The organism is Pseudomonas sp. LARHCG127 (genome assembly GCF_052871455.1).
The window spans coordinates 114,279-171,949 of the sequence record NZ_JBIXJT010000014.1 but is presented as its reverse complement, the minus strand read 5'-3'; the positions used below and the strand labels follow the sequence as shown (position 1 = coordinate 171,949).

The window sequence follows — 57,671 nt, the reverse complement described above, 5'->3', positions numbered from 1 at the left end:
GCCCCAAACCGGCCAACACGGTGCCCCTGGAAGTTCGCGTCGCCTGGATTGCGTCTGCTGCGCAGCCGAGCGGGAGCAAGCTCCCTCGCCACAAAAGCCCTGAAGCCTTAAAACCGTCCGAGTCCTACCTAGTGCTCGATATGCTCATCCGGCCGCTTGTCCCGCCGCCCATCCTGCTTCGACAACTGGGAAAAGATCGTCGCCGCCAGCATCGCCATGATCCCCACCGTTACGAACGTCAGCTGGAATGCGCCCAGCACCGTCTCCACCCCATCGTTGCCCACCTGAGCGGTAAAGCCGCCCAGCAGCGCGCCGGCGCAGGCCACGCCGAGGCTCAGGGACAGTTGCGCCACCACCGACAACAGGCTGTTGCCGCTGCTGGCACTGGCGTCGTCCAGGTCGATCAGGGTCACGGTGTTCATCGCGGTGAATTGCAGCGAGTTGATCGCCCCCAGCACCGCCAGTTGCGCCAGCAGCAGCCAGTACGGCGTCTGTTCGCTGACCAGGCCCATGCTCGCCAGCATCAGGCCCAGGGCCAGGGTGTTGCTGGTCAACACGGCGCGGTAGCCAAAGCGTTCGATCAGCGGTCGGGCCACGGATTTGGCGACCATGGCCGCCGCCGCCAGGGGCAGCATGCTCATGCCGGCCTGGGACGGTGAATAACCCAGGGCGACTTGCAGCAGCAACGGCACCAGGAACGGCAAGGCACCGCTGCCCAGGCGCGCGAACAGGTTGCCGAGAATACCGACGGCGAAGGTCCGGGTCTTGAACAGGGACGGTGGAAACAGCGCATTTTCAACGTGCCCGGCCCGCAGCCAATAGGCCGCCAGGCAGGCCATGCCGCCGAACAGCAGCAACATCACCCGCAGGTGCGGCAAGTGCAGTTCACCCAGGCCTTCCATGGCGATGGTAATCAGCACCATCGCCGCGCCGAACAGCAGGAACCCCAGCCCATCGAACCGCGTGCGCTCGCTGCCACGCAGGTCGGGGATGAATTTCCACACGGCGTAACAGCCGATCACGCCCACCGGCAGGTTGATGATGAAGATCCAGTGCCAGGTCAGGTATTCCACCATCCAGCCGCCCATGGTCGGGCCGATCAGTGGGCCGAGCAGGCCAGGGATCGTGATGAAGCCCATGATTCGCACCAGTTCCGAGCGCGGATACGCCCGCAGCACCACCAGCCTGCCCACCGGCAGCATCAGCGCACCGCCCAGGCCTTGGACGACCCGGGCGCCGATCAGCATGCTCAACGAATTGGACAAGGCGCACAGCAGCGAGCCGAAGCTGAACAGCAGGATCGCCCCGAAGAAAATCTTCTTGGTGCCGAAGCGGTCGGCGATCCAGCCCGACGCCGGGATCAGCAACGCCACGGTGAGCATGTAGGCAATGATCACGCCTTGCATGCGCAGCGGGTTTTCCGCCAGGTCGCTGGCCATGGCGGGCAGGGCGGTGTTGAGGATGGTCCCGTCCAGGGACTGCATGAAGAAGGCAATCGCCACGACCCACGGGAGCCAGCGGGCGGTGACGGCGTCGAGCGGGGCGCGGTTGGGCATGGGACCTCTTGTATGAAAAGTGAACAATTACCTAGGGCGAGGGGATCTTTAAAAAAATGAACAGTTACCTGTGGCAAGGAAGCTCTTGTGGCGAGGGAGCTTGCTCCCGCTGGGGGCGAAGCCCCCCAAACCGGCCAACACGGTGTGCCCGAAAGATCGCGTCGCCTGGGTTACGACTGCTTCGCAGCCGAGCGGGAGCAAGCTCCCTCGCCACGGGGAATTGCGTGTTATAGCGTCAGCGTGAGCCTCTTCACCAACGCCCCCGGCAACAACATCGAGGCCGTGGCCCGCTGGCTGTAGGTGCTGGCCGAGAGCAGAAGTTCCCGCTCCCGGGTCAGCGCTTCGAGTTGCGAGCCGAGCAGGCTGTAGACGCTGTCGTCGAAACGCATCGTGCTGACCGGTGCCTGGATCTGGCCATTCTCGACCCAGAACGTGGCGAAACGGGTCATGCCGGTCAGGCGTGCCGCCGGTTGGTCCGAGTAGTTCAGGTACCAGAGGTTGCTGATGTACAACCCTGTGCCAAGTGCTTCAAGGATGTGCTTCTGCTCCAGTTGCCCGCCCTGCATGTCCAGCGCCGTGGGGTATTCGTAGCGGCTGGCGCCGTTGGCCGCGAGGCCGTATTCGGCGGCGCTGCGGGAGTTGACCAATTGTGCGTTGGCCATGCCCTTGGCGATCAGCCCCAGGTCCTCGCGGGGATAACCTTCGTCGGAAAACGCCGGGCTCAGGGAGCCGCTGACCTGCTCCGTGAGCCATACGTTGGGACTGAAGTGGGCTTCGCCAGCATAGAACTTCTGCAACGGGCTCTGCTTGCTGGCAATGGCCTGGGCCGAGAACCCGCCCCAACTGAGCATGCCCATGATCTCTTCCAGGGCGGCCGGCGCCAGATAGGCGCGGTATTCGCCGGGCGGCAACGTGCGCAGCGGGTGGCCGAGAAACGCCAGTTGTTCGCGGGCCTGTTCGAAACGTTGGGCAAATCCTTCGCTGCTCCACACATGCCCGGCGTAGCTGGCTTTCACCGCTTGGCCGTTTTCATGGAACAAGCTGAAATCGAAGTTGAAGCTGTTGGCCTGATGCCAGCCGAACGCGCCCGAAGAACTGGCGAAACCTCGGCTGATGGGGCCGGCTGCGTAGAAGCCCACCAGGTCCAGGCCTTCGGCGGCGCGGGTGATTTCGGCAACGGCCTGCTCCGTCTCGGGCAGCGGATGGTCCTGCACATTGTTGCTCTGCCAGTGATGATGGTTGAGCAGCAGGTACGGATCGCGGGGCAGCAGCGGCAAGGTTTCGCGCAGTTGCTGCAAGCCTTCGGACAGGCGTTGCACATCGGCCTCGGGGTCGCCGGACAGAGTAATCTGCAAGTCGGCGTGGCGACCGTCGTCGATCAATTTGAAGCTGACATTTGCCTGCTGCACCTGCCCGGCCTGGCGGACCTTGCCGTGGTTGAAACGCACGAAGGCCGAGGATTCGGCGGCGTAGCCGAGGGTGAACTGTTCAGGCGTACGCAGGGCGCCGCGCAGCCAGTCGACCAGAACCTTGAATGCCTCGGCCTGATTATTGGTGGTGCTCATCAGGCATCTCCCCCAAACACATCAACATTGCTGAACACACAGGCTGGCGACGCATGGCCGACGCGGATGACCTGGTTCGGTTCGCCCTTGCCGCAGTTCGGCGTGCCAAGGACTTGCGAGGTGCTGGCGTCGCCCACGGCGCGCAGGCTTTTCCAGAATTGCGCGGAGATGCCTCGGTAGTTGGGGTTCTTCACCACGCCCTTGAGCTCGCCGTTCTCGATCAACTGGCCCCATTCGCAGCCGAACTGGAATTTGTTGCGGGCATCATCGATGGACCAGGAGCGGTTGGTGCGCATCAGCACGCCGTGCTCGATGCCCTGGATCAATTGTTCCAGGGATTGGTCGCCGGGCTCGATGTTCAGGTTCGCCATGCGGTCGATGGGCGGCCGATTCCAGCCGCAGGCGCGGCTGTTGGCGACACCGTCCAGGCCGGCACGGAATTGCGACAGTGCCCCACCCAATGGACGCAGCAGCAGGCCTTCGCGAATCAGGAACTGCTTGCTGGCGGCGCTGCCGTCGTCGTCATGGCTGTAGCTTGCCAGTTCTTCGGGAATGTCCGGGTCGAAGGTTACGTTTAGCAGGTCGGAGCCGTATTGCAGGTGGCCGAAATCGCCGGCCTTGACGAAGCTGGTACCGGCGTAATTGCGCTCATCCCCGAGGATGCGGTCCAGTTCCAGCGGATGGCCGATGGACTCGTGGATTTGCAGCATCATCTGGTCGGGCATCAACAGCAGGTCGCGGGGACCTTGCGGGGTGTTCGGCGCCATCAGCAATTGCAAGGCCTGGTCGGCGATTTTCGGCCCGGCGCCGATCAGTCCGCAGCGGCTGATCACGTCGAAGCCGCCTTGCTGGCCGAAATTCTCCCGACCCAGGGTGCGGGTCTGGCTGTCGTGACCGTCGAAGGCGGTGACGTCCAGGGCCGGGTAGATGAAGCGTTGGGCCTGGCGCAGTTCAGCGCCGGCACTGTTGAGGTAGATCTGCTCGACCTGGGTCAGGCCGATGCTGGCTTGCCAGTTCACCAGGCGTTCGTCCCGGGGCACTGCGGCCGATTCGTCGCCAAGCAGTTGGTAGCAGTCGCTCAACGGCGGGAAGGCCTGGTCGAAATGCGGCGAGAAGTAATCGGCGCGGTCGCTGGACACCGCTTGCTCGCGCAGGTCGAGCAGGGCATGGGGCTTGAGCTGGCGCGCGTGCTGTTCGGCGCGTTGCAGTGCTGCTTGCAGGCCGGCCTGGGACAGGTCATTGGTGGCGGCATAGGCTTCGACCCCGCTGACCCGCACGGTGAGCATCGCACCTTCATCACGGTTCAGGCTGGGCGGTTCGGCGACGTTCTTGCGCACCGACAAATGCTGGCCGGATTCGCGCACATAACGCAGGGAAAAGAATTCAGCGCCCGTGCGCAAGGCAGCGAACCGCTGCTTGAGCCGGGGGTGGAAGTCGAACATGAAACCTCCTTGTCTGGAGTGGCGATGCAGCGAGGTGCGGCGCAGTGACGCGGTGGCTCTAGAGTAGGCCTGGGGTGGGGGAGGGATCAAGGCAGATGGGAGTTTTGCGGTGTGGCAGTCAGAGAAATAGGCTGAATGGGCTGGCCCCTTCGCGAGCAGGCTCGCTCCCACAGTGGGTTTTCAGTGGTCACAAAATCTGTGTTCGCCTCAGAACCCCTGTGGGAGCGGGCTTGCTCGCGAAGACGGCGGTACATTCAACATTGATGCAAGCTGACCCACCGCTTTCGCGAGCAAGCTCGCTCCCACAGTGGGGTTTTCAGTGGTCACAAAGTCTGTGTCCACCACCCAACCCTTGTGGGAGCGAGCTTGCTCGCGAAGGCCGCGCCGCGGTCTTGAGTCTTACTGCGTAGCGGTCGCCACTTCACGCAACGGCTTGCCGCGCACCGGCGCATCACCGGCCACGTAGTACGGTGCGGTGCTGCGTGGCAGGGGTTTGCGGCCGCGGATCCTGTCGGCGATTTTCTCGGCCATCATGATCGTCGGTGCGTTGAGGTTGCCGGTGGTGATGATCGGCATGATCGAGGCATCGACCACGCGCAACCCTTCCATGCCGTGCACGCGGCCTTCGCTGTCCACCACGGCCATGTCGTCGGTGCCCATCTTGCACGAGCAGGACGGGTGGAACGCGGTTTCGGCGTGCTCGCGGATGAACTGGTCCAGTTGTTCGTCCGTCTGTACCTCGATACCCGGGCTGATCTCGCGACCACGGAATGGATCGAGCGCCGGTTGCTGCATGATTTCGCGGGTCAGGCGGATGCCATCGCGAAATTCCTGCCAGTCCTGCTCGGTCGCCATGTAGTTGAACAGGATGCTCGGGTGCTGGCGCGGGTCCTTGGACTTGGCCTGGATCCGACCACGGCTGGGCGAACGCATGGAACCCATGTGTGCCTGGAAACCATGCTCCTTCACGCCGTTGCTGCCGTTGTAGTTAATCGCCACCGGCAGGAAGTGGTACTGGATGTTCGGCCATTCGAAATCCGGGCGCGTGCGGATGAAACCGCCGGCCTCGAACTGGTTGCTGGCGCCGATGCCGGTGCCATTGAACAGCCATTCGGCACCGATGGCTGGCTGGTTGTACCAGAGCAGCGACGGGTACAGCGAGACCGGTTGGGTGCAAGCGTATTGCAGGTACAACTCCAAGTGATCCTGGAGGTTTTCACCGACGCCCGGCAGATCGTGGACCACCGGGATGTCGAGGTTTTCCAGCAGCTTGGCCGGGCCGACGCCAGAGCGTTGCAGGATCTGCGGCGAGGCGATGGCGCCGGAGCACAGCAGCACTTCCTTGCGCGCCCGGGCTTCGACGCGCTCTTCGGCGGCGCCCACCAGGTAACGCACGCCGACCGCGCGCTTGCCTTCGAACAGGATCTTGTCGGTCAAGGCATGGGTGACGATGGTCAGTGTCGAGCGTTTCTTGGCGACGTCCAGGTAACCGCGGGCGGTGCTGGCGCGACGGCCGTTGGGCGTGACGGTACGGTCCATCGGGCCGAAACCTTCCTGCTGGTAGCCGTTGAGGTCCTCGGTACGGGGGTAACCGGCCTGCACGCCGGCTTCGACCATGGCGTGGAACAACGGGTTGTTGCCAGCCTTGGGCGTGGTCACGCTGACCGGGCCGTCGCCACCGTGGTAGTCGTTCGGGCCGATGTCGCGGGTTTCGGCCTTACGGAAATACGGCAGGCAATCGAGGTAGGTCCAGTCTTCCAGACCCGGCAGCTTGGCCCAGTTGTCATAGTCCAGGGCGTTGCCGCGGATGTAGCACATGCCGTTGATCAGCGAAGAACCGCCCAGGCCCTTGCCGCGACCGCACTCCATGCGGCGGCCGTTCATGTGCGGCTCCGGGTCGGTCTCGTAGGCCCAGTTGTAGCGACGGCCCTGCAGGGGGAACGCCAGGGCAGCGGGCATTTGCGTGCGGAAGTCCAGGCGATAGTCCGGGCCGCCGGCTTCGAGCAGCAGGACGGTGACGCCTTCGTCTTCGGTCAGGCGGGTGGCCAGGGTATTACCGGCCGAGCCGGCACCGATGATGATGTAATCGAATTCTTGGGACATGAAATGCACCCTCTTTTTGAATTGGGTTCAGGTCGCGGTCATCGAGTGCCACATTCTCTGTGGCGAGGGAGCTTGCTCCCGCTCGGCTGCGCAGCAGTCGCAAACAGGGCGACCGTGTTCTGTCTGGAAAACTCAGGGGCCTGAAGTGGGGCCGCTTCGCGGCCCAGCGGGAGCAAGCTCCCTCGCCACAAGGGCCCTCGCCTCAGGTCCGGTGTCAGATCAGAACACCGACGTGTAGTCGCCCAACTCGACCTGTACCGACTTGATGCGGGTGAAGTTGTTCAGCGAGCTGATGCCATTCTCCCGGCCAACGCCCGATTGCTTGTAGCCACCGACCGGCATTTCCGCCGCCGATTCGCCCCAGGCGTTGATCCAGCAGATGCCGGCTTCGAGCTGGTGGATCACGCGGTGGGCGCGGTTCAGGTCACGGGTCACGACGCCCGCGGCCAGGCCGAAGTCGGTGTCGTTGGCGCGGCGGATCACTTCTTCTTCGGTGTCGTAGGTGAGGATGCTCATCACCGGGCCGAAGATTTCTTCACGCACGATGGTCATCTCATCGGTGCAATCGGTGAACACCGTCGGCGCAACGAACGCGCCCTTGGCGAATTCGCCTTCGGTCAGGCGACCGCCGCCGCACAGCAGGCGCGCGCCTTCGGCTTTGCCTTTCTCGATGTAGCCCAGCACGCTTTCCATGTGGGCGAAGCTCACCAGCGGGCCGAAATTGGTGTTTTCGTCTTCTGGGTTGCCGACGCGGATGCGCGCCACGCGCTCGGCAATCTTGGCTTCGAAGGCGGCCTTGAGGTGGCTCGGCACGAACACGCGGGTGCCGTTGGTGCAGACCTGGCCGGAGCTGTAGAAGTTGGCCATCATCGCGGTGTCGGCGGCGCGATCCAGGTCGGCGTCGTCGAAGATGATCAGCGGCGACTTGCCGCCCAGCTCCATGGTCACGTCCTTGAGCGACGAGCTCGAGGCGCTGGCCATGACTTTCTTGCCGGTGTCGGTGCCGCCGGTGAAGGAAATTTTCTCGATGCGCGGATGCTCGGTCAGCCAGGTGCCGACTTCACGGCCGCTGCCGGTCAGGACGTTGAACACGCCCGCTGGAACGCCGGCCTCGGTGTAGATCTCGGCCAGTTTCAGCGTGGTCAGCGAGGTGACTTCGCTCGGTTTGAAGATCATCGCGTTGCCGGCGGCCAGGGCCGGTGCGGATTTCCATAGGGCGATCTGGATCGGGTAGTTCCACGCGCCGATACCGGCCACCACGCCCAGGGGCTCGCGGCGGGTATAGACGAAGGATGTGGTGCGCAGCGGCACCTGCTCGCCTTCGATGGCAGGGACCAGGCCGGCGTAGTATTCCAGCACGTCGGCACCGGTGACGATGTCGACGTATTTGGTTTCGGAGAAGGATTTGCCGGTGTCCAGGGTTTCCAGGGCGGCCAGTTCATCGTTGCGCTCGCGCAGGATGTCCACGGCGCGACGCAGGATGCGCGAACGCTGCATGGCGGTCATGGCGGCCCAGACTTTCTGGCCCTTTTCGGCGCTGACCACGGCGCGCTCGACGTCCTCGAACGTTGCGCGCTGCACCAGGGCGAGTACTTCACCGTTGGCCGGGTTGATGGCTTCGAAAGTGGCGTCGCCGCTGGCATCGCTGTACGCGCCATCGATGTAGAGTTTTTGCAGTTCGAAACGGGCCATAAAGTCCTCGCAAGTGCATGAGTGGTTGGCTGGCCACCGAGCGTGTCGTTTATAGCTGACTACGCGCTGCGGTGACGGTTCAGGAGTCGAGCGGTTCTGTGTGCTCTGGCGCTCCTGTTTTGGCCAGTTGGAAATCCATGTATTCGTAAGCGATCTGGTGCGCCTGGGCGGTATCGAACGCGTCTCCCGACAGCGCGCCGCGCAGCCACAAACCGTCAATCAGCGCGGCCAGGCCCCGTGCCGCGCTGCGTGCCTGGTCAACGGGCAACACGCGGCGGAACTGGCAACACAGGTTGGAATACAGACGGTGATCGTTGATCCGCTGCAACCTGTGCAAAGACGGGTGATGCATGCTGGTGGCCCAGAAGGCCAGCCAGGTTTTCATTGCCGGGCCGTTGACCTGGCTGGCGTCGAAGTTGCCTTCGATGATCACCTTGAGGTGAGCCCGCGGGCTCGAGTCCGTCAGCGCTTGACGCCGCGCGGTGACGTTCTCGCTCAAGACAGTCATCAGGTACTGGGCCGTCGCCGCGATCAGGCCGTTCTTGTCCTGAAAGTAGTGACTGATGATGCCGTTGGAAACACCGGCCAAACGAGCGATCAGCGCAATGCTGGCGTCCCCCATGCCGACCTGATCGACCGCTTGCAACGTAGCTTCGATCAATTGTTGGCGGCGGATGGGTTGCATACCGACCTTGGGCATCTAGCACATCTCCTTAGGCCCGCAGGCGGACGAGTGCAGTCCGTCATGGCGAGGGCCAGTCTATTTTGTTTTGATTGAACGTTCAATCAACAAAGAATAAGCTCTGCGACAATTCGTCGCGATTTGCCGAAATTTCCTACGCGTAAATGGCGCAGAAGCGAGACATCAAGGACCCAAGACCCACGCAATGACGGGGGCAAGGGCTTTAAGGGTGTCTTTATAACACCCGTCGGTCGGCTGCCCACTCACCGATTGGTCGGGTACCGCGTTGCCTTGTCCTTCTCCCGCACTGCCTGGAGCATCCGTGCAATGAGTTCTGCCTTTCTAATAAAGACCCCACCGCAGAAGGTGACGGTCAACGGTTGGGTGTTCTACACCTCCACCGCGCTGATTCTGTTGCTGACCGCCATTCTGATTATCGCCCCGCAGGAGGCCGGTCGTTTGCTCGGCATCGCCCAGGCGTGGTTGTCCCGCAGCTTTGGTTGGTACTACATGGTGGTCATCGCCGCTTACCTGGTGTTCGTGGTTGGCCTGGCGTTTTCCTCCTACGGCAAGCTCAAGCTGGGCAGCAAGGACGACACGCCGGATTTCAGCTACGGCGCCTGGGCCGGGATGCTGTTTTCGTCGGGTATCGGCATCTCCTTGCTGTACTTTGGCGCCTCCGAGCCGCTGGACCATTTCTTCAACCCGCCCGAAGGCGTGGCCGGCAGTCAACAGGCGGCGCGGCAGGCGGTGCAGTTGACGTTCTTGCACTGGGGCCTGCACGGCTGGGCGATCTACGCCTTGGTGGGCTTGGCCGTGGCGTATTTCGCCTACCGGCACAATCAGCCGCTGGCCCTGCGTTCGGCGTTGTATCCGCTGGTGGGAGAGCGCTGGGTCAAGGGTGCGGCCGGTCACGCGGTGGACGGTTTCGGCATGTTCGTGACTCTGCTGGGGCTGGTGACCAACCTGGGGATCGGCTCGTTGCAGGTGGCGTCCGGGCTGGAAAACCTGTTCGGCATGGAACACAGCAACACCAATCTGCTGATCGTGATCATCGTGATGAGCACGGTGGCGACCATCGCGGCGGTGTCCGGTGTGGAGAACGGTATCCGTCGGCTGTCGAACCTGAACATCGTGCTGTTCAGTGGCCTGCTGATCTTTGTGCTGCTGTTCGGTCCGACCCTGCACCTGCTCAACGGTTTCGTTCAGAACATTGGCGACTACCTCAACGGTGTGGTGCTCAAGACCTTCGATCTGTACGTCTACGCGGACGACAGCGCCAAGTCTGGCCGCTGGATGGGCCTATGGACGCTGTTCTATTGGGCCTGGTGGATTTCCTGGGCGCCTTTTGTCGGCATGTTCATCGCGCGCATTTCTCGTGGGCGTTCCGTGCGCGAGCTGGTGGCGGGCGTATTGTTGATTCCCCTGGGCTTCACCCTGGCCTGGCTGTCGATCTTCGGTAACTCGGCCCTGGACCTGGTGATGAACCACGGCGCGGTCGAGTTGGGCAAGACGGCGCTGACGCAGCCGTCGATGTCGATCTACCAGCTGCTTGAATTCTATCCGGCATCGAAGATTGTCATCGGTGTGTCGATCTTTGTCGGTTTCGTCCTGTTCCTGACCCCGGCCGACTCCGGCGCGGTGATGATGGCGAACCTTTCGTGCCAGGGCGGCACCGTTGACGAAGACGCGCCCCATTGGCTGCGGATCTTCTGGTCGGTGGTGATTACGCTGGTGACGATCGGCCTGTTGTTTGCCGGCAACTTCGAAGCGATGCAGACCATGGTGGTGCTGGCCGGATTGCCGTTCTCGGTGGTGTTGGTGTGCTTCATGTTCGGTTTGCACAAGGCCATGCGCCAGGATGTGCAGGCGGAGCAGGAGCGGGCGGAGTTGGCGGTGCTGCGGGCCTATAGCTGACCTTCTGCCTGGCCCTGCTCTTGTGGCAGAGGGGCTTTTGTGGCGAGGGAGCTTGCTCCCGCTGGGTTGCGGAGCGACCCCAAACCGGCCAAGCACGGTGTACCTGAAGGTTCGTGTCGCCTGGATTGCGACTGCTGCGCAGCCGAGCGGGAGCAAGCTCCCTCGCCACAGTTATCAGCATTCCAAGCTCAATATCAGCATTCCAAGCTCAGTATCGGCGTTCCAAGCCAGTACCAGCATTTCAAACCCTGGTATGAGCATCAGCCTTGGAAGGCGCAAACAAAAACGCCGCGATCATCTCGCGGCGTTTTTGTGTGCGTGGGGTTAGCCCAGGTTCTTGCCGAGCAGTGCGTGGTACAGCTCGCTGTCGCCCAGGATCCCGACGACTTTCTGATTGTCGTGGAGCACCAGTTTGTTGCCGGTCTGGTAGCGGATCTGCAACGCATCGCGCATGCCGATGTTGGAGTCCACCAGGGTCGGACGTCGGCCCAGGCCTTCGACCGCTTGGCCTGGAGCCCAGTTTTGCAGGTCCAGGGCCGCGCCGTTCTGCCGGGCGCCCTTGATGGTGTTGCCGTCGGCCAGGTCGAGCCAGGAGTCGCCACCCGGGTCCAGGCAGACCGAACCGTTGATGCGCTTGCAGTTGTCCAGGGTGCGCATCAGGCTGCGGCCGCAGAGGACGTTGAGCGGGTTGGTGTGGGCGACGAAGGTGCGCACATAGTCGTCGGCCGGGTTCAGCACGATTTGTTCCGGCTTGCTGTACTGGATGATCCGGCCGTCTTTCATGATCGCGATACGGCTGCCCAGCTTCAGGGCTTCGTCGAGGTCGTGGCTGACGAACACAATGGTCTTGCTCAGCTTGCGTTGCAGCTCCAGAAGTTCGTCCTGCAGGCCTTGGCGGATCAATGGGTCGAGGGCCGAGAACGGTTCGTCCATCAGCAGGATGTCGGCGTCCATCGCCAGGGCGCGGGCCAGGCCGACCCGTTGCTGCATGCCGCCGGACAATTCGTCGGGCTTCTTGTTGCGCCACTGGGTCAGGCCCACCAGCTCAAGCTTCTCATCCACCAGCTTCTTGCGTTCCTTCTCCGGTCGGCCCTGCATTTCCAGGCCGAAGCTGATGTTCTCGCGCACCGTCAGCCAAGGCATCAGGGCGAACTTCTGGAACACCATGGCGATGCGCTTGGTGCGCATCATCTTCAGCTCGGCGGGGGTGCAGGATGCAATGTCGATCTGCCGGTTTTCGTGCTCGACGAACAGCTTGCCGCGGCTCACGGTGTTCAAGCCGTTGATGCAGCGCAGCAGACTGGATTTGCCGGAGCCGGACAGGCCCATCAAGACACAGATTTCGCCTTTCTCGATGTCCAGGCTGGCTTTTTCCACGCCGACGATTTGCCCGGTTTTCTTCAGGATTTCGTTGCGGGTCATGCCCTGGTCGAGCAGCTTGAGGGCCTCGCGAGGGTCCCTGGCGAAGATCACGTCAACGTCTTCAAAGCGAATTATGCTCATGCGTCACCCCCTACTTTGGCGTCGGGTTGTTTGCAGATTCGGTCGAGCATGATCGCCAGCAGGACGATCGCCAGGCCGGCTTCGAAGCCCAGGGCGATATCGGCGGTGTTCAATGCGTTGACCACGGGTTTGCCCAGGCCATCGGCGCCCACCAGCGCGGCGATCACCACCATCGACAACGACAGCATGATGCACTGGGTGATACCGGCGGCGATGCTTGGCATGGCGTGGGGCAGTTCGATGCGCGACAGGAGCTGGCGACGGGAGCAGCCGAAGGCTTTGCCGGCGTCCATCAGTTCGTCCGGGACGTCGCGGATGCCCAGGTAGGTCAGGCGGATGGGCGCGGCAATCGCGAACACCACCGTGGAGATCAGGCCCGGGACCACACCCAGACCGAACAGGGTCAGGGTAGGAATGAGGTAGACGAAGGTCGGTACGGTCTGCATCAGATCGAGCACCGGACGCATCATCGTGTAGAACATCGGCTTGTGCGCGGCAACGATGCCCAGCGGCACGCCGATCAGTACGCAAACCAGGGTCGCGAACAGCACCTGGGCGAGGGTTTCCATGGTCTCTTGCCAGTAACCCAGGTTGAGAATCAGTAGAAAGGACGCGATGACAAATACAGTCAGGCCCCATTTGCGCTGGATGAAGTGCGCCAATAGCGCAATGAGGCCGATCAGGGCCAGGGGGTTGAACCAGGTCAGCGCAAACGTCACGCCGTGAATCATCGTTTCCAGGAACAGCGCGATTGCGTCGAAGGTGTTGGCGCCGTTTTGCGTCAACCATTCGACAAAGCCCGCGATGTACTGGCCCAAGGGTATTTTCTGATCAATAAGCATGGTAGTGAACGTCCGCATGCAAGGGAATAAACAGCCCGGGCGAGCGAACTCGCCCGGCATAACATAAGCAGTTATTGCGCAAGCTTGGCTTTCACGGCCTCCAGGCCAGGTTTACCGTCAATGGTGGTCACGCCAGCGAGCCAGGTATCGAGTACCTGTGGGTTTTTCTTCAGCCAGGCCTTGGCGGCGGCCTCAGGTTTCATCTTGTCGTCGAGCACGTTGCCCATCAGCGTGCTTTCCATGTCGACGGTGAACTCCAGGTTTTTCAACAGCTGGCCGACGTTGCTGCATTCCTGGCTGTAGCCCTTGCGGGTATTGGTCGCCACGGTCGCGGCACCGAAGTCGGGGCCGAAGAAATCGTCGCCGCCGGTCAGGTACTGGATTTTGAAACGGGTATTCATCGGGTGTGGGGCCCAGCCGAGGAACACCACGTCGGTGCCACGCTTGGCGGCGCGATCGACCTGCGAGAGCATGCCCGCTTCACTCGACTCGACGACTTTGAAGCCGGCGTCCTTCAGGCCGAAGGCGTTCTTTTCGATCATGCTCTGGATCAGGCGGTTGCCGTCGTTGCCCGGCTCGATGCCGTAGATCTTGCCGTCGAGTTCTTTCTTGAATTTGGGGATGTCGGCGAAGTCTTTCAGTCCCTTCTCATACAGGCCCTGGGGCACGGCGAGGGTGTACTTGGCGCCCTTGAGGTTGGTGCGCACGGTTTCCACGGTGCCGGCTTCGCGGTAGGCCTTGATGTCGTTTTCCATGGTCGGCATCCAGTTGCCGAGGAACACATCCATGTTCTTGCCATCGGCCAGGGACTTGTAGGTCACCGGCACGGAAATCATGGTGGTCTTGGTCTTGTAGCCCAGCGCATCCAGCACCACGCTGGTGGTCGCCGTGGTCACGGTAATGTCGGTCCAGCCGACATCGGAGAAGTTGACGGTGCTGCACTTTTCGGGTTCTGCGGCGTTGGCCAGCATCGGAAGACTCAGCATGGCGGCCAACAACAACGGCTTGGAACCTTTCATGGGTGGACTCCTGGTGTTTTATCGGCGGTGTCCGGTCAGGACAACCGCGCTTATGGATGTTGCGGTTGGTGGCGCGTGGGCACTCTTCTGACACGCGGCCTTGCAAACGAGCCGTAACCGATCATGTACCAGCGCAAATCTGACGCCTACAGGGTGGGTCGTATCCAGTACAGGGATGGTCGCATCCAGTGTCGGTGACGTCGTTTACAGATTTTTTCCGCCCCCGATGGACCTCTGACACGCAGAAAAACGCCGCAAAACCGGGCGCAGGGAGGGGCGGCGTTGCTGGGCATGATTGCGTCGGTGTCAGACGTCGGGCACCCAGGCAAAAACCGGATGATGCGGCCATCCCGGCGTTGAGCGTAGCAGCTCCGTCACCGGACGCTCCTGCGCCCGGATGTGCCTGTTCTGGAGGTTATCGGCAATGGCAATCAGCGTTTTCGACTTGTTCAAAATCGGTATCGGCCCGTCCAGTTCCCACACCGTGGGCCCCATGCGTGCCGCGGCGCTGTTCGTTGAAGCGCTGAAGGCCAAGGCCCTGCTCAATGATGTGCGCCGGGTCGAAGTGCAATTGTTCGGTTCGCTGTCGGCCACCGGCATCGGCCACGGCAGCGACAACGCCGTGATCATGGGCCTGATGGGAGAGTGGCCGGACGCAATCGACCCGTCGCAGATCGGCCCGCGCATCGAGTTGCTGCGTGAAACCCAGACCCTGCTGCTCGACGGTCGCCTGCCGGTACCGTTCGTATGGTCCCGGGACATGCGCCTGATCGACGAGAACCTGCCGTTCCACCCTAATGCGATGACCCTGGTGGCCGAGGGCGCCGACGGCGAGCTGCACCGTGACACGTATTACTCGGTCGGCGGCGGCTTTGTCGTCGATCAGGCCCAGGCCACCAGCGGCGTGGTGGACTTGGATCGTACTGAGCTGCCGTACGATTTTTCCAGCGCCGAAGAATTGCTCCAGTTGTGCCGCACCCACGACCTGCGGGTGGCCGAGTTGATGCTGGCCAACGAAAAGGTCTGGCGTTCCGAAGAAGAGATTCGCAGTGGCCTGATGAAACTGTGGCGGGCCATGCAGGACTGCGTCGAGCAGGGCCTCAAGCACGAGGGCATCCTGCCGGGCGGCTTGAATGTGCGTCGGCGCGCGGCCAAGTTGCACCGCAGCCTGCAAGAGCTGAACAAGCCCAATGTCATCGGCTCGACCCTGAGCGCCATGGAGTGGGTCAACCTGTTCGCCCTGGCGGTCAACGAAGAGAACGCCGCCGGCGGGCGCATGGTCACCGCGCCGACCAACGGTGCGGCGGGGATCATCCCGGCGGTACTGCATTACTTCATGAAGTTCAGCGAAGCGGTCACCGACGCCAACGTCGTGGATTATTTCCTCGGTGCGGCGGCCGTCGGGATCCTGTGCAAGAAGAACGCCTCGATCTCCGGCGCCGAAGTCGGCTGCCAGGGCGAGGTGGGATCGGCTTGCGCCATGGCGGCGGCGGGCTTGGCGGAGATCCTCGGGGCCACGCCGGAGCAATTGTGCAACGCCGCGGAAATCGGCCTGGAGCACAACCTCGGCCTGACCTGCGACCCAGTCGGCGGCCTGGTGCAGGTGCCGTGCATTGAGCGTAACGCGATCGCCGCGGTCAAGGCCATCAACGCCGCCCAAATGGCCTTGCGCGGTGACGGCCAGCATTTCATCTCCCTGGACCGGGTGATCCGCACCATGCGCGATACCGGTGCCGACATGCATGACAAATATAAAGAGACTTCGCGCGGTGGCTTGGCGGTCAGTGCGGTGGAGTGCTGATTCGAAATCTCCACCGCACTCTGTGGCGAGGGAGCTTGCTCCCGCTGGGGCGCGAAGCGCCCCCAGGCGACGTCATGATGTCAGGAATATTTCACAAGCCGGATTTGCGACCGCTTCGCGGTCGAGCGGGAGCAAGCTCCCTCGCCACAGATGAATGTAAAAACCGCTCGTAAAATGAACACCCATCCCCAAACGCGCCACCTTTTAGCGCGTCGCAAACAGATAAGGCGTGACTTATCGGTCACGCCTTTGTACGCCGCCCCACCGTCCGTCCCCGCGCTTGCGGTGACAACCCTCGCGCAAACGGCGCAGCCCAGTTCCCACAAGTGCTACCGAACTGCTCACGGCCCTTTGTGACCGGTGCCTGCCGCCATGGATGGCAGCTAAAACCTGGACGCGATCCACCCCTTATATAGACAGGCCGCCATGTCGTTTTCAGGATTTATTGAACACACATTCAATTTTAGGCATGGCAATTGCTCTATCCCGATAAAGCCCCGTCTCACGCAAGAGAATGATGGGCAATAACAAGAGCCTCCGCCTGAGGCCATCACCCGCTTTGTGTGAGGAGATACCGCGATGACGACGTCCAACTCCGGGGCCCAACCCCAGAACCGTGCGCCTCAATCCATCGGCTTTTTGCTGCTGGACAATTTCACGCTGATTTCCCTGGCGTCCGCGGTGGAACCGCTACGCATGGCCAACCAACTGTCCGGTCGCGAGCTGTATCGCTGGACCACCCTGACCGTCGACGGCGGCCAGGTATGGGCCAGTGATGGCTTGCAGATCACCCCCGACGCCTCCATGCACAAGGCACCGCCCTTGGACACCGTCATCGTCTGTGGCGGTATCGGCATCCAGCGCACCGTAACCCGTGAACACGTGTCATGGCTGCAGGGCCAGGCCCGCCAGTCTCGTCGCCTCGGCGCGGTCTGCACCGGCAGCTGGGCCCTGGCCTGCGCCGGCCTGCTGGACGGTTTCGATTGCAGTGTGCACTGGGAATGCCTGGCGGCGATGCAGGAAGCTTTCCCGCGGGTATCGATGAGTACCCGCCTGTTCACCCTCGACCGCAACCGCTTCACCAGCTCCGGCGGCACCGCGCCGCTGGACATGATGCTGCATCTGATCAGCCGCGATCACGGTCGTGAGTTGTCGGCGGCGATCTCGGAAATGTTTGTCTACGAGCGTATCCGCAACGAGCAGGATCACCAGCGTGTGCCGCTCAAGCACATGCTTGGCACCAACCAGCCGAAGTTGCAGGAAATCGTCGCGTTGATGGAGGCCAACCTCGAAGAGCCGATCGACCTGGACGAATTGGCGGTGTACGTCGCCGTGTCCCGGCGTCAGCTGGAGCGGTTGTTCCAGAAATACCTGCACTGCTCGCCGTCGCGCTATTACCTCAAGCTGCGGCTGATCCGTGCGCGGCAACTGCTCAAGCAGACGCCGATGTCGATCATCGAAGTGGCCTCGGTGTGCGGCTTCGTCTCCACCCCGCACTTCTCCAAATGCTACCGCGAATACTTCGGCATTCCACCGCGCGACGAGCGCGTCGGTTCCAACACCACGCAACAGGTGGCGATGATGCCACTGCCGCAAGCGCTGGTGCTGTCGCCATTGTCCGGGCCGCTGTCGGCGCTGAGCCAGGCGCGTAATGAGTCGACGTTTGCCAGGGTGTGGCTCTCGCCCGCGGCGCCTTGGTGGCGCGGGAGCTTGCTCCCGCTGGAGCGCGTAGCGGTACCAAGCTTTTTGGGGCTGCTACGCAGCCCAGCGGGAGCAAGCTCCCTCGCCACAAGGTCAGGCGCTATGGTTCTGCTGGTATTGCGTCAATGCCGGCAACAGCTGCTTATCGATCGCCTGGCGCACGGCCGGCAGGATGGTGGCGCTGCTGGTGTACATGTCCTTGACCATCCGCCGCAATTCATTGGCGCGGGCCCTGTCCAGCCCGCGCACGGCGCATTCGCATGCCTGCTCGGCGGTGGAGCCGCTGGGTATTTGCAGTCCCAGGGCCTTGAGATGGCCCAGCAGGTCTTCCTGGTCGATCAAATCGGCGTGCATCATGACGCTTTTCCTTGTTCAGGGATTGGGGTCGTGTCTCGATTCTGGTAGCCACCCGAAGCGGCGGCAAGGGTAAATGGTCGCAATGTCATGAATGACTATGGAGGCGTCGTTTTCGGCTAACTTGCCCAGGCCTGGACTGGGCACACTGGCCCCAAGCTGAATCACGATGGTTTGGTCACCCTCGCGCGACGGCTCCTCCAGTAACGCTCCTGCCCCGATCCTGTCACGGCTTGATCGGGGATTTTTTTGCCTGTGTGAATCTGGGGAAAGTGCGTTGTTTGATCGGGCGCTATCGCGAGCAAGCTCGCTCCCACAGGGGAATGCGGCCGCCTGTGGGAGCGAGCTTGCTCGCGATGAACGATGACGCGGTCTAGCGTTGCAACACCAGAATCCGCGACAACAACTCATCCCGATCCACATAACACCCCTGGAAATGCCGGGCCCCGGTGGCCGGGTCGAAGGCGTTGCGGGCGTGGAGGGTGCGGCGGTTGTCGAAGCACCAGAACTGGCCGGGTTCGAGGCGCTGTACCAGGCGAAATTGCGGCTCGCGGGTCAGGGCGATGAAGCGGCGGTAGGCGCGGTAAAGCCTGGGCATCTGCTCGACCGAGGTGTCGAAGGGCCCACGCAGGAAGTTCGCCATGCGGATTTCCGCGACCTGCCCCAGCGCATCCAGCGCGATGATGGGCGCCAGGCAGCGGTAGTCGCTGTGGCGGTCCTTGTTGCGAAACTCCACCGGGATCTGGCACAGCGCGTCGAAGGCCTCGGGGTCTTCCTGGCGCAGCGTCTCGGCAATGGCAAAGCCGTCGACAAAAATGCTCTCGCCGCCGTCGGCGTCGTTCACCAGGCAATGCAAGAACTGCAGCCCCGGCTGCAGCTCACGGGTCGGCAGGTCGCTGTGCAGCGGCAGGTTGAAAGCGGTGTAGGCGTTGCTGTCGGCATCGGCCTTGGACTGCACGTTGAACAGCACGCCGAAGTTGCTCTCGCGGATAAAGGAAATGCGTTGGGCGATCTGTTTCAGCGAGCCGGGCTCGGTGGGCACGCCGCGTACTTGGGTCAGGCCGATGTCGCGCACCGCCAAAAGCCATTGCAGCAGCGCGTCGGCATCCGTCATCAGTGGCTGGTATTCGAACACCGGCAGTTTCAGGTCATGCCGCCACAGCTGGCGATGCGGCTTGCTCGCCAGGCGTTCGGCCCTGGATTGATCGTCATACGCATGGGCGCGCAACCAGCCCGGATCGAATAGGCTTCGGTGGCCATCCTGCCAAACCACACACAGATGGCCCGCGTCGTCGATGTTGATGTGGCGGGGCGTCACGTCTTCCGGGACATCGACAATCTCCAGGACCTGCTCGCGGGTAACGCTGTAGACGCATTGCGGGCACGGGCAGTTGTCCCTTAGCCACTGATGATGGAACGGGCTGACCCGGCCGTCGGCCCACGTCACTTGCACCCGGTCGGTCAAGGGGGTCGCAGCGGTCAATGCCTGGACAAGCGGATAGCGTCGGAAGTCGGCAACAGCGGCAGCGGTGTTCATGGCGATCTCCTGGTCGAGGCTTATCGGGCGGGTGGCAGGGCGATGACCCGACCGATGCAGGTCGGTGTCGGCAGGTCGGCTTGGCTGTCCAACAGGGCTTTGAGTCGGCCCAGGGTCTGTTCGGTGAATGGCGCTGAGCGCGGGCCGGCCAGGTCGACATGCAGCAACATCTGTTCATTGCCGGCCAGCTCTTTATCACCGCCGACCAGGTGCAGGCTGTGGTAGAGGTGCAAGCGTTTGGTGTCATGGCCGATGAGCTGCGTGTGCACCTCGACATCTGCGCCGAGCTTCACTTCGTGCAAGTAGTTGAGGTGCAGTTCGAGGGTGAACAAGGAGTGGCCGCTGGCTTCGCGGTTCTGGCTGTCCAGGCCGAGCCGGTCCATCAGCGCGTCGGTGGCGTAGCTGAAGATCAGCAAGTAGAAGGCATCGCGCAGATGGCCGTTGTAATCGACCCATTCGGGGAGGATGCGGGTTTGGTAGGGGGTGAGGGTGGGCATGACGTTGGTTCCGACAGTTGTGGTGACTGGGAGGCCGCTATCGCGAGCAAGCTCGCTCCCACAGGTTTTGTGAGCGACACAGAACCAATGTGGGAGCGAGCTTGCTCGCGATGGGCCAGCCTTGCTGGCCCAAAAAACCAAGGTTTACTCAGCGAAGGTCATTCCATGCTTTTCTTTAGTGGCTTTCACTGCCTCCAGCACCGCCAGCAGGCAATCATCACGATAGCGCTCCAGGGCCGAGATGCTGTGGCTGCCCAATTGCTCGCTCGTGCCGTTCACCACATCATCGATCAATTTCTCGGTCAGCTCCGGCGCCGGCAGGTAGGTCCAGGGCAGTTGCAACGCCGGGCCGAATTGGGCCATGAAATGCCGCATGCCGGCATCGCCGCCGGCCAGGGTGTAGGTCAGGAACGTGCCCATGAATGACCAGCGCAGGCCGGCGCCAAAACGGATCGCATCGTCGATTTCCCCGGTGGTGGCGACACCGTCGTTGACCAGGTGCAGGGCTTCGCGCCACAGCGCTTCGAGCAGGCGGTCGGCGATGAAGCCGGGGACTTCCTTGCGTACGTGCAATGGCCGCATGCCGAGGGATTCGTAGACTTCCATCGCTGCTTGCACCGCTTTGGGGGCGGTGTTCTTGCCGCCGACCACCTCCACCAGTGGCAACAAGTAGACCGGGTTGAACGGGTGCCCGACCACACAGCGTTCCGGGTGGGTGGCGTTCTCATAGAACTCGCTTGGCAGCAGGCCCGAGGTACTGGAGCCGATCAACGCGTTTGGCTTGGCGGCGGCGCTGATCTGGGCGTGCAGTTCGAGCTTGAGTTCCAGTCGCTCGGGAGCGCTTTCCTGGATGAAATCAGCGTCGCGCACGCATTCTTCGATGGTGGCGACAAAGCGCAGCCGATCCTGCGAAGCGCCGGGGGCCAAGCCCTGTTTCTCCAGGGCGCCCCAGGCATTGGCGACGCGTTTGCGCAGTGCCGCCTCGGCACCCGGCGCCGGGTCCCAGGCGACAACGTCGAGGCCATGGGCCAGGGCCCGGCTGACCCAGCCGCTGCCGATCACACCGCTGCCCAGGGCGGCGAAGGTCTTGATGTCGGTGATAAAGCTCATGGTGGTTTCCTGAAAAGAGTGAAAATCACCTGTGGGAGCGAGCTTGCTCGCGATGGCGGCGGTACTTCCGACGCATCGTCGAAGGCTGGAATATCGCTATCGCGAGCGAGCTCGCTCCCACAGGGTTATGCGTCGATTCGGTTCAGCCGCGCTGCACCAGGCCCATTTTCTTGCGACCTTCCGCCGGCGTAAGCACGCGAGCCCCAAGGCGGCTGAGGATTTCTCCGGCGCGCTCCACCAGTTGGCCGTTGGTGGCGAGCACGCCTTTGTCCAGCCAGAGGTTGTCTTCCAGCCCGACCCGCACGTTGCCCCCCAGCAGCACCGCCTGGGCGGCCATTGGCATTTGCATGCGACCGATGCCGAAGCCGGCCCACACCGCGTCGGCCGGCAGGTTGTCGACCATGGCCTTCATGGTGGTGGTGTCCGCCGGAGCCCCCCACGGGATGCCCAGGCAGAGCTGGAACAGCGGGTTGTCCAGCAGGCCTTCCTTGATCAGTTGCTTGGCGAACCACAGGTGACCGGTGTCGAAGATTTCCAGCTCGGCCTTGACCCCCAGCTCAGTGATGCGCTTGGCGCCGGCCCGCAGTTGTGCCGGGGTGGAAACGTAAATGGTGTCGCCGTCGCCGAAGTTCAGGGTGCCGCAATCCAATGTGCAGATTTCCGGCAGCAGCTCCTCGACGTGAGCCAGGCGCGTCAGCGGGCCTACCAGGTCGGTGTTGGGGCCGAACTCCATCGGTCGTTCGCCGCCGCCGATCTCCAGGTCGCCGCCCATGCCGGCGGTGAGGTTGACAATGATGTCCACGTCCGCCTCACGGATGCGCTCCATCACTTCGCGGTACAACGCCACGTCGCGGCTGAACATGCCGGTCTGCGGGTCACGGACGTGGCAATGGACCACCGTGGCCCCGGCCTTCGCCGCCTCGACGGCAGCGGCGGCGATCTGTTTCGGGGTGACCGGTACGTGGGGGCTCTTGGCGGTCGTGTCGCCAGCACCGGTGAGTGCGCAGGTGATGATGACGTCGTGGTTCATGGTGCGGGTTCCTTCAGGCGTGGTGAGTCACTGCGCAGCCCGTGTACTGCTGCGCAGATGGCGATCGGTTGATCAGTTGCTGGTGAGTTTCAGGTTGTCGGCGGCCGGCTTGCCGTCGAAGGTGGTCACGCCTTCGAGCCAACGTTGTTTGTCTTGCGGATGATCCTTGAGCCATTGCCGGGCCGATTCGAGCGGGTCCTTGTGATCGAGCAACGGTTGCATCATCCGGCTCTCGTCTTCGGCGGTGAAGGTCAGGTTACTCAGCAAGCGACCGACGTTCGGGCATTGCTCGGCGTAGTTCGGCGCGGTGACGGTCCAGACGGTGGCCATGCCTTCGTTCGGGCCGAGGGCGTCTTCGCTGCCGGTGAGGTAGGTCATTTGCACGTTGACGTTCATCGGGTGCGGCGCCCAGCCGAAGAACACCACGGCTTCCTTGCGCCGCACGGCACGGTCCACGGCGGCGAGCATGCCGGCTTCGCTGGACTCCACCAGTTGGAATTTGCCCAGGCCGAACTGGTTCTTGGCAATCATCGCCTTGATCTGGGTATTGGCGCCGGAGCCGGGTTCGATGCCGTAGATCTTGCCGCCCAACTCTTTTTCGAATTTGGCGATGTCGGCAAAGGTCTTCAGGCCCTTGTCGGCCAGGTAGGTCGGCACGGCCAGGGTGGCGCGGGCGTCCTTGAGGCTGGGCTGCTCCAGCACCTTGACCTGCTTGGCCTCGACGAACGGGGTGATGGTCTGGGTCATCAACGGGTTCCAGTAGCCCAGGAACAGGTCCAGGCGCTGGTCGCGGATGCCGGCGAAGATGATTTGCTGGGAGGCGCTGGTTTGCTTGGTCTTGTAGCCGAGGCCGTCGAGCATCACTTGGGTCAGGGCGCTGGTGGCGATGACGTCGGTCCAGTTGACCACGCCCAGGCGTACGTTCTGGCAGGCGGCGGGCTCGGCGGCCATGGCGGCCGGGCTCAAAAGCTCGGTGGCGCTGAGTGCAAGAACGCAGTAGCTGATCAGTCGTTTCATTGTCAGGTTCCTCGGCAGCTTATTGTTATGGGGCCCGGTGTCTGTGCGCCGGTGATGCCACGTTACGCAGCCCCGGGCAGGGCAAAACGCACAGCGGCGACGTGCTCTTGCACTGCAGCGACTCTTGAACGGTTGTTGCAACTGGCGTATCAAGGTCCGCACGCTGCCCGTCAACCGAGTGCGCTCCATGTCCCAGGATTTCTACTTCTTGTTGATGCCGGGTTTCTCGGCCATCGGTTTCATCTCGGCCATCGAGCCGTTGCGGGTCGCCAATCGCTTTCGCGGCGAGCTGTACCGCTGGCATGTATTGAGCATCGACGGCGGGGCGGTGCTGGCGAGCAATGGCATGTCGGTCAACGCCGATGCCGCGCTGGAGCCCTTGAAGAAAGGCGCGACCCTCTGGGTGGTGGCGGGGTTCGAGCCGCTGAAGTTCGCCACCCCGGCACTGGAACGCTGGCTGCATCGGCTGGACAACGAAGGCGTGATCCTGGGCGGCATCGACACCGGCAGCGTGGTCCTGGCCGAGGCGGGGCTGCTGGAAGGGCACCGGGTGACGTTGCACTGGGAAGCCATCGAGGCATTCAAGGAGTCTTATCCACAGCTTGGCGTGACCCAGGAGCTGTTCGAAATAGACCGTCGCCGTATCACTTGTGCGGGCGGCACCGCGTCCATCGACCTGATGCTGGACCTGATCGGCCAGGCCCACGGTTCGGAACTGGCGATCCAGGTCAGCGAGCAATTCGTGCTCGGCCGCATCCGTCCGCGCAAAGATCACCAGCGCATGGAAATCGCCAACCGCTACGGCATTCGCAACAAGAAGCTGGCGCACGTCATTGGCGAGATGGAAACCCACAGTGAACCACCACTGAGTACTTTGGCCCTGGCCGAGTCGATCAACGTCACTCGTCGCCAGCTCGAAAGGCTGTTCCGCCTGCACCTGAACGACACGCCGAGCAACTTCTACCTGCGCCTGCGCCTGGAAAAGGCCCGGCAGTTGCTGCGCCAGACCGACATGAGCGTGCTGGAAGTGAGCATCGCCTGCGGGTTTGAGTCGCCGTCGTATTTCACCCGCAGCTATCGGACCCGATTCGCGCGCTGCCCGCGTGAGGATCGGCGGCGGCAGGGGGACGGTCGGGAGCTGGTTTGACAGGCTTTTATACTCAATTATACTCGCGACTATAAATTATACCTGTCGCCATAATTGAGTATAAAACCATGTCCAAGCACCCCGGTTTTGTTTTCCGGCGTCCCGATCTGGCCCGCAATATTGTCGATGGGCTGGTCGGCGCGGGGATCCAGGATTACACCTCAGGCCTGTTCCTGGCCGCGCCAAGGCGTACCGGAAAAAGTACGTTCCTGCGCGAGGACTTGATTCCCGAATGCGAGATGCGAGGTTGGCTCGCGGTCTACGTCGACCTTTGGGCCAACAAGGAGAAGGATCCTGCCGACTTGATCGCTTCGGCCATCGCCGGGGCACTGGTGCCTTATGAGAAGGGCATCCGCAAGCTCGCCAAATCCATGGGCATCGACAAACTCAGCTTCTTGCGCACGTTGTCCTGGGATTTCAGCCAGCCGCAACTGCCAGAAGGGGCGACGCTGACCCAGGCACTGGAGCTGTTGCACCGTGCCGCGGATAAAACCGTGGTGTTGGTAATCGATGAAGCCCAGCATGCCTTGACCACCGAGGCCGGGGTCAACGCGATGTTCGGCCTCAAGGCGGCCCGTGACCAGCTCAACCAGGGGCGCGTGGGCGATACCAGTGGTCTGCGGCTGGTGTTCACCGGTTCCAATCGCGACAAGCTCGCCCACTTGGTGCTGAGTCGCAACCAACCGTTCTACGGGTCCAGCATCACGCCGTTCCCTTTGCTGGGCAAAGCCTTCACCCAGGCCTACACCGCCCATTTGAACGCACACTTGGCCCAGACCAATCAGTTCAACGCCGATGACCTGGACCAGGCGTTTGAGTTGGTAGGGCGCCGTCCGGAGATGTTGCGCAGCGTCATCGGCGAAATTGCCCTGGAGCTGGGTGAGGCGAGCCATTTGGGTGAGTTGCTGCGCAACAGCGCCGAAATGCTGCGCGCCGGCGTCTGGACCGAATTCGAGAGCGCCTGGAACGCCCTGACGGTGCCGCAACGCGCCGTGTTGCAGGTCATGGCCGAGCGCTCGCAGAACAACGAGCCCTTCGCGCCCTTCACCGATTCAACATTGGCGGCGGTGAGCAAGGCATTGAAGAGCATGGGAAGCGAAGTCGTGCCCGGTACCCAAACCATCCAATCGTGTATCGATGCGTTGCGTGAAAAGGAATTGGTGTGGAAATCCAACCGCGGTGGTTATGCGTTGGAGGACAAGGCGTTTGCGGAGTGGTTGAAGGGGTATCGCCAGCAGCGTTGAAACTTGGACAATTTCCCGTGGCGAGGGAGCTTGCTCCCGCTAGGTCGGTCCGACGCTTCGGGCGCAGCCGCCCCAGAACCAGACACCGCGGTGCAACAGGTGAACCCTGCAAACCGGTTTACGACTGCTGCGCAGCCGAGCGGGAGCAAGCTCCCTCGCCACAGGGCGGTGTCAGCAGGTCTATTTCTTCATCAGCGCCGAACACGCCGCCTTGTATGCCTCATGCTGATACTTGTTCAGCGTCGCCGGCAGGGCGACGTCATGTTTTTTGCTCTGCGCATTGATGGTCTGCGGCGACAGCAGCGTCACCTCACAACCGTCCAGCAACTGGAAAACCCCTTCGATCTTGAACGTGGTCGGGCCACCGGCGAACTCGCCCTTCTTGCTGCGCTTCTTGATGGCGATGCGTTCGATGCCGTTGTCCGTCACGAACGTCCGCACCTGGATGGCGAATGCCTTGACGTTGGCGGCGTCGTCATCGTCGTCCAGGGCGATTTTCTTGGTGCTCAGCGCAACGTGGCTCAACGCTTGCTGGTCCAGCGAGGCAACGGCGATGATCGCTTCGCTGCCTTTGATTTCGATGCCGCACGTTTTCATGTGAATCCCTTTACCAATGATGCAAGCAGCTTACCGTGCTAAACGGCTCCTGAAACATCACTCCTGCCCAATCGACTCCAAAAACTCCGACCGATCGTCGCTCACCTGGGCCATGCAGTCGTTTTCGGCGATTTTGTAGGCGTCGCTGCCGGGTTTGGCCGGGAAGGCGGCGATGGCGCAGTCGGCTTCGCGCTGTTTTTGCCACAGTTGCTGGGCGGCCTTGACCTTGGCGGTGATGTCGTTGAGCTGGGCCTTGTCGCTGGCGTAGCGGGTTTGCAGGCGCTCGTTGAGGCTCTGCAGGTTTTCGCCCAGCAATTGTTCTGCGGCGGTTTTGCCATAGGCCGAGCAGGCCAGGGTCTGGACGTCGTTTTCAACTTCGTCGCAGGGGTTGGGCTCGGTGTCTTCGGTTGCGTGTGCCAGGGTGCTGATCAGTGCCAATGCCAGGAAAAGTGATTTCATCGCGTTGCCGCTCAAGTCCAGTGAAAACCAGTGATGCGGCGGATTCTGGCGCAAGCGTCGGGTAAAGAACAGACGGGCAGGGTGGGCCCGTTGTAGCCCATTGTCGTGGATTGACGCTTTCGGCAATTCCCCTGTCGTTTTTGCACCGGGTCGCGACGGCCCTCAGGCATATGCTGGCCCCAAAGCGCCGGCACACGATTCGGCGCATGAATCGCTAACAAGGGGACTGCCTGATGAGCCCAGCCGAATTGCACGCCGACAGCATCGTTATCGACGGGCTGATCATTGCCAAGTGGAACCGCGACCTGTTCGAAGACATGCGCAAGGGCGGCCTGACCGCAGCCAACTGCACCGTGTCGGTGTGGGAGGGTTTCCAGGCCACCATCAACAACATCGTCGCCAGCCAGAAACTGATCCGCGAGAACAGCGACCTGGTGATCCCGGTGAAAACCACCGCCGACATCCGTCGCGCCAAGGAACAGGGCAAGACCGGCATCATCTTCGGCTTCCAGAACGCCCATGCGTTCGAAGACCAGCTCGGCTACGTCGAGATCTTCAAGCAGCTCGGCGTCGGTGTGGTGCAGATGTGCTACAACACCCAGAACCTGGTGGGCACCGGCTGCTACGAGCGCGACGGCGGCCTGTCGGGCTTCGGTCGCGAGATCGTCGCCGAGATGAACCGCGTCGGCATCATGTGCGACCTGTCCCACGTCGGTTCCAAGACTTCCGAAGAAGTCATCCTCGAGTCGAAGAAGCCGGTCTGCTATTCCCACTGCCTGCCGTCCGGCCTCAAAGAACACCCGCGCAACAAGTCCGATGAAGAGCTGAAGTTCATTGCCGACCACGGTGGTTTCGTCGGCGTGACCATGTTCGCGCCGTTCCTGGCCAAGGGCATCGATTCGACCATCGACGACTACGCCGAAGCCATCGAATACACCATGAACATCGTCGGTGAGGACGCCATCGGCATCGGCACCGACTTCACCCAGGGCCATGGCCAGGATTTCTTCGAAATGCTGACCCACGACAAAGGCTATGCCCGTCGTCTGACCAGCTTCGGCAAGATCATCAACCCCCTGGGCATCCGCACCGTGGGCGAGTTCCCGAACCTCACCGAGACGCTGCTCAAGCGCGGTCACCCGGAGCGGGTGGTGCGCAAGATCATGGGGGAAAACTGGGTCAACGTCTTGAAAGACGTCTGGGGCGAATAACCTCCACCGCACCGCTAATCCTCTACCTGCGGCCCTCTGCGCCGCAGGCAATACCACGAATTTCCGGAGTCAAGTTTTCATGGCCAAGATCGCCCCGCAACTGCCTATCGAAGTCGACAGCGAAACCGGTGTCTGGACGTCCGACGCCCTGCCGATGCTGTACGTACCGCGTCACTTCTTCGTCAACAACCACATGGGCATCGAGGAAGTGCTGGGCGCCGACGCCTACGCCGAGATTCTCTACAAGGCCGGCTACAAATCCGCCTGGCACTGGTGTGAAAAAGAAGCCGAGTGCCACGGCCTGGAAGGCGTCGCGGTGTTCGAGCACTACATGAAGCGCCTGTCCCAGCGTGGCTGGGGCCTGTTCAAGATCCAGGACATCGACCTGGACAAAGGCACCGCCAGCGTGAAGCTTGAGCACTCGGCGTTCGTCTATGTGTACGGCAAGGTCGGGCGCAAGGTCGACTACATGTTCACCGGCTGGTTCGCCGGCGCCATGGACCAGATCCTCGCCGCGCGCGGCAGCCAGATCCGCACCGTGGCCGAGCAGGTCTACGGCGGTTCCGAAGAAGGCCACGACGACGGCCTGTTCATCGTCAAGCCGTTGTAAGTCGAGGATCGCGCCATGGCTTTTGAAGCAATGTTCCAGCCGATCCAGATCGGCAAGCTGACCATCCGCAACCGCGTGCTCAGCACCGCGCACGCCGAGGTCTACGCCACCGACGGCGGCATGACCACCGACCGGTACGTGAAGTATTACGAAGAGAAGGCCAAGGGCGGCATCGGCCTGGCGATCTGTGGTGGCTCGTCGGTGGTTGCCATCGACAGCCCCCAGGAATGGTGGAGCTCGGTGAACCTGTCCACCGACCGCATCATCCCGCATTTCCAGAACCTGGCCGACGCCATGCACAAGCATGGCGCCAAGATCATGATCCAGATTACCCACATGGGCCGTCGCTCGCGCTGGGACGGCTTCAACTGGCCGACCCTGATGTCGCCGTCCGGCGTGCGCGAGCCGGTGCACCGTGCTACCTGCAAGACCATCGAGCCGGAAGAAATCTGGCGGGTGATCGGCAACTACGCCCAGGCCGCGCGCCGGGCCAAGGCCGGTGGCCTGGACGGCGTCGAGTTGTCCGCCGTGCACCAGCACATGATCGACCAGTTCTGGAGCCCGCGGGTCAACAAGCGTACCGACGAATGGGGCGGCAGCTTTGAAGGCCGCATGAAGTTCGGCCTGGAAGTGTTGAAGGCCGTGCGTGCCGAAGTGGGCGACGATTTCTGCGTGGGCATGCGCCTGTGCGGTGACGAGTTCCACCCGGACGGCTTGTCCCACGAGGACATGAAGCAGATCGCCAAGTACTACGACGACACCGGCATGCTGGATTTCATCGGTGTGGTGGGCTCGGGTTGCGACACCCACAACACCCTGGCCAACGTCATCCCGAACATGAGTTATCCACCGGAGCCGTTCCTGCACTTGGCCGCCGGTATCAAGGAAGTGGTCAAGGTCCCGGTGCTGCACGCGCAGAACATCAAGGACCCGAACCAGGCCACGCGGATCCTGGAGGGCGGTTACGTCGACATGGTCGGCATGACCCGTGCCCACATCGCCGACCCGCACCTGATCGCCAAGATCAAGATGGGCCAGATCGACCAGATCAAGCAGTGCGTCGGCGCCAACTACTGCATCGACCGCCAGTACCAAGGCCTGGACGTGCTGTGCATCCAGAACGCCGCGACGTCCCGTGAATACATGGGCGTGCCGCACATCATCGAGAAGTCCACCGGGCCCAAGCGCAAAGTCGTGGTGGTCGGTGCCGGCCCGGCCGGGATGGAAGCCGCGCGCGTGGCCGCCGAACGTGGGCACGATGTGACCCTGTTCGAGAAGAAGGAATTCATCGGCGGGCAGATCACCACCGCCTCGAAGGCCCCGCAACGGGACCAGATCGCCGGTATCACCCGTTGGTTCCAGCTGGAACTGGCGCGGTTGAAAGTCGACCTGCGCCTGGGCGTGGCGGCTGATGCGGCGACCATCATGGACCTGCGTCCGGATGTGGTGGTGCTGGCCGTCGGCGGCCATCCGTTCCTGGAGCAGAACGAACACTGGGGCGCCGCCGAAGGGCTGGTGGTCAGCAGCTGGGACGTCCTCGACGGCAAGGTCGCGCCGGGCAAGAACGTGCTGGTCTACGACACCATCTGCGAGTTCACCGGCATGTCGGTGGCCGACTTCCTCGCCGACAAGGGCAGCCAGGTCGAGATCGTCACCGACGACATCAAGCCGGGCGTGGCCATTGGCGGGACGTCGTTCCCCACCTACTACCGCAGCATGTACCCCAAGGAAGTGATCATGACCGGGGACATGATGCTGGAGAAGGTCTACCGCGAAGGCGACAAGCTGGTGGCGGTGCTGGAGAACGAATACACCGGCGCCAAGGAAGAACGCGTGGTGGACCAGGTGGTGGTGGAGAACGGCGTGCGGCCGGACGAAGAAATCTACTACGCGCTCAAGGAGGGTTCGCGCAACAAGGGCCAGATCGACGTCGAAGCCCTGTTCGCGATCAAGCCCCAGCCGTGCCTGGAACAGAGCGGCGATGGCTACCTGCTGTTCCGCATCGGCGACTGCGTGGCCCAGCGTAATACCCACGCGGCCATCTATGACGCCCTGCGGTTGTGCAAGGATTTCTAACGGCTTGCACATGATCCTGTGGGAGCGAGCTTGCTCGCGAAAGCGGTGGGTCAGTCAATGCAAATGTGACTGACAGAATGCAATCGCGAGCAAGCTCGCTCCCACAGGCACCGAGTAAGGCATCTCGACCTGCAAGACCCTGAGGTCTTTGGGAGCAACACCTATGTTGAACACCCTTCTTCCAATCCTGCTGTTCGCAGCCATCGGCCTCGCGGTCCTTGGCGCCTTGCGGCGGGTAAACATGTGGCGCCGGGGACGACCGGCCAAGGTCGACCTGATCGGTGGCCTCTTTGCCATGCCCAAGCGCTACATGGTGGATTTGCACCATGTGGTGGCGCGGGACAAATACATTGCCAACACCCACGTCGCCACGGCCGGTGGTGCGGTGGCGTCGATTGTGTTGGCGATCCTGGTCCACGGGTTTGGCCTGCATAACCGCTTCCTCGGCTATGCGTTGCTGCTGATGTCGGCGGTGATGTTCGTTGGCGCGATCTTCATGTACCTGCGTCGGCGCAACCCGCCAGCGCGTTTGTCGAAAGGCCCGTGGATGCGCCTGCCGAAAAGCCTGCTGGCCTTCTCGGCGTCGTTCTTCCTGGTGACCTTGCCGGTGGCGGGCATCCTGCCGGAAAACTTCGGTGGTTGGCTGGTGGCGGCGATCCTGGGCGTCGGTGTGTTGTGGGGCGTGTCGGAATTGTTCTTCGGCATGACCTGGGGCGGGCCGATGAAGCACGCCTTCGCCGGTGCCCTGCACCTGGCCTGGCACCGCCGCGCCGAGCGCTTTGGCGGTGGCCGTTCCACTGGCTTGAAGCCGCTGGACCTGACCGACCCCGCCGCACCGCTGGGCGTGGAAAAACCCAAGGATTTCACCTGGAACCAACTGCTCGGCTTTGACGCTTGCGTGCAGTGCGGCAAGTGCGAAGCGGCCTGCCCGGCGTTCGCCGCCGGCCAACCGCTGAACCCGAAGAAACTCATCCAGGACATGGTCGTCGGCCTGGCCGGCGGCACCGATGCGAAATTCGCCGGCAGTCCTTACCCAGGTAAACCTGTCGGTGAGCACAGCGGCAACCCGCACCAGCCCATCGTCAACGGCCTGGTGGATGCCGAGACCCTGTGGTCCTGCACCACCTGCCGGGCCTGCGTCGAGGAATGCCCGATGATGATCGAGCACGTCGATGCCATCGTCGACATGCGCCGCCACCTGACCCTGGAAAAAGGCGCCACGCCGAACAAGGGCGCCGAGGTGTTGGAAAACCTCATCGCCACCGACAACCCTGGCGGCTTCGCCCCGGGTGGGCGGATGAACTGGGCGGCGGACCTGAACCTGAACCTGCTCAGCGAGAAGAAATCCACCGACGTGCTGTTCTGGGTCGGCGACGGTGCCTTCGACATGCGCAACCAGCGGACCCTGCGCGCCTTCGTCAAAGTGCTCAAGGCGGCGAAGATCGACTTCGCCGTGCTCGGCCTCGAAGAACGCGACAGCGGCGACGTGGCCCGGCGCCTGGGTGACGAAGCGACGTTTCAACTGTTGGCCAAGCGCAACATCCAGACCCTGGCCAAATACAGCTTCAACCGCATCGTCACCTGCGACCCCCACAGCTTCCACGTGCTGAAAAACGAATACGGCGCCTTCGATGGCAACTACCTGGTGCAGCACCACAGCACCTATATGGCGGAGATCATCGACGCCGGGGTGCTGAATCTTGGCCAGCACAAGGGCGACAGCGTGACTTATCACGACCCGTGCTACCTGGGCCGCTACAACGGCGAATACGAGGCGCCGCGCCAAGTGCTGCGGGCGCTGGGCATCGAGGTCAAGGAGATGCAGCGTTCCGGTTTCCGTTCCCGTTGCTGCGGCGGTGGCGGCGGCGCGCCGATCACCGACATCCCGGGCAAGCAGCGCATCCCGGACATGCGCATGGACGACATCCGCGAAACCGGTGCCGAGCTGGTGGCCGTGGGTTGTCCACAGTGCACCGCGATGCTCGAAGGCGTGGTCGAACCACGGCCGATGATCAAGGACATTGCCGAACTGGTGGCCGATGCGCTGCTGGAAGACGCGGCCCCGAGCAAGCCCGTGGCCCCGGCCAAACGTGAACCCGCGGAGGTGCATTAATGAGCGACATCATCCGCCGCGACCCTCGCGCCGAGTGGATCGCCCGCAACCGCCTGCACCCACTGCACGCGGCCATGCAGCCGGTGCAGCACAGCTGGATGGGCCCCAACGGCGTCATTCGCAAGAACGTGCACGGCGTTGGTTTCATTGGCCCTAATGGGATCAAACGGATTGATCGCAGCGGTGCCCAGCAAGGTGGGGCGAGCAAACGCACCGCTGCCGTTGAAGTGCAATTGCCGCTGCATCAGGTGCCGCAACCGGCGTTCCACATCTGTGTCGTCCCGGACATGGTCGGTGGCCGCCTCAGCAGTCACGACCGCGATCTGCTGGGCCTGGCCCATCAGTTGGCCGGTAGCGACGGCGCGGTGTTGGCGGTGGTCTTCGGTGAGCACAAGGAAAGCACTTTCGCCACTGCAGGCGTGGACCGCTTGCTGGTGCTCGATGGCGAGGAATTCAGCGGTTATGCACCGGAGCAACGCGTTCAGGGCCTGCGGGCTGTGGATAACCAGTTCAACCCACGCCGTTGGCTGCTGCCTGACAGTCGCAGCGGTGGTGGTGAATTGGGCCGGCGCTTTGCCGCAGCCCTGGGCGAGCGTCCGGCCACGCGGGTGTGGCAGGTCAAGGGCGAGGAGTGCATCGGCCGCGCCGGTGCGGGCCTGCAAGACCTCGCACGGCCGTTGGCGCGCTTGATCCTGGCGGCGGCCGAATGTGCCGAGCCGGTCAGCGAAACCCGTCACGAAGCCTTGCCGGTGGAGTTATCCACAAGCGTGGCCCGCAGTTTGTCGCGGATCGAAGACCTCGGTGCGGTGGCGGTGGACCCGGGTGCGATCCCGATGGCCGAGGCCGAATTCATTTTCTCCGGCGGCAACGGGGTCAAGGACTGGGCACTGTTCCACCAGGCCGCCGCCGCCCTGGGCGCCACCGAAGGCGCTTCGCGGGTGGCGGTGGACGATGGCTTCATGGCCCGGGATCGCCAGGTCGGTGCGTCCGGCACTTGGGTCACGGCGCGGGTCTATGTGGCCGTGGGGATCTCCGGGGCGATCCAACACCTGCAAGGCATTGGCGCCTGCGACAAGGTGGTGGCGATCAACCTCGATCCGGGCTGCGACATGATCAAACGGGCAGACCTGTCGGTGATTGGTGACAGCGCGGCGATTCTCCAGGCCTTGATCGCGGCGGTAGAGGCTTACCGCAACGAAGCCAAGCGCGATGCGGCTTAAGCTAAGGAAACGTTCATGAGTACCCAAGTGATCAGCCTCGTCTCCATTGGCGCCCACCCGACCTCTGGTCGACCTCGACGGGCCGAACAGGACGCCCGGGCCGTGGAGCTGGGCCTGCAACTGGCCGGCAACGACTTGCAAGTGCTGCACGCCGGCGACGTGGCCGAGCCGGCCCTGCGCGCCTACCTGGGCATGGGCCTGGATGAACTCCACGTCTTGGAAAATCCCGACGGGGCCGACGCCCTGCCGGCCTTGACCGACTACCTACGTGACGCTGGCGCCCAAGTGGTGCTCACCGGCAGCCAGGCGGAAACCGGCGAGGGCTCGGGCATGTTGCCGTTTTTGTTGGCGGAAAACCTCGGCTGGCCTCTGGTGGTGGGGCTGGCCCAGGTCGAGTCCATCGAAAACGGCGCGGCCCTGGTGCTGCAAGCCTTGCCTCGCGGCCAACGGCGACGTCTCAAAGTACGCCTGCCGTTCCTGGCCACTGTGGATAACGCTGCGCCAAAACCTCGGCAAAGCGCCTACGGCCCGGCCCGGCGTGGAGCGTTGCATGCCGAGGAGGTCGAAGTGATCGACGACACCCTGCTGGCGGTAGCCACCCTGCAACCGGCCAAACCACGGCCCAAACGCTTGAAAGTGATCAAGGCCAAGAGCGGCGCCGACCGCATGAAAGCCGCCACGGCCAAGGCCAGCGGCGGAGGCGGACAAGTGCTCAAGGGCGTGAGCCCGGAGGCGGGGGCCGAGGCGATTCTCAAGTTGCTGGTGGAGGAAGGGGTGGTTCGCTAGACCCAGACTCACTGCATGACCCCATGTGGGAGCGAGCTTGCTCGCGATAGCCATCCATCAGTCACTACAGGGTTGACTGTGCTGACGCCATCGCGAGCAAGCTCGCTCCCACAGGGAATTGGTGGAGCAACTGAGGCTCGTATCAAGCCCAAGCATTGGAGCCCAGCAATGGAAGTTGAATTTCGTCCGGCCTTGCCCACGGATGCACGGGAGATCGCCCGTCTGTTCCGGATTTCTTCGGAGGGTGCGTCGGATTACATCTGGAGCCAATTGGCGGAGCCAGGGCAGGACCTCTTGGAAGTAGGGGCCGCTCGTTATGCCCGAGAGAATGTCGATTTTTCCTACCAGAACTGTTTGGTCGCCCAGGCGGATGGCCGGGTCATCGGCATGATGCACTGTTATGTCACGCGCGAGGATCCGCTGGCGGCGCCGGTGATGGATCCGGTCCTGGCGCCCTACGCCGACATGGAAGTGCCCGACACCCTCTATATTTCAAGCCTGGCCCTGCATGAAGGCTGGCGTAACAAGGGGCTCGGCGTGCGCTTTCTCGAGTTGGCGCAACAGCGTGCCGACCAACTGGCGCTCAAGGGCTTGAGCCTGATCGACTATGCCGCGAATACCGGCGCCCGGCGCTTTTATGAGCGCCATGGCTTTTGCATCGTTAAAACCTGCCAGGTATTCCCGCACCCGCTGATTCGGGTGACGGGGGAGGCTTATTTGATGCATCGGCCTTGATCGTCATTACCGCCTCACCAGAAACCCTTGTGGGAGCGAGCTTGCTCGCGATAGCAGTCTGTCAGTTAACGATGAAGGTGACTTCAGTCCCTCATCGCGAGCAAGCTCGCTCCCACAGGATTTAACGGGTTTACCCACAATCCCTGTGCGCGCCTCTGTGGATAACCTGTTCGCCCCTCGCTGCACCCCATGCAAACCAGGCGCTCCAGGCCTGCGATCAAAAAACAGCCAACCTAACCCACGGTTTTTATTGGCTTTTGTTTGTGAATAACGATCCCTTCCGGCCGAAACTTGCCCCCAATCTCTGTTGGCGCTTCTGTGGATAAGATGTTCGCTCTACGCTGCAAGCCAGACGGGCCGGGCCGCTCATGGAATTGATCATAAAGTGATCAAACGATCTTTTTTATCAGGAAAACCACGGGAAAACCTTGATTTACATGCCGTCCAAAGGGTTTTCCACAGAATCGTCAAATTTACCCCCAGACACTGTTGGCGCTTCTGTGGATAAGGTGTTCGCTCACCTCTACAGCCCAGGTGTTACAGGGCTTACAGAGTATTGGTCAAAAAACAACCGATAGTGTCGGCAAACCGTCGTTTTCCATAAGTCACGGTTTTTATTCATTTTGCGGCTGAAAAAATGCCCGACCTATCCCACTTGTCCCCATTTGCTGTGGGTGGCCATGTGGATAACTTGTTCGCCAAACGCTGCAAGCCACGGCTGGCATAGCGCAATTCGCTATAGGTCAAATTTCATACAGTTCTGAGGAACTGCCTTGAAGGCAGGCCCGTCAGGAGAGTGTCGAGACGTTTTATGGGGAGGATGGGTCGGTGCGGTGGTCTTCAAAGTGATCGGGTGTATGGTGAGCCGCCTTCGCGAGCAGGCTCGCTCCCACAAGGGATCTTGGGCGCACCGAAGATCAAATGTGGGAGCGAGCCTGCTCGCGAAGCTTTTGATGTCAGCCCTGGACTGGAACGCCCTTGAGGTACGGCGCCGGTTCAGCCCCCAGGTTGTTGAGCATGCGCTCGCTGTACCAGTCCACGAAGTTCACCACGCCAAACTCATAGGTCTTGGAGTAGGGGCCTGGCTGGTAGGCGGTGGAGTTGATGCCGCGCTGGTTTTCCTCGGCCAGGCGACGGTCCTGGTCGTTGGTGGCGTCCCAGACTTCGCGCATGCGCGCCACGTCATAGTCCACGCCTTCGACTGCATCCTTGTGCACCAGCCACTTGGTGGTGACCATGGTTTCCTGGGCGCTGATCGGCCACACGGTGAACACGATGATATGGTCGCCCATGCAGTGGTTCCACGAATGCGGCAGGTGCAGGATGCGCATCGAGCCCAGGTCCGGGTTCTTGATGCGGCCCATCAGCTTGGCGCAGCCTTGCTTGCCGTCCATGGTCATCGACACGGTGCCCTTGAGCAGTGGCATGCGCACGATGCGGTTGCGCAGGCCGAAGCTGGCGTGGGCGTAAGGAATCTTCTCGGCGTCCCAGGCGGCGGCGGAAGCGGCCACGTGGTCCTTGAAGGCCTGGTCGGCACGTGGGTCGGTGACGTCGTCCCATTCCAGCAGGGTCTTGAGCAGTTCAGGGTGCGAGGCGTTGCAGTGGTAGCACTCGCGGTTGTTCTCCAGCACCAGTTTCCAGTTGGCTTTTTCCATCAAGGTGGTTTGCACAGCCACCTTGGTGTTCTCCATGTCGTAGGGTTCCATGTAATGGTTCAGCGTCGACAGGAAGTCATCGATGGCTGGCGGGTTCTCGGCCAGGCTGATGAAGATGTAGCCGCCAGCGGTCTTCACGTTTACCGGTTTGAGGCCGTACTGCTTCATATCGAAGTCGGCGCCCATCTCGGTGCCGGCGAACAGCAGGCGACCGTCCAGCTCGTAGGTCCACTGGTGGTAGTGGCAGACCAGTTTGGCGACTTTGCCTTTTTCGCTGGTGCACAGCCGCGAACCGCGGTGGCGGCAGACGTTATGGAAGGCGTGCACCACACCGTCGGCGCCGCGAATCACGATGATCGGGTTCTTGCCGACTTGCAGGGTCAGGTAGTTGCCCTTGGCCGGGATCTCGCAAGTCATGCCGGCGATCAACCATTCTTTCTGGAAGATTTCCTGCATGTCGATATCAAACAGGCGCTCATCGCTGTAGAACGGTTGCGGCAGCGAAAAGGTACGCTCGCGCTCCTGCAGCATTTGCGCGGTGGCCTTGCGTGCGGGTTCCAGCGGATCGCCCAGGCTCAGGGTAGTGGTGACGTCCATCGTTTTATCCTCATGGCCATCTTTGTGGCCGGCGAAAAATGACTAATCGGTTGTGCTACGCAAGGCAGAAAACTTTGTTTATCTGTTGGGGCGAGTGTGGGGCCGCGCAGGGGCGCAACCTTATCCATGGGCGACATGGCCCAATCTGTTCCCGACGCGCTAGCCCCGGTCGTTGGGGGCTGGTCGCGATAAGTATGTGAATGTCGCAGATAGGTAAATGGTCACCCAGGCGCCTGCGCACAATCGCCCTCATGAAGGCCGACAGTCGGCCGTGGAGATCAGCATGTCCAATAACTTCCTGAACCCGGTCACTACCCAGACCTGGGCCAATGGCCGACATATCGTACGTTGCGTCAAAGTCATCCAGGAAACCTGGGATGTGCGCACCTTCTGCTTCATGGCCGACCAGCCGATCATGTTCTTTTTCAAGCCCGGGCAGTTCGTCACCCTGGAGCTGGAAATCGAAGGCCAGCCGATCATGCGCTCCTACACCATCTCCAGCTCGCCGTCGGTGCCCTACAGTTTCTCGGTGACCATCAAGCGCGTGCCGGGGGGCAAGGTCTCCAACTGGTTGCATGACACCCTGCACGAAGGCCAGGAACTGGCGGTGCACGGGCCGGTGGGGTTGTTCAACGCCATCGATTTCCCGAGCCCCAAGGTCCTTTACCTGAGCGGTGGCGTGGGAATCACGCCGTGCATGTCCATGGCCCGTTGGTTTTACGACACCAACGCCAATGTCGACATGACCTTTATCCACAGCGCCCGCTCGCCAAAGGACATCATCTACCACCGCGAGCTGGAACACATGGCGTCGCGGATCGACAACTTCAGCTTGCACCTGATCTGCGAAAAGCATGGCCTGGGCGAGCCGTGGGCCGGGTATCGCGGTTACCTGAACCACAAGATGCTGGAATTGATGGTGCCCGACTTCCTTGAGCGCGAGGTGTTCTGTTGCGGGCCGACCCCGTACATGACCGCGGTCAAGCGCTTATTGGAAGCGGCCGGCTACGACATGAAGCGTTACCACGAGGAATCCTTTGGCGCCACGCCACCGGAAGCCCGCGCCGATGCCGTGGAACAGGCCGAACAAGCGGCTGACGCCCCGGAAGTCGATGCGGCGGACCTGCACCTGGTGGAGTTCACCTCTTCTGGCAAGAGCATTCGCGTGGGGCCGGGAGAAACCGTCCACGCCGCCGCCGCCAAGCTCGGCATGATGATCCCCAAGGCCTGCGGCATGGGCATCTGCGGCACCTGCAAGGTGCTTAAGCTGGGCGGGGAAGTGGAGATGGAGCACAACGGCGGGATCACCGAGGACGACGAGGCCGAGGGTTATATCCTGTCGTGCTGCAGCGTGCCGAAGGGGGATGTGCGGATCGAGTTTTGATTTGCTCGCTCGGGTAGATGTAAATCCCTCTGTGCCTGGAGGGATTTACTTGTACTTGGAGGGATTTATCTGTGGCGAGGGAGCAAGCTCCCTCGCCACAAAAGCTTAAAAGCCCCCAGCGCCCAAAAAACCGAAGATATCGGTCGTTGCTTCAGGCGCTCATCACTTCCCGAATATCAGCCGCCAGTTCCCGCACCCGCGCTTCCTCGGTATCCCACGAGCACATGAAGCGTGCGCCGCCCTTGCCGATGAAGGTGTAGAAGCGCCAGCCCTTGGCCGTCAGTGCGGCGATGGCCGGTTCCGAGAGTTGCAGAAACACGCCGTTGGCCTGGACCGGGAACATCAGCTCCACGCCGGGAATGTCGCTGACCAGTTCTGCCAGTAGTTGTGCGCAGCGGTTGGCGTGGCGGGCGTGCTTGAGCCAGGCGTCGTTTTGCAGCAGGCCGACCCAAGGCGCGGAGAGGAAGCGCATTTTCGAAGCCAACTGCCCGGCCTGTTTGCAGCGGTAGTCGAAGTCTTCGGCCAGGTCGTGGTTGAAGAACAGGATCGCTTCACCAACCGCCATGCCGTTTTTCGTGCCGCCGAAGCACAGCACGTCCACGCCGGCTTTCCAGGTCAGGTCGGCTGGAGTGCAGCCGAGGAAAGCGCAGGCATTGGAAAACCGTGCGCCGTCCATGTGCAGGTTCAGCCCCAGTTCCTTGCAGGTAACGCTGATGGCGCGGATTTCATCCGGCGTGTAGACACTGCCGACTTCCGTGGCTTGAGTCAGGGTCACGACGCGCGGCTTGGGATAATGAATGTCCTGGCGCTTGAGGGCGATCTCGCGGATCGACTCGGGGGTCAGCTTGCCGTTTTCGGTGCGAGCCACCAGCAGCTTGGAACCGTTGGAGAAAAATTCCGGCGCGCCGCATTCGTCGGTTTCGACGTGGGCGGTTTCCGAGCAGATCACGCTGTGGTAACTCTGGCACAGTGACGACAGCGCCAAGGAGTTGGCCGCGGTGCCGTTGAATGCAAAAAATACTTCGCAGTCGGTTTCGAACAAGGCCCGGAAATCATCCGCCGCGCGGTGGGTCCATTCGTCGTCGCCATAGGCGCGCTGGTGGCCCTGGTTGGCTTTTTCCATGAACGCCCAGGCTTCGGGGCAAATGCCGGAATAGTTGTCGCTGGCGAATTGTTGGCTCTTGTCGGTCATGGCCTTGCTCCTTGAATAGAGAGTCCTGGGTAAGAGATCCCTGGCGGAATTCCCGGGTGGGGGTTCCTTGGTTCGACGTGCTTGAGTCCGCAACGTCGTGGTCTATGTTGGTGCGCACTTTACCCAAGATTAGCGAGGGAACATAAGTGATGTTTCTGTCAGAAAATCACAACGTCCCAGGGCCGACGCACACATGAATCGGCGCGACGGTGCCTTGGACCTGCTCAAATGGCTGGCATTGTTGTCGATGGTGCTCGATCACCTGCGATATGTCGGTTTTTCCGCCGATTGGCTGTACGTGCCGGGACGCCTGGCGTTCCCGTGGTTCTGCCTGGCGATGGCGGCGAACCTGGCGCGCAGCGGCGCCGATAATGCGCGATGGCGTTACCTGGGTTGGCTGTTGCTGTTCAGTGCCGTCAGCGAAATTCCTTATCGCTTGTTCATTCCCGACCCCGCCACCTTGAATGTCATGCCTACGTTGGTGCTTGGGTTATGGGTGGCACGCTGTTGGCAGACGCCCACCTTGGAAGCGCGCTGCCTGGCCGCGACGGCATTGCTGCTGGCGGTGCTGTTCTCGTCGCGGCTGATGTTCGGTTTCTTTGGTGTATTGCTGCCGCTGGTGATGTTGCTGCTATTCAAGCGTTCCTTGTATCTGGCCTTGTTGCCGGGATTGGTCTGTGTCGCGGCCAACCAATGGCGGGTGTTGTATGGCGCGGCGTGGCTGGGGGATGGGGTGGCGTTGTGGGGGCTGGTGGCTTGCCTGATCTCGCCATGGCTGGGGCTGGTGCTTTTGCGACAGGCGGGTCGTTTTCATCCACTGCCAATGCGGCGTTGGGCGTATGCATTGTATCCCGCGCATTTTCTAGTGCTGCTCGCGGTTCGCCAGATCGTCGCATAGCCCTTGTGGCGAGGGAGCTTGCTCCCGCTGGGCTACGAAGTAGCCCCAAGACCAAACACCTGGGTTTATCAGGTAGATCTGCTTGGGCCTTTCTGGGAGGGCTTCGCCCTCCAGCGGGAGCAAGCTCCCTCGCCACAGGGGGAGTGTTCCATTCCATTTGAGCACATGTCGTAAACGCACCTTTGCGTGGCGTCCATAGGCATTTGACATGCCTGCGCCAGCCATACCATCGCATCCAAAGGGCACGACCGAAACGGTCCGTGCCTCACCGAGACGAAAGGCGCACCGCCGCCGCTGGGAGAGACGCGATGTTCAGCAAGCAAGACCAAATCCAAGGCTACGATGATGCACTGCTGGCGGCGATGAACGCCGAAGAGCAACGCCAGGAAGATCACATCGAACTGATCGCGTCAGAGAACTACACCAGTAAGCGCGTGATGGAGGCCCAGGGCAGCGGCCTGACCAACAAGTACGCCGAAGGCTATCCGGGCAAGCGCTACTACGGTGGTTGCGAACACGTCGACAAAGTCGAAGCCCTGGCCATCGAGCGCGCCAAGCAGCTGTTTGGCGCCGATTACGCCAACGTCCAGCCGCACTCCGGTTCGTCGGCCAACAGCGCCGTGTACCTGGCCCTGCTGCAAGCCGGCGACACCATCCTGGGCATGAGCCTGGCCCACGGCGGTCACTTGACCCACGGCGCCAAGGTGTCGTCCTCGGGCAAGCTTTATAACGCGGTGCAATACGGCATCGACACCACCACGGGCCTGATCGACTACGACGAAGTCGAGCGCCTGGCGGTCGAGTGCAAGCCGAAGATGATCGTCGCCGGTTTCTCCGCTTACTCCAAGACCCTGGATTTCCCACGTTTCCGCCAGATCGCCGACAAGGTCGGTGCCCTGTTGTTCGTCGACATGGCCCACGTCGCTGGCCTGGTTGCCGCCGGCCTGTATCCGAACCCGCTGCCGTACGCCGACGTGGTCACCACCACCACCCACAAGACCCTGCGCGGTCCACGTGGCGGCCTGATCCTGGCCAAGGCCAACGAAGAAATCGAGAAAAAGCTCAACGCCGCGGTATTCCCCGGCGCCCAGGGCGGCCCGCTGATGCACGTGATCGCCGGCAAGGCGGTGTGCTTCAAGGAAGCGGCGGAGCCTGGCTTCAAGGCTTACCAGCAGCAAGTGATCGATAACGCCCAGGCCATGGCTGGCGTGTTCATCAAGCGCGGCTACGATGTAGTGTCCGGTGGTACCGATAACCACCTGTTCCTGGTCAGCCTGATCCGTCAGGGCCTGACCGGCAAGGACGCCGATGCTGCACTGGGCCGCGCCCACATCACCGTCAACAAGAACGCCGTGCCGAACGACCCGCAATCGCCGTTCGTGACGTCGGGCCTGCGTATCGGCACCCCGGCGGTGACCACCCGTGGCTTCAAGGTGACCCAGTGCGTCACGCTGGCCGGCTGGATCTGCGACATCCTCGACAACCTCGGCGATGCCGATGTCGAGGCCAATGTCGCGCAGCAAGTGGCGGCCCTGTGCGCGGACTTCCCGGTTTATCGCTGAGTCGGTTTTGGAGTAATGACTATGCAACGCTATTCGGGCTTCGGCCTCTTCAAACACTCACTCAGCCATCATGAAAACTGGCAGCGGATGTGGCGCACGCCGACCCCGAAAAAGGTCTACGACGTGGTCATCGTCGGCGGCGGCGGGCATGGCCTGGCGACTGCCTACTACCTGGCCAAGGAGCACGGCATCACCAACGTGGCCGTGGTCGAGAAGGGCTGGTTGGGTGGCGGTAACACCGCGCGCAACACCACCATCGTGCGCTCCAACTACCTGTGGGACGAATCGGCCCACCTGTACGAACACGCGATGAAACTCTGGGAAGGCCTGTCCCAGGACCTGAATTACAACGTGATGTTCTCCCAGCGTGGCGTCTACAACCTGTGCCACACCCTGCAGGACATCCGTGATTCCGAGCGTCGCGTCAGTGCCAACCGCCTCAACGGCGTGGACGGCGAGCTGCTCAACGCCAAGCAAGTGGCCGACGAGATCCCGTACCTGGATTGCTCGAAGAACACCCGTTACCCGGTGATGGGCGCCACCGTCCAGCGTCGCGGCGGCGTGGCCCGTCACGATGCCGTGGCCTGGGGCTTTGCCCGGGCGGCGGACGCCTTGGGCGTGGACCTGATCCAGCAGACCGAAGTGATCGGTTTCCGCAAGGAAAACGGCGTGTGCATCGGCGTGGAAACCAACAAGGGCTTCATTGGCGCCAAGCGCGTCGGCGTGGTCACTGCCGGTAACTCCGGGCACATGGCCAAGCTCGCCGGCTTCCGCCTGCCGATCGAATCCCACCCGCTGCAAGCGCTGGTGTCGGAGCCGATCAAGCCCATCATCGACAGCGTGATCATGTCCAACGCCGTGCACGGCTACATCAGCCAGTCCGACAAGGGCGACCTGGTGATCGGCGCCGGTATCGACGGCTACAACGGCTACGGCCAGCGTGGCTCGTACCCGGTGATCGAACACACGGTCCAGGCCATCGTCGAGATGTTCCCGGTGTTGTCCCGCGTGCGCATGAACCGTCAGTGGGGCGGCATCGTCGACACCACCCCGGATGCCTGCCCGATCATCTCCAAGACCCCGGTGCCGAACATGTTCTTCAACTGCGGTTGGGGCACCGGCGGCTTCAAGGCGACACCTGGCTCGGGCAACGTGTTTGCCGCGAGTCTGGCCAAGGGCGAAATGCACCCATTGGCCGCCCCTTTCTCCATCGACCGTTTCCACAACGGTGCGTTGATCGATGAACACGGCGCTGCTGCGGTTGCCCACTAACAGGAGAAATCCCCATGTTGCATATCTTCTGTCCTCACTGCGGCGAACTGCGCTCCGAAGAGGAATTCCATGCATCCGGCCAGGCGCATATCCCGCGTCCACTGGATCCGAACGCCTGCACCGACGAGGAGTGGGGCGACTACATGTTCTTCCGTGACAACCCACGCGGGTTGCACCATGAACTGTGGGACCACGTCGCCGGTTGCCGTCAGTACTTCAACGCGACCCGTGACACCGTGACCTACGAGATTCTCGAAACCTACAAGATCGGCCAAAAGCCGCAGTTCACCGACAAGGCTGACAGTCCGAAAGCGGCTGCACAGGCTCTGGGAGAGAAGGTATGAGCCAGATCAATCGCCTGTCCAACGGCGGACGGATCGACCGCAACAAAGTGCTGAGCTTCACCTTCAACGGCCAAACCTACAAAGGCTTCGAGGGCGACTCCCTGGCCGCTGCGCTGCTGGCCAACGGTGTCGACATCATCGGCCGCAGCTTCAAGTATTCCCGGCCGCGCGGCATTTACGCCGCCGGTGCCGAAGAGCCGAACGCGGTGCTGCAGATCGGTGCCACCGAAGCCACGCAAATCCCGAACGTGCGCGCCACGCAACAGGCGCTGTACCAGGGCCTGGTCGCCACCAGCACCAACGGCTGGCCGAACGTGAACAACGACATGATGGGGATTCTCGGCAAGGTCGGCGGCAAGCTGATGCCGCCGGGCTTCTACTACAAAACCTTCATGTACCCGCAATCGTTCTGGATGACTTACGAGAAGTACATCCGCAAGGCCGCGGGCCTGGGTCGCTCGCCGACCGAGAACGATCCGGACACCTACGACTACATGAACCGTCACTGCGACGTGCTGATCGTGGGCGCTGGCCCGTCTGGCCTGGCTGCCGCGTTGGCGGCTGGCCGCAGCGGTGCCCGCGTGATCCTGGCCGATGAGCAGGAAGAGTTCGGCGGCAGCCTGCTCGACTCCCGCGAGAGCCTGGACGGCAAGCCGGCGACCGAGTGGGTCGCGGCTGCGGTGGCTGAACTGCGCTCGATGCCCGAAGTGGTGTTGCTGCCTCGCGCCACCGTGAATGGCTACCACGACCATAACTTCCTGACCATCCACGAGCGCCTCACCGACCACCTCGGCGACCGCGCACCGATCGGCCAGGTTCGCCAGCGCATCAACCGCGTTCGTGCCAAGCGCGTGGTGTTGGCGACCGGCGCCTGCGAGCGGCCGCTGGTCTACGGCAACAACGACGTGCCGGGCAACATGCTGGCTGGCGCGGTTTCTACTTACATCCGCCGCTACGGCGTGGCGCCGGGCAAGAAACTGGTGCTGAGCACCAACAACGACCACGCCTATCGCGTGGCGCTGGACTGGTTCGACGCCGGCCTGCAAGTGATCGCCGTGGCCGATGCCCGCAGCAACCCACGGGGTGCGCTGGTGGAAGAAGCCCGCGCCAAGGGCATCCGTATCCTCACCGGCAGCGCCGTGATCGAGGCCCGTGGCAGCAAGCGCGTCACCGGGGCCCGTGTGGCTGCGATCGACGTTCGCGCCCACAAAGTCACCAGTCCTGGCGAATGGCTGGACTGCGACCTGGTGGCCAGCTCCGGCGGCTACAGCCCGGTGGTCCACTTGGCTTCGCACCTGGGCGGCAAGCCGATCTGGCGCGAAGACATCCTCGGTTTCGTACCGGGCGAAGCGCCGCAAAAGCGTGTCTGCGTCGGCGGTGTGAACGGCGTCTACAGCCTCGGCGATAGCTTGGCCGACGGTTTTGAAGGCGGCGTGCGCGCGGCCAGCGAAGCCGGCTTCAAGGCGGTGGAGGGCGTGCTGCCCAAAGCCCTGAGTCGTCATGAAGAACCGACCCTGGCGCTGTTCCAGGTGCCTCACGAAAAATCCACTGCCCGGGCGCCGAAGCAATTCGTCGACCTGCAGAACGACGTCACGGCCGCCGCCATCGAACTCGCCACCCGCGAAGGCTTCGAGTCGGTGGAACACGTCAAGCGCTACACCGCACTGGGCTTCGGCACCGACCAGGGCAAACTGGGCAACGTCAACGGCCTGGCCATCGCGGCCCGTTCGCTGAACGTGAGCATCCCGCAGATGGGCACCACCATGTTCCGTCCGAACTACACGCCGGTGACCTTCGGCGCGGTGGCGGGCCGGCACTGTGGGCACATCTTCGAGCCGGTGCGTTTCACCGCGCTGCATGCCTGGCATGTAAAAAACGGTGCCGAGTTCGAAGACGTCGGCCAGTGGAAGCGCCCTTGGTACTTCCCGAAGAATGGCGAAGACATGCATGCCGCGGTCAAGCGCGAATGCAAGGCCGTGCGTGACAGCGTCGGCCTGCTCGACGCCTCGACGCTGGGCAAGATCGACATCCAGGGCCCGGACGCCCGCGAGTTCCTCAACCGCGTCTACACCAACGCCTGGACCAAGCTCGACGTGGGCAAGGCCCGCTACGGCCTGATGTGCAAGGAAGACGGCATGGTCTTCGACGACGGCGTGACGGCCTGTCTGGCGGACAACCATTTCCTGATGACCACCACCACCGGCGGCGCCGCGCGCGTACTGCAATGGCTGGAGATCTATCACCAGACCGAATGGCCGGACCTGAAGGTGTACTTCACCTCGGTCACCGACCACTGGGCGACCATGACCCTGTCGGGCCCCAACAGCCGCAAGCTGCTGAGCCACGTCACCGACATCGACCTGGACAAGGACGCGTTCCCGTTCATGACCTGGAAAGAAGGCTTGGTGGGCGGCGTGCCGGCCCGGGTGTTCCGGATCTCGTTCACCGGTGAACTGTCGTACGAAATCAACGTGCAGGCCGACTACGCCATGGGCGTGCTCGAACAAATCGTCGAGGCCGGGAAGCAGTACAACCTGACCCCGTATGGCACCGAGACCATGCACGTACTGCGGGCCGAGAAGGGCTTCATCATCGTCGGCCAGGACACGGACAGCTCGATGACCCCGGACGACCTGAACATGGGCTGGTGCGTCGGCCGGACCAAACCGTTCTCGTGGATCGGCTGGCGCGGCATGAATCGCGAAGATTGCGTGCGTGAAGACCGCAAGCAACTGGTGGGCCTCAAGCCGATCGATCCGAATGTCTGGCTGCCGGAAGGCGCGCAACTGGTGTTCAACACCAAGCAGGCGATCCCGATGACCATGGTTGGCCACGTGACCTCCAGCTATGCCCACAACTCCCTGGGTTATTCGTTTGCCATGGGCGTGGTCAAGGGCGGCCTCAAGCGGATGGGCGAGCGCGTGTTCGCGCCATTGGCCGACGGCAGTGTGATCGAGGCAGAGATCGTTTCTTCGGTGTTCTTCGATCCGAAGGGGGATCGGCAGAATATCTAGTGGGCTTGAGGTCCTGTGGGAGACCGGCGATACCGCGCCGGCTTCATCGCGAGCAAGCTCGCTCCCACAGTTGATCGTGTAACCCTTGTGGGAGCGAGCTTGCTCGCGATGACGGCCTGACGGCCACCGCAAGGGTTTGACTCAACAGCATTCAGACAGGTGCTCCATATGACCGCAGTCAACGTGTACCAACAACGCCCAACCACCGGGGCCAAGGCCGAGTCGTCGCTGCACCATGCCGACCTCGCCAGCCTGGTGGGCAAGGGTCGCAAGAACGCCGGCGTGACCGTGCGCGAGAAAAAACTCCTGGGCCATTTGACCATTCGTGGCGACGGCCACGACCCGGCGTTCGCCGCCGGTGTCCACAAGGCCCTGGGCCTGGAATTGCCAGGTGCCCTGGCCGTCGTCATCAAGGGCGAGACCAGCCTGCAATGGCTCGGCCCGGATGAATGGCTGCTGGTGGTGCCCACCGGCGAAGAGTTCGCCGCCGAGCAGAAACTGCGTGAAGCCCTGGGCGACCTGCACATTCAGATCGTCAACGTCAGCGGCGGCCAGCAGATCCTCGAACTGTCCGGCCCGAACGTGCGCGACGTGCTGATGAAATCCACCAGCTACGATGTTCATCCCAGCAACTTTCCGGTGGGCAAGGCCGTGGGCACGGTGTTCGCCAAGTCGCAACTGGTGATCCGCCACACCGCTGAAGACACCTGGGAACTGGTGATCCGCCGCAGCTTCTCTGATTACTGGTGGCTGTGGTTGCAGGATGCCGCGGCGGAGTATGGGTTGAGCGTGCAGGCATAGGGACTAAAGCCGACCACGGCTTTTGTGGCGAGGGAGCTTGCTCCCGCTGGGCTGCGCAGCGGCCCTCGCTTTTGGCGGTTGCTGCGCAACCGAGCGGGAGCAAGCTCCCTCGCCACGGGGTTCTGCGTCGCTTCGTTAATTTTGAACAGGAGTCACCGCAATGAGCCGCGCCCCAGACACATGGATCTTGACTGCCGACTGCCCCAGCGTGCTCGGCACGGTGGACGCGGTGACCCGCTTTCTGTTCGAGCAGGGCTGCTACGTCACCGAGCACCACTCTTTCGACGACCGGCTCTCGGCGCGTTTCTTCATTCGTGTGGAGTTCCGCCAGCCCGACGGTTTTGACGAGCAGAACTTCCGTGCCGGCCTGGCCGAGCGCGCGCAAGCCTTCGGCATGGTCTTCGAACTGACGCCGCCCAACTACCGGCCCAAAGTGGTGATCATGGTCTCCAAGGCCGATCACTGCCTCAACGACTTGCTCTACCGCCAACGCATCGGCCAGTTGTCCATGGACGTGGTCGCCGTGGTCTCCAACCACCCCGACCTCAAGCCGCTGGCCGACTGGCACCAGATTCCCTACTACCATTTCCCCCTGGACCCGAACGACAAACCCGCCCAGGAGCGGCAGGTGTGGCAGGTGATCGAAGACACCGGCGCCGAACTGGTGATCCTTGCCCGCTACATGCAAGTGCTGTCGCCGGAGTTGTGCCGCAAGCTCGACGGCAAGGCGATCAATATCCATCACTCGCTGCTGCCGGGCTTCAAGGGCGCCAAACCTTATCACCAGGCCTACAACAAAGGCGTGAAACTGGTGGGTGCCACGGCGCACTACATCAACAACGACCTGGACGAAGGCCCGATCATCGCCCAGGGCGTGGAAGTGGTGGACCACAGCCACTATCCCGAAGACCTGATCGCCAAGGGCCGGGACATCGAAGGGCTCACGTTGGCGCGGGCGGTGGGGTATCACATTGAGCGAAGGGTGTTCTTGAACGCCAATCGTACTGTGGTTCTTTAGATTTTTGGGGCCGCTTCGCAGCCCATTCGCGAGCAGGCTCGCTCCCACAGGATCTGTGTCGGTCAGCAGATCTTGAACACACCGACGATCCACTGTGGGAGCGAGCCTGCTCGCGATGAGGCCCTTACAGACAACAAAGAAACAAAGCCACAAGCACTAACCCGAGCAATCAACGCGCTGCCTGCCTGGGCAACGCAGTTCCACAAAAACAACAGCGAGGTGAAAGCATGTCTGGTAATCGTGGTGTCGTGTATCTCGGCAACGGCAAGGTCGAAGTACAGAAAATCGACTATCCAAAAATGCAGGACCCGCGCGGCAGGAAGATTGAGCACGGTGTCATCCTGCGCGTGGTCTCCACCAACATCTGCGGCTCCGACCAGCACATGGTCCGCGGCCGTACCACTGCCCAGACCGGCCTGGTCCTGGGTCACGAAATCACCGGTGAAGTGATCGAAAAGGGCAGCGACGTCGAGAACCTGAAAATCGGTGACCTGGTGTCGGTGCCGTTCAACGTGGCTTGCGGGCGCTGCCGTTCCTGCAAGGAGCAACACACCGGTGTGTGCCTGACCGTCAACCCGGCCCGTGCCGGCGGTGCCTACGGTTACGTGGACATGGGCGACTGGACCGGCGGCCAGGCCGAATACGTGCTGGTGCCGTACGCTGACTTCAACTTGCTGAAACTGCCGGACCGCGACAAGGCCATGGAGAAAATCCGTGACCTGACCTGCTTGTCCGACATCCTGCCGACTGGCTACCACGGCGCCGTCACCGCCGGCGTTGGTCCTGGCAGCACCGTCTACATCGCCGGTGCCGGCCCGGTTGGCCTGGCCGCCGCTGCTTCCGCTCGCCTGCTGGGCGCGGCCGTGGTCATAATCGGCGACGTCAACCCGGTTCGCCTGGCCCACGCCAAGGCCCAGGGTTTCGAAATTGCCGACCTGTCCACCGATACACCGCTGCACGAGCAGATCGCCGCACTGCTGGGCGAGCCTGAAGTCGACTGCGCCGTCGATGCGGTAGGCTTCGAAGCCCGCGGCCACGGCCATGACGGCGTCAAGCACGAAGCCCCGGCCACCGTGCTCAACTCGTTGATGGGCGTGGTCCGCGTCGCCGGCAAAATCGGCATCCCCGGCCTCTACGTCACCGAAGACCCGGGCGCTGTCGATGCCGCCGCAAAAATGGGCAGCCTGAGCATCCGCTTCGGCCTGGGCTGGGCCAAATCCCACAGCTTCCACACCGGCCAGACCCCGGTAATGAAATACAACCGCCAGCTGATGCAGGCGATCATGTGGGACCGTATCAATATTGCTGAAATCGTTGGCGTACAGGTGATCAGCCTGGATGATGCGCCGAAGGGGTACGGCGAGTTTGATGCGGGTGTGCCGAAGAAATTTGTGATTGATCCGCACAAGTTGTTTAGTGCGGCGTAAGGTTGTAGGCAAGACGGAGAAAGGGCGACAGTGATGTCGCCCTTTTTATTGATATATAACTGGCCCTCAAGGTTGTTTATAGAGTTTCAGCTCTGCATTCCTCCAGGCCGGCTGAGGCGGGTAGCTATCGTCATCTTGATATGTCTCCCGATAACTATATATGCAGGTATTTGCTATAGGGCTGGACGTTTTTAACGTCATTTGGTAATCAGGTTCTAAAAAATTAGGGCCTACGGCTTCACCCCGCCAGATAATTTTTCCAGAGGTGTCCTTCACACTGTATTCGTCGTAGATCGTTCGGCCAGGAATGGGCTCCGGCCCCAAACGAAACACTATTTCTCCTACAGCGGGACAGTTTGCTGCGTTCGCAGCATGGGTGACGCCCAAGAGGCCAGCGACGCAAAGCAAGCCAATTATTAAACTGCGCATTTCATGTACTCCCTTGTGGATCGGAGTAACGATGATTGCTGAGCGTCGTGCTTGAGCCTACTGTCAGAAATAACAGTAGGGTAGACCAAACGAAAATAGCCGGCTGGCTGCTTCAGTCCAACGGGAGCAAGCTCCCTCGCCACGGTTACTGTTGGGCCGTTGCGGCCCCCGAAATCGTCGGTGTGCAGGTGATCAGCCTGGATGATGCGCCGAAGGGTCATGGCGAGTTTGATGCGGGTGTGTCGAAGAAGTTTGTGATTGACCGCATAAGTTGTTTAGTGCGGCGTAAGGCTGGAAGCTAGACGGGAGAAGGGCGACAGTGATGTCGCCCTTTTTATTTATCAGGCGCAAATCTCAATTATAAGTTCTGATCGGCTGTCGTCTGGCGGATTCTTTTGATTTGGGGGTGTTGGTGGATTACTGTTGAAGGGCGCTTTAGAGCGTGTCTAGACTCTAATAGCTTTGCTTTAGTGTGAGCGCTGAGAGTCATCTTCTTGGCGAGTTCGGCCATAGGGTTGGTGCTGCGTTGGGAACGTTTGGCAAAAGAAAGCAACGTCTCATTTTCTAAAACTTGCGACGGCAGATGGCCCTTCGACTTGCCCTTGCCAATGGATAGCAGCTCGGGATGCAGAAACAATGGAACCTCTTTCGCAGCCCCATTAAAGACTGGGCGTAAGTGGGATTTTACTAAGCCGTACATACCTTTGGATGTCAGTGATAGTTCCAGTAAATATTTGGATTCTATATTGCTCACGATGTTATCGAGAATGTGGGGTGCGCCTAAGAGTTTGTCAAATGGGCCTATGTTTTTGATTGGTTCCGATGTGACGGTTACTTTTTTTATCGCTGTCATGGCTTTAGGGAAGGGATATGACATCTGCCCCGGCCATCTGATATGTCCTGTCGGGTCCTGGTGATTCACTGGATCTCCAGCGCAATACGTATACGCATTCAACCCACCCTCCCCAAACGGACTCAAACTGTCCGGGCTGTTAAACCGCATCAACACCGGATTGAACGCCCGATACCCGTTGCCCAACAAATAATGCCCGGTCACCGGGTCCGGCCGTTCGCCGTTGAAGCCGAGCAGGCTGAGTAAACCGTTCTCCGCAGGGCGATGGCCGTAGGGTGTGTAGGCGAGGGGATGAGGCAGCGTGGTTTCGAGCGCGTACAGCACCGAGCGTTGCTGATCGGTGGCGAGCAAAGTGGTTTCGATGTCGTCATCCTGGCGCTGTTGTTGCGTCAGGAGTTGGTCGTCCTGCTGGAAAATCGAGCGTTTTACCGAGCCCTGGATTTCACTGGTCAGGCGCTCTTTCAGGTAGAAGCGCTGGGTGTGGGCTTGGGTGGCCGGCAGGAAACCGGCCAGGCGATCGAGAGGGTCATAGTGGTAGCGGCAAAGTAGCGTTTCGTCTGTAGCAGGCATGGGTTTGGCTCTGAATAAAAACTCCGACGGAGGTAGTAGGCTCAGGCAGATGCACAGGGTTTGTCCAGCTAGATCAAGTGTGTCCCCCAACCTGAAGGATTCTGACTATTCGAGCTTTTTCTTGAATCTCGAAAGTTACTCGCTCTCCTTTGCTAAGACGTATTTGATATTGCTGGCCAGTTAGTTTTTTAAGTTGTGTTTGGCCTGCCAGTCGGGAAGCTTCGGCTGCTGAGATGCCGTTATGATGAATTAAGTTTTGGAATATATCGAAACGTTCCTGTGCGGCCTTGGTTAAACCGCTTCGCGCGAACCTCGCGCCTTCTTTTGAGTAGATCCAACGGCGCTGTTCGGTGCCAATGAGGGGCTTTTTAACGGTTGCTTTGCTTGGTGTGTTGACTGTATTAGCTCCTTTCCCGCCAAGCGTGATCGACCGTGGTTCCGCAAATGCAGCGTTGGTTGCTGGGGATTGATGTATAGGCTTTACGCTATTGGCACGGCGAGCTAGAGAAAAGTGGGAGGGCGGAGGAAGATAAGCATTGGGAATAATCACTACCGAATTGTTGGTTCCGACTGCAGACACTGATGGTGGAGAAAGCGCTGCTGCTGGTAAGCTCAGGCGTCGCAATGACAAGGTTGCTAGGCTCTTGACCCCAGAGGGGCTCAGAAAACTCGCCGCTACCCACCAAGTGTGTCCTGTTGGATCATTCCAATTAACCGGATCTCCCACGCAATAGGCGTAAGTATTCAACCCACCTTCCCCAAACGGACTCAAACTGTCCGGGCTGTTAAACCGCATCAACACTGGATTGAACGCCCGATACCCATTACCCAACAAATAATGCCCCGTCACCGGATCCGGCCGTTCGCCGTTGAAGCCGAGCAGGCTAAGTAAGCCGTTTTCCGCAGGGCGATGACCGTAGGGTGTGTAGGCGAGGGGACGGGGCAGTGTGGCATCGAGCGCGTGCAGCACCGAACGTTGCTGATCGGCGGCGAGTAACGTGGTTTCGACGGCGCTCTCCTGGCGCTGTTGTTGCGCCAGGAGTTGGTCGGCCTGCTGGAAAATCGAGTGTTGTACCGAGCCTTGGATTTCGCTGGTCAGGCGTTCTTTCAGGTAGAAGCGCTGGGTGCGGGCCTGGGTCGAGGGTGTGCAGTTGACCAAGCGATCCAGTGGGTCGTAATGGTAACGGCAGAGCAAGGTTTTATCTGTGGAGGACATGGGGCTTTGCTCTGTGGGAAATACAGATAGCATCATCATGTTCAGGGAGAAGGGCGGTTGTCTAGCTAGCAGAAGTGTTAGGTTTGGTTGTCGGGTCTACTTAAATCAAACAAAATGATAACTAGGGGCCCTTATATGATTGGAGTGCGGTGTAAGTCCATAAGGTAAAGATTGGGGGATGGTGACGGATACAGAAGATAGCGTAAATATTTCCTTCGGTAGTTGGATTGTAACTCGCTTCGGGAGTCCAAGAATATTTCTAACGTTATCTTTTATCATCTGCCCCAGCGAGCCAGCTTTGTACGCGTTGAGCACGGCGATGGCGCCGCGAGTCAAGGCTCCTCCCACTAACGCTGCCGTGCCCGCGGCCGAGACCAAGGGGCCATACGTGTTGCCTGCAAGTTGCATGACTGCCCCCACAGCACTCATTGCGGAACCTGACAGACTGGCACGGGTGGCCCACAGCGCCGGACCATTAGCTTTAGGTCCTAAAATCATGCTCACTGGAACTATGCTGTGCAGCGCAATGGTTAAACCGCGTTGTATCGTCGGCAATATCCATTGGGCAAACTCGCCTGTTGGGTCCGTGTAATTAACAGGATCTCCCAAGGCATAGGCGTAAGCGTTTATTCCACCTTTATCGAAGGGGCTGCGCCTGTCCGGGCTGTTAAACCGCATCAACACCGGATTGAACGTCCGATAGCCATTACCCAACAAATAATGTCCCGTCAGCGGGTCCGGCCGTTCGCCGTTGAAGCCGAGCAGGCTGAGTAAACCGTTTTCCGCGGGGCGATGGCCGTAGGGTGTGTAGGCGAGGGCGCGGGGCTGTGTGGCATCGAGCGCATGCAGCACCGAGCGTTGCTGATCGGTGGCGAGCAAGGTGGTTTCGACGCCGCCGTCCTGGCGCTGTTGTTGCGCCAGGAGTCGGTCGTCCTGCTGGAAAATCGAGCGCTGTACCAAGCCCTGGATTTCGCTGGTCAGGCGTTCTTTCAGGTAGAAGCGCTGGGTGCGGGCCTGGGCTGATGGTGTGCAATCGGTCAGGCGATCCAGTGGGTCGTAGTGGTAACGGCAGAGCACGGTTTTATCTATGGAGGACATGGGCTTTGCTCTGTGGGAAATACAGATAGCACTATCATGTTCAGGGAGAAAGGCGGTTGTCTAGCTAGCACAAGTGTTAGGTTGTTTGCCAAGGCCAGCAACTCGTCGGTGATGATAGTCGGAGCGCTAGGGAAGATGTCCTACTCATTGTAACGAGAAATCGTTATTGTTGTTACCTAATTGGTCAGTGTTTTCGGCTAAGTTTGGTTTGGCGATTATAACAAGTTGCTTTATATGCGTGGAGGTCAAGATTTCGGTTTGGGGCTATAAGTGCTTGTAAACTGCTGGAAAAAAACAGCTTAGGGGCTTCTGATTGATCCTGTTGGACTAAATTTTTTGGTGTTATAGGGCGGTACAGTTATGTTTCCAATTTCTGTTTCGTTCGGGGATTTTAAAATGCGCACTGCTTTGGCTTTTTTTGTTTCTGTGGTACCGAGTTTTAGTAGTTTTCGTGAGTTGGAGTAAAGTCCAAATGCAATTGGTCCTGAAAATGCTTTCACGTCTTGGTTTGTTAATTGGGCAAAATGTTTGGCAAAAGAGGCGTCGGCTGAATGGCAGAAGATTAGTCTCGTGATTTTATATTCGTGTAGATTTACATGCTGGGTGATGTAGTCCCTGAACTCCACCGGTGTGAGGAGTTTTTCGTCTACAAGCACCTTGCCTGGTCGGCCATGGGCGACTATATTGAAGCGCGTGCCATTTTTGTAACTGTCCACAAAGGTAGTTACGTTACTTGCGATATTTTTAACCTGCTTGATCGGTTTTAAATCTAGATTTGAGGGAGCTACCGGGCTCGGTCTTCTAATTTTCAAGAAACTCTGGATGCCTTTCCATAAATTACCAACGTGTCCGGTAGGGTCATTCATATTTACTGGATCCCCTAGGCAATAGACATACGCGTTCATTCCCCCTTCACCGAACGGACTCCAGCTATCTGGACTGTTAAACCGCATCAACACCGGATTGAACGCCCGATAGCCATTACCCAACAAATAATGTCCCGTCACCGGATCAGGCCGTTCGCCGTTGAAGCCGAGCAGGCTGAGTAAGCCGTTTTCCTCAGAGCGATGGCCGTAAGGTGTGTAGGCGAGGGGATGAGGCTGTGTGGCATCGAGCGCGTGCAGCACCGAACGTTGCTGATCGGTGGCGAGTAACGTGGTTTCGACGGCGCTCTCCTGGCGCAGTTGTTGCGCCAGGAGTTGGTCGTCCTGTTGGAAAATCGAGCGTTGTACCGAGCCTTGGATTTCGCTGGTCAGGCGTTCTTTCAGATAGAAGCGCTGGGTGCGGGCCTGGGCCGATGGTGTGCAATCGACCAGGCGATCCAGTGGGTCGTAGTGGTAACGGCAGAGCAGCGTTTTGCGGTTCGCCGACATGGGGTCGTTCTCTGGAATGGAAGGCGTTTTATTCCGGCGTCACTCTCGTGGCCTGCATGCCTTTGTCGCCCTTTTCGATTTCAAAAAAAACCGTCTGCTTCTGTTTCAATGTTTTATAACCCTTGCCGGCGATGCCCGAGTAATGAACGAACAAGTCCTCGTCTCCATTGCCGCAGGTAATGAAGCCATAGCCCTTTACATCGTTAAACCACTTCACGGTTCCTTTGATTTGGTCGCTCATTTTTATTCTTCCTGCTTGCCGAATGAACAAAGGCACAGGGACGGTGGGTTGCCCAGAGCCTTTATCGTTGTCACGATTGAGCTTAGAGCCCGTATAAATGGCTGCCTACTGTCAACATTGACAGTAGGCAATACCGAGAGGAAATAACGGCTTGCGCATTGATAGTCGAATAACTGCCGCAGCGGTCAGGCCATGGCTTGTGCCTGCAAGCGGCGGCCAATCACGTCCAGCACGTCGCAGCCATCGCGCAACGGAATCGCCAGGAGCAGGGCGAAGTCGTGGAGGACGACGGCGTCGGAGCTGAGTTCTTCGCGAAAGGCGATGTTTTCCAACAGTTGGGTGACGGCGCGGATGCGGTAGGCGGCGGTTTCGTGGAGGACGTCGAGGGGGGCTTGGGTGTCGATGAGCAGGGCGGCGGGGGAGCAGTCGACGCCGGTGAGGGGCATGTATCGGTTCATTGGGCAAGATCTCAGCAGTTTAGTGGGAGCCGCCACTCACTCGTCGCCAAACGAATGGGTGGCAGTTGTACGCGGGTTGGCGAACCGAAAACTGCAAATCGGCAGACCCGAGAGTCTCCCGCGCACAACTGCCATAAGCAGTTTTGCGAGTGCAAAAGCCCGTGCCAAAAAGCAGGGCTTCTGACTGCAGTTTATCGAGTCGCCAAACCCGAGTCGCCATGTGGACGACGGGACAACTATAGGCATCGCGGATTGGCTTGGGCAAGGCTCGCTGTTGCGGGTGATTTCCCAAGTAGTTGTAAGATTTTTAGTCGACGGCGTTCGAGCGCTGTTGTGGCGAGGGAGCTTGCTCCCGCTGGGCTGCGAAGCGGCCCCAAAGCCAGTCACCGGGGTGTATCGGAAAGATGCCATCCGCTTCATTGGGGGGTGCTGCGCACCCCAGCGGGAGCAAGCTCCCTCGCCACGGTTACTCTTGGGCAGTAGCGGTCTCGACCCGTTCGCAGAATTCAGGGTAGAACCCTTTGGCGCTGGGGCCTCGGCAATAGGCTTGCGCCTGGGCCAGGGCGTCGCCGCTGAATGTCAGGCTGCGGGGCATGCCGGCAAAGGTTTCGTAGCCGCCTTGTTGGGTCTTGATGGCGTCGAACCCCGGCATGTCGTAGACCAGTTCCAGGTCATCCTCTGCAAGGATCCCCGCCTTGACCGT

46 protein-coding genes and 2 pseudogenes (1 of these 48 only partly in view) are annotated in these 57,671 nt (G+C 61.2%); 22 read left to right on the top strand and 26 right to left on the bottom strand.

Translation table 11 applies throughout. The annotated features are described in order from the left end of the window. Window positions 1-128: 128 nt before the first annotated feature. The 6 genes from mdtD to betI all read right to left on the bottom strand — a co-directional run bounded on the left by mdtD (window position 129) and on the right by betI (window position 9,058). On the bottom strand, window positions 129-1,556 hold the full coding sequence (gene mdtD, locus ACIPQ1_RS22815) for a multidrug transporter subunit MdtD (protein ID WP_186707115.1): 1,428 nt from the start codon (window positions 1,554-1,556) through the stop codon (window positions 129-131). Window positions 1,557-1,783: 227 nt separating this feature from the next. Then, entirely contained in the window at window positions 1,784-3,121 is a 1,338-nt protein-coding gene (locus ACIPQ1_RS22810) for a TldD/PmbA family protein (protein WP_411385844.1), read from the bottom strand. Then, complete coding sequence (locus tag ACIPQ1_RS22805) at window positions 3,121-4,563, bottom strand: TldD/PmbA family protein (RefSeq protein ID WP_446534812.1); 1,443 nt, start codon at window positions 4,561-4,563, stop codon at window positions 3,121-3,123. Before ACIPQ1_RS22805 ends, ACIPQ1_RS22810 begins: the two co-directional genes overlap by 1 nt. A 399-nt stretch (window positions 4,564-4,962) precedes the next feature. Next, entirely contained in the window at window positions 4,963-6,666 is a 1,704-nt protein-coding gene (gene betA / locus ACIPQ1_RS22800; protein WP_434704171.1) for a choline dehydrogenase, read from the bottom strand. A 219-nt stretch (window positions 6,667-6,885) separates the two neighbouring features. Continuing rightward, window positions 6,886-8,358 carry a betaine-aldehyde dehydrogenase gene (gene betB, locus ACIPQ1_RS22795; protein WP_446534811.1) on the bottom strand — a complete coding sequence of 491 codons (1,473 nt, stop codon included), beginning with the start codon at window positions 8,356-8,358 and terminating at the stop codon, window positions 6,886-6,888. A gap of 79 nt (window positions 8,359-8,437) precedes the next feature. Further along, entirely contained in the window at window positions 8,438-9,058 is a 621-nt protein-coding gene (betI, locus tag ACIPQ1_RS22790; RefSeq protein WP_250966026.1) for a transcriptional regulator BetI, read from the bottom strand. Window positions 9,059-9,424: 366 nt separating this feature from the next. Here betI and ACIPQ1_RS22785 point away from each other — a divergent pair, with 366 nt between their 5' ends. Then, window positions 9,425-10,957 carry a BCCT family transporter gene (locus ACIPQ1_RS22785; RefSeq protein WP_411387563.1) on the top strand — a complete coding sequence of 511 codons (1,533 nt, stop codon included), beginning with the start codon at window positions 9,425-9,427 and terminating at the stop codon, window positions 10,955-10,957. A gap of 324 nt (window positions 10,958-11,281) precedes the next feature. Here the strand turns inward: ACIPQ1_RS22785 and choV are convergent, their stop codons facing one another. From choV to ACIPQ1_RS22770, 3 genes are all read right to left on the bottom strand, one after another. Further along, window positions 11,282-12,460, bottom strand: a complete 1,179-nt coding sequence (gene choV / locus ACIPQ1_RS22780; RefSeq protein WP_411385840.1) for a choline ABC transporter ATP-binding protein — start codon at window positions 12,458-12,460, stop codon at window positions 11,282-11,284. After that, on the bottom strand, window positions 12,457-13,302 hold the full coding sequence (gene choW, locus ACIPQ1_RS22775) for a choline ABC transporter permease subunit (protein WP_014340605.1): 846 nt from the start codon (window positions 13,300-13,302) through the stop codon (window positions 12,457-12,459). The genes choV and choW overlap by 4 nt, the downstream gene beginning before the upstream one ends. Window positions 13,303-13,373: 71 nt before the next feature. Then, on the bottom strand, window positions 13,374-14,321 hold the full coding sequence (locus ACIPQ1_RS22770) for a choline ABC transporter substrate-binding protein (protein ID WP_186707122.1): 948 nt from the start codon (window positions 14,319-14,321) through the stop codon (window positions 13,374-13,376). A 424-nt stretch (window positions 14,322-14,745) separates the two neighbouring features. On the opposite strand from ACIPQ1_RS22770, the gene ACIPQ1_RS22765 reads away from it, so the two are divergent. Together ACIPQ1_RS22765 and gbdR are read left to right on the top strand one after the other, a co-directional pair. Then, complete coding sequence (locus tag ACIPQ1_RS22765) at window positions 14,746-16,122, top strand: L-serine ammonia-lyase (protein ID WP_186707123.1); 1,377 nt, start codon at window positions 14,746-14,748, stop codon at window positions 16,120-16,122. A gap of 579 nt (window positions 16,123-16,701) precedes the next feature. Continuing rightward, window positions 16,702-17,796 (top strand): annotated as a pseudogene (gene gbdR, locus ACIPQ1_RS22760) (choline metabolism transcriptional regulator GbdR); the annotation flags it as partial. Window positions 17,797-17,916: 120 nt separating this feature from the next. On the opposite strand, the gene ACIPQ1_RS22755 reads toward gbdR, so the two are convergent. The 6 genes from ACIPQ1_RS22755 to ACIPQ1_RS22730 all read right to left on the bottom strand — a co-directional run bounded on the left by ACIPQ1_RS22755 (window position 17,917) and on the right by ACIPQ1_RS22730 (window position 23,368). Further along, window positions 17,917-18,180: a hypothetical protein gene (locus ACIPQ1_RS22755; RefSeq protein WP_186707124.1), complete on the bottom strand. Its 264-nt coding sequence runs from the start codon at window positions 18,178-18,180 to the stop codon at window positions 17,917-17,919. A 370-nt stretch (window positions 18,181-18,550) separates the two neighbouring features. After that, entirely contained in the window at window positions 18,551-19,714 is a 1,164-nt protein-coding gene (locus ACIPQ1_RS22750; RefSeq protein WP_411385839.1) for a gamma-butyrobetaine dioxygenase, read from the bottom strand. A gap of 20 nt (window positions 19,715-19,734) precedes the next feature. Next, window positions 19,735-20,211 carry a thioesterase family protein gene (locus ACIPQ1_RS22745; RefSeq protein ID WP_250962177.1) on the bottom strand — a complete coding sequence of 159 codons (477 nt, stop codon included), beginning with the start codon at window positions 20,209-20,211 and terminating at the stop codon, window positions 19,735-19,737. Window positions 20,212-20,355: 144 nt separating this feature from the next. Beyond that, a complete protein-coding gene (locus ACIPQ1_RS22740) occupies window positions 20,356-21,321 on the bottom strand; it encodes an L-carnitine dehydrogenase (RefSeq protein ID WP_411385838.1) in 966 nt (321 codons plus the stop codon). 142 nt (window positions 21,322-21,463) lie between these two features. Beyond that, entirely contained in the window at window positions 21,464-22,351 is an 888-nt protein-coding gene (locus ACIPQ1_RS22735; protein WP_446534810.1) for a 3-keto-5-aminohexanoate cleavage protein, read from the bottom strand. A 72-nt stretch (window positions 22,352-22,423) separates the two neighbouring features. Beyond that, complete coding sequence (locus ACIPQ1_RS22730) at window positions 22,424-23,368, bottom strand: choline ABC transporter substrate-binding protein (protein WP_434704164.1); 945 nt, start codon at window positions 23,366-23,368, stop codon at window positions 22,424-22,426. A gap of 187 nt (window positions 23,369-23,555) precedes the next feature. Here ACIPQ1_RS22730 and ACIPQ1_RS22725 point away from each other — a divergent pair, with 187 nt between their 5' ends. Further along, window positions 23,556-24,515, top strand: a complete 960-nt coding sequence (locus tag ACIPQ1_RS22725; RefSeq protein WP_411385836.1) for a GlxA family transcriptional regulator — start codon at window positions 23,556-23,558, stop codon at window positions 24,513-24,515. A 68-nt stretch (window positions 24,516-24,583) separates the two neighbouring features. Then, window positions 24,584-25,759, top strand: coding sequence for a hypothetical protein (locus tag ACIPQ1_RS22720; RefSeq protein WP_411385835.1), 1,176 nt, complete (start codon window positions 24,584-24,586; stop codon window positions 25,757-25,759). Between the two features lie 180 nt (window positions 25,760-25,939). On the opposite strand, the gene ACIPQ1_RS22715 is transcribed toward ACIPQ1_RS22720, so the two are convergent. Both ACIPQ1_RS22715 and ACIPQ1_RS22710 read right to left on the bottom strand, forming a co-directional pair. Continuing rightward, the gene (locus tag ACIPQ1_RS22715; protein WP_411385834.1) at window positions 25,940-26,356 is read right to left on the bottom strand and encodes a DUF3010 family protein; all 417 of its coding nucleotides are present in this window, start codon (window positions 26,354-26,356) and stop codon (window positions 25,940-25,942) included. Between the two features lie 57 nt (window positions 26,357-26,413). Then, the gene (locus ACIPQ1_RS22710; RefSeq protein ID WP_446534814.1) at window positions 26,414-26,815 is read right to left on the bottom strand and encodes a lysozyme inhibitor LprI family protein; all 402 of its coding nucleotides are present in this window, start codon (window positions 26,813-26,815) and stop codon (window positions 26,414-26,416) included. Window positions 26,816-27,048: 233 nt separating this feature from the next. On the opposite strand from ACIPQ1_RS22710, the gene ACIPQ1_RS22705 reads away from it, so the two are divergent. The 7 genes from ACIPQ1_RS22705 (at window position 27,049) to ACIPQ1_RS22675 (ending at window position 35,566) form a co-directional block, all read left to right on the top strand. Then, complete coding sequence (locus ACIPQ1_RS22705) at window positions 27,049-28,026, top strand: dipeptidase (RefSeq protein WP_030139307.1); 978 nt, start codon at window positions 27,049-27,051, stop codon at window positions 28,024-28,026. Between the two features lie 79 nt (window positions 28,027-28,105). Further along, window positions 28,106-28,636: a DUF5943 domain-containing protein gene (locus ACIPQ1_RS22700; protein ID WP_018612374.1), complete on the top strand. Its 531-nt coding sequence runs from the start codon at window positions 28,106-28,108 to the stop codon at window positions 28,634-28,636. Window positions 28,637-28,651: 15 nt separating this feature from the next. Continuing rightward, the gene (gene dgcA / locus ACIPQ1_RS22695; RefSeq protein ID WP_060740286.1) at window positions 28,652-30,712 is read left to right on the top strand and encodes a dimethylglycine demethylation protein DgcA; all 2,061 of its coding nucleotides are present in this window, start codon (window positions 28,652-28,654) and stop codon (window positions 30,710-30,712) included. A gap of 163 nt (window positions 30,713-30,875) precedes the next feature. Next, window positions 30,876-32,825, top strand: a complete 1,950-nt coding sequence (dgcB, locus tag ACIPQ1_RS22690) for a dimethylglycine demethylation protein DgcB (RefSeq protein ID WP_446534809.1) — start codon at window positions 30,876-30,878, stop codon at window positions 32,823-32,825. Next, window positions 32,825-34,045, top strand: coding sequence for an electron transfer flavoprotein subunit alpha (gene etfA, locus ACIPQ1_RS22685; protein WP_446534808.1), 1,221 nt, complete (start codon window positions 32,825-32,827; stop codon window positions 34,043-34,045). The genes dgcB and etfA overlap by 1 nt, the downstream gene beginning before the upstream one ends. A gap of 15 nt (window positions 34,046-34,060) precedes the next feature. After that, window positions 34,061-34,831, top strand: a complete 771-nt coding sequence (gene etfB, locus ACIPQ1_RS22680) for an electron transfer flavoprotein subunit beta (RefSeq protein ID WP_250962167.1) — start codon at window positions 34,061-34,063, stop codon at window positions 34,829-34,831. A 168-nt stretch (window positions 34,832-34,999) separates the two neighbouring features. Next, complete coding sequence (locus ACIPQ1_RS22675) at window positions 35,000-35,566, top strand: GNAT family N-acetyltransferase (RefSeq protein ID WP_250962166.1); 567 nt, start codon at window positions 35,000-35,002, stop codon at window positions 35,564-35,566. Window positions 35,567-36,522: 956 nt separating this feature from the next. Here the strand turns inward: ACIPQ1_RS22675 and gbcA are convergent. Beyond that, on the bottom strand, window positions 36,523-37,818 hold the full coding sequence (gene gbcA / locus ACIPQ1_RS22670) for a glycine-betaine demethylase subunit GbcA (protein ID WP_186729152.1): 1,296 nt from the start codon (window positions 37,816-37,818) through the stop codon (window positions 36,523-36,525). Between the two features lie 283 nt (window positions 37,819-38,101). Here gbcA and gbcB point away from each other — a divergent pair, with 283 nt between their 5' ends. Continuing rightward, the gene (gene gbcB / locus ACIPQ1_RS22665) at window positions 38,102-39,202 is read left to right on the top strand and encodes a glycine-betaine demethylase subunit GbcB (protein WP_249877141.1); all 1,101 of its coding nucleotides are present in this window, start codon (window positions 38,102-38,104) and stop codon (window positions 39,200-39,202) included. Between the two features lie 151 nt (window positions 39,203-39,353). On the opposite strand, the gene ACIPQ1_RS22660 is transcribed toward gbcB, so the two are convergent. After that, complete coding sequence (locus ACIPQ1_RS22660; protein ID WP_250962164.1) at window positions 39,354-40,394, bottom strand: threonine aldolase family protein; 1,041 nt, start codon at window positions 40,392-40,394, stop codon at window positions 39,354-39,356. Window positions 40,395-40,587: 193 nt separating this feature from the next. On the opposite strand from ACIPQ1_RS22660, the gene ACIPQ1_RS22655 reads away from it, so the two are divergent. The 9 genes and pseudogenes from ACIPQ1_RS22655 to ACIPQ1_RS22615 form a co-directional block, all read left to right on the top strand. Further along, entirely contained in the window at window positions 40,588-41,292 is a 705-nt protein-coding gene (locus ACIPQ1_RS22655; RefSeq protein WP_446534807.1) for a TraX family protein, read from the top strand. 308 nt (window positions 41,293-41,600) lie between these two features. Continuing rightward, window positions 41,601-42,854, top strand: a complete 1,254-nt coding sequence (glyA, locus tag ACIPQ1_RS22650) for a serine hydroxymethyltransferase (protein ID WP_207967332.1) — start codon at window positions 41,601-41,603, stop codon at window positions 42,852-42,854. A gap of 21 nt (window positions 42,855-42,875) precedes the next feature. Next, window positions 42,876-44,126 carry a sarcosine oxidase subunit beta gene (locus ACIPQ1_RS22645; RefSeq protein ID WP_003177603.1) on the top strand — a complete coding sequence of 417 codons (1,251 nt, stop codon included), beginning with the start codon at window positions 42,876-42,878 and terminating at the stop codon, window positions 44,124-44,126. Window positions 44,127-44,140: 14 nt separating this feature from the next. Beyond that, window positions 44,141-44,470: a sarcosine oxidase subunit delta gene (locus ACIPQ1_RS22640; protein WP_186707145.1), complete on the top strand. Its 330-nt coding sequence runs from the start codon at window positions 44,141-44,143 to the stop codon at window positions 44,468-44,470. Continuing rightward, window positions 44,467-47,484, top strand: coding sequence for a sarcosine oxidase subunit alpha (locus tag ACIPQ1_RS22635; RefSeq protein ID WP_186729146.1), 3,018 nt, complete (start codon window positions 44,467-44,469; stop codon window positions 47,482-47,484). Before ACIPQ1_RS22640 ends, ACIPQ1_RS22635 begins: the two co-directional genes overlap by 4 nt. A 168-nt stretch (window positions 47,485-47,652) precedes the next feature. Next, a complete protein-coding gene (locus ACIPQ1_RS22630) occupies window positions 47,653-48,285 on the top strand; it encodes a sarcosine oxidase subunit gamma (protein ID WP_250965666.1) in 633 nt (210 codons plus the stop codon). 160 nt (window positions 48,286-48,445) lie between these two features. Then, window positions 48,446-49,303: a formyltetrahydrofolate deformylase gene (gene purU, locus ACIPQ1_RS22625; protein WP_039590651.1), complete on the top strand. Its 858-nt coding sequence runs from the start codon at window positions 48,446-48,448 to the stop codon at window positions 49,301-49,303. 227 nt (window positions 49,304-49,530) lie between these two features. Then, on the top strand, window positions 49,531-50,730 hold the full coding sequence (fdhA, locus tag ACIPQ1_RS22620; RefSeq protein WP_122566627.1) for a formaldehyde dehydrogenase, glutathione-independent: 1,200 nt from the start codon (window positions 49,531-49,533) through the stop codon (window positions 50,728-50,730). 599 nt (window positions 50,731-51,329) lie between these two features. Beyond that, a pseudogene (locus ACIPQ1_RS22615) lies at window positions 51,330-51,448 on the top strand (hypothetical protein); the annotation flags it as partial. A 69-nt stretch (window positions 51,449-51,517) separates the two neighbouring features. Here the strand turns inward: ACIPQ1_RS22615 and ACIPQ1_RS22610 are convergent. From ACIPQ1_RS22610 to ACIPQ1_RS22580, 7 genes are all read right to left on the bottom strand, one after another. Continuing rightward, window positions 51,518-52,582 carry an RHS repeat-associated core domain-containing protein gene (locus ACIPQ1_RS22610; RefSeq protein ID WP_411385826.1) on the bottom strand — a complete coding sequence of 355 codons (1,065 nt, stop codon included), beginning with the start codon at window positions 52,580-52,582 and terminating at the stop codon, window positions 51,518-51,520. A gap of 73 nt (window positions 52,583-52,655) precedes the next feature. After that, window positions 52,656-53,798, bottom strand: a complete 1,143-nt coding sequence (locus ACIPQ1_RS22605) for an RHS repeat-associated core domain-containing protein (protein ID WP_411385825.1) — start codon at window positions 53,796-53,798, stop codon at window positions 52,656-52,658. A 105-nt stretch (window positions 53,799-53,903) separates the two neighbouring features. After that, window positions 53,904-54,896 (bottom strand): RHS repeat-associated core domain-containing protein, encoded by a 993-nt coding sequence (locus ACIPQ1_RS22600; RefSeq protein ID WP_446534806.1) that lies wholly within the window; start codon window positions 54,894-54,896, stop codon window positions 53,904-53,906. Window positions 54,897-55,195: 299 nt separating this feature from the next. Next, window positions 55,196-56,269, bottom strand: coding sequence for an RHS repeat-associated core domain-containing protein (locus ACIPQ1_RS22595; protein ID WP_446534805.1), 1,074 nt, complete (start codon window positions 56,267-56,269; stop codon window positions 55,196-55,198). 28 nt (window positions 56,270-56,297) lie between these two features. Further along, a complete protein-coding gene (locus ACIPQ1_RS22590) occupies window positions 56,298-56,510 on the bottom strand; it encodes a cold-shock protein (protein WP_250965660.1) in 213 nt (70 codons plus the stop codon). Window positions 56,511-56,695: 185 nt separating this feature from the next. Continuing rightward, window positions 56,696-56,968 (bottom strand): hypothetical protein, encoded by a 273-nt coding sequence (locus tag ACIPQ1_RS22585; RefSeq protein WP_018603560.1) that lies wholly within the window; start codon window positions 56,966-56,968, stop codon window positions 56,696-56,698. A gap of 466 nt (window positions 56,969-57,434) precedes the next feature. Continuing rightward, window positions 57,435-57,671, bottom strand: the final stretch of a protein-coding gene (locus tag ACIPQ1_RS22580; RefSeq protein WP_411385821.1) for a hypothetical protein. The gene runs 339 nt beyond the window's last position; 237 of the gene's 576 nt are visible here — the last part of the coding sequence; its start codon lies off the right edge, out of view; its stop codon occupies window positions 57,435-57,437.

Coding starts and splice junctions, on each gene's coding strand:
- mdtD (WP_186707115.1), bottom strand. CDS start 1,556: ATGCCCAACCGCGCCCCGCTCGACGCCGTCACCGCCCGCTGGCTCCCG.
- ACIPQ1_RS22810 (WP_411385844.1), bottom strand. CDS start 3,121: ATGAGCACCACCAATAATCAGGCCGAGGCATTCAAGGTTCTGGTCGAC.
- ACIPQ1_RS22805 (WP_446534812.1), bottom strand. CDS start 4,563: ATGTTCGACTTCCACCCCCGGCTCAAGCAGCGGTTCGCTGCCTTGCGC.
- betA (WP_434704171.1), bottom strand. CDS start 6,666: ATGTCCCAAGAATTCGATTACATCATCATCGGTGCCGGCTCGGCCGGT.
- betB (WP_446534811.1), bottom strand. CDS start 8,358: ATGGCCCGTTTCGAACTGCAAAAACTCTACATCGATGGCGCGTACAGC.
- betI (WP_250966026.1), bottom strand. CDS start 9,058: ATGCCCAAGGTCGGTATGCAACCCATCCGCCGCCAACAATTGATCGAA.
- choV (WP_411385840.1), bottom strand. CDS start 12,460: ATGAGCATAATTCGCTTTGAAGACGTTGACGTGATCTTCGCCAGGGAC.
- choW (WP_014340605.1), bottom strand. CDS start 13,302: ATGCTTATTGATCAGAAAATACCCTTGGGCCAGTACATCGCGGGCTTT.
- ACIPQ1_RS22770 (WP_186707122.1), bottom strand. CDS start 14,321: ATGAAAGGTTCCAAGCCGTTGTTGTTGGCCGCCATGCTGAGTCTTCCG.
- ACIPQ1_RS22765 (WP_186707123.1), top strand. CDS start 14,746: ATGGCAATCAGCGTTTTCGACTTGTTCAAAATCGGTATCGGCCCGTCC.
- ACIPQ1_RS22755 (WP_186707124.1), bottom strand. CDS start 18,180: ATGATGCACGCCGATTTGATCGACCAGGAAGACCTGCTGGGCCATCTC.
- ACIPQ1_RS22750 (WP_411385839.1), bottom strand. CDS start 19,714: ATGAACACCGCTGCCGCTGTTGCCGACTTCCGACGCTATCCGCTTGTC.
- ACIPQ1_RS22745 (WP_250962177.1), bottom strand. CDS start 20,211: ATGCCCACCCTCACCCCCTACCAAACCCGCATCCTCCCCGAATGGGTC.
- ACIPQ1_RS22740 (WP_411385838.1), bottom strand. CDS start 21,321: ATGAGCTTTATCACCGACATCAAGACCTTCGCCGCCCTGGGCAGCGGT.
- ACIPQ1_RS22735 (WP_446534810.1), bottom strand. CDS start 22,351: ATGAACCACGACGTCATCATCACCTGCGCACTCACCGGTGCTGGCGAC.
- ACIPQ1_RS22730 (WP_434704164.1), bottom strand. CDS start 23,368: ATGAAACGACTGATCAGCTACTGCGTTCTTGCACTCAGCGCCACCGAG.
- ACIPQ1_RS22725 (WP_411385836.1), top strand. CDS start 23,556: ATGTCCCAGGATTTCTACTTCTTGTTGATGCCGGGTTTCTCGGCCATC.
- ACIPQ1_RS22720 (WP_411385835.1), top strand. CDS start 24,584: ATGTCCAAGCACCCCGGTTTTGTTTTCCGGCGTCCCGATCTGGCCCGC.
- ACIPQ1_RS22715 (WP_411385834.1), bottom strand. CDS start 26,356: ATGAAAACGTGCGGCATCGAAATCAAAGGCAGCGAAGCGATCATCGCC.
- ACIPQ1_RS22710 (WP_446534814.1), bottom strand. CDS start 26,815: ATGAAATCACTTTTCCTGGCATTGGCACTGATCAGCACCCTGGCACAC.
- ACIPQ1_RS22705 (WP_030139307.1), top strand. CDS start 27,049: ATGAGCCCAGCCGAATTGCACGCCGACAGCATCGTTATCGACGGGCTG.
- ACIPQ1_RS22700 (WP_018612374.1), top strand. CDS start 28,106: ATGGCCAAGATCGCCCCGCAACTGCCTATCGAAGTCGACAGCGAAACC.
- dgcA (WP_060740286.1), top strand. CDS start 28,652: ATGGCTTTTGAAGCAATGTTCCAGCCGATCCAGATCGGCAAGCTGACC.
- dgcB (WP_446534809.1), top strand. CDS start 30,876: ATGTTGAACACCCTTCTTCCAATCCTGCTGTTCGCAGCCATCGGCCTC.
- etfA (WP_446534808.1), top strand. CDS start 32,825: ATGAGCGACATCATCCGCCGCGACCCTCGCGCCGAGTGGATCGCCCGC.
- etfB (WP_250962167.1), top strand. CDS start 34,061: ATGAGTACCCAAGTGATCAGCCTCGTCTCCATTGGCGCCCACCCGACC.
- ACIPQ1_RS22675 (WP_250962166.1), top strand. CDS start 35,000: ATGGAAGTTGAATTTCGTCCGGCCTTGCCCACGGATGCACGGGAGATC.
- gbcA (WP_186729152.1), bottom strand. CDS start 37,818: ATGGACGTCACCACTACCCTGAGCCTGGGCGATCCGCTGGAACCCGCA.
- gbcB (WP_249877141.1), top strand. CDS start 38,102: ATGTCCAATAACTTCCTGAACCCGGTCACTACCCAGACCTGGGCCAAT.
- ACIPQ1_RS22660 (WP_250962164.1), bottom strand. CDS start 40,394: ATGACCGACAAGAGCCAACAATTCGCCAGCGACAACTATTCCGGCATT.
- ACIPQ1_RS22655 (WP_446534807.1), top strand. CDS start 40,588: ATGAATCGGCGCGACGGTGCCTTGGACCTGCTCAAATGGCTGGCATTG.
- glyA (WP_207967332.1), top strand. CDS start 41,601: ATGTTCAGCAAGCAAGACCAAATCCAAGGCTACGATGATGCACTGCTG.
- ACIPQ1_RS22645 (WP_003177603.1), top strand. CDS start 42,876: ATGCAACGCTATTCGGGCTTCGGCCTCTTCAAACACTCACTCAGCCAT.
- ACIPQ1_RS22640 (WP_186707145.1), top strand. CDS start 44,141: ATGTTGCATATCTTCTGTCCTCACTGCGGCGAACTGCGCTCCGAAGAG.
- ACIPQ1_RS22635 (WP_186729146.1), top strand. CDS start 44,467: ATGAGCCAGATCAATCGCCTGTCCAACGGCGGACGGATCGACCGCAAC.
- ACIPQ1_RS22630 (WP_250965666.1), top strand. CDS start 47,653: ATGACCGCAGTCAACGTGTACCAACAACGCCCAACCACCGGGGCCAAG.
- purU (WP_039590651.1), top strand. CDS start 48,446: ATGAGCCGCGCCCCAGACACATGGATCTTGACTGCCGACTGCCCCAGC.
- fdhA (WP_122566627.1), top strand. CDS start 49,531: ATGTCTGGTAATCGTGGTGTCGTGTATCTCGGCAACGGCAAGGTCGAA.
- ACIPQ1_RS22610 (WP_411385826.1), bottom strand. CDS start 52,582: ATGCCTGCTACAGACGAAACGCTACTTTGCCGCTACCACTATGACCCT.
- ACIPQ1_RS22605 (WP_411385825.1), bottom strand. CDS start 53,798: ATGTCCTCCACAGATAAAACCTTGCTCTGCCGTTACCATTACGACCCA.
- ACIPQ1_RS22600 (WP_446534806.1), bottom strand. CDS start 54,896: ATGTCCTCCATAGATAAAACCGTGCTCTGCCGTTACCACTACGACCCA.
- ACIPQ1_RS22595 (WP_446534805.1), bottom strand. CDS start 56,269: ATGTCGGCGAACCGCAAAACGCTGCTCTGCCGTTACCACTACGACCCA.
- ACIPQ1_RS22590 (WP_250965660.1), bottom strand. CDS start 56,510: ATGAGCGACCAAATCAAAGGAACCGTGAAGTGGTTTAACGATGTAAAG.
- ACIPQ1_RS22585 (WP_018603560.1), bottom strand. CDS start 56,968: ATGAACCGATACATGCCCCTCACCGGCGTCGACTGCTCCCCCGCCGCC.